The sequence below is a fragment of the Myroides sp. C15-4 genome (assembly GCF_050522745.1).
Taxonomy (GTDB): domain Bacteria; phylum Bacteroidota; class Bacteroidia; order Flavobacteriales; family Flavobacteriaceae; genus Flavobacterium.
This window is the reverse complement of the sequence record NZ_JBMVQX010000021.1, coordinates 1-57,671: the sequence shown is the minus strand read 5'-3', so window position 1 is coordinate 57,671 and position 57,671 is coordinate 1. Positions and strand designations below refer to the sequence as shown.

The window sequence follows — 57,671 nt, the reverse complement described above, 5'->3', positions numbered from 1 at the left end:
TTGAGATTTCCGAAGTCGATCTTAAACTCCGTGGCCCTGGTAATATTATGGGAACGCAACAAAGTGGTACACTCCCACTAAAAATTGCCGATATTGTACAGGATCAGGAGATTTTACACTACGCCCGACATCAAGCCATCCAGTTACTCAAAGAAGACCCCACACTAGAACAACCCGATAATAGTAAAATTAAAGAGAAATTACATCGCTTGAATCAGAATACGAGTATTTGGAATTATATTTCTTAATGGAAAAGGGAGATGGGAGATGGGAGATGGGAAATGGGAAATGGGAAATGGGAGATGGGAAATCGTAACGAAGTGAAAATCGTAACGAAGTGTAGATTCATCGAATACCAAAACAAATATAAGCTAGATGAGATATATTCATCGAATACCAAAACAAAATATAAACTAGATGAGATATATTCATCGAATACCAAAACAAATATAAGCTAGATGAGATATATTCATCGAATACCAAAACAAAATATAAACTAGATGAGATATATTCATCGAATACCAAAACAAATATAAGCTAGATGAGATATATTCATCGAACAAAAAAAACAAATGAGATAAATGACAAATCGAAATGCAGTGAAGATTTCACTGCATTTCGATTTGTCACATAAACAGTTAACTGTAAACTGTTAACCGTTAACTGTTAACCCTCACTTCTACTCGATAGCTGATAATTTGCTATCGCTTTATCTACCAGTCGCTTATCCAATTCTTTTTTGGGTTGCATGTGATATTCCTGATTATTCTTTTCTACCTGAAACTGCTCCACTTTGCGATTGGGTGATAGCACGGTCAGTATATTGTTTTCCAAATACCCTAAATTCTGATAGGTAGCGATAAAGGCGCGTTCGCTATACTGAGGTTTATAGATATCTTGTCCATAAAATTGAGATTCATACGAAAAATGCAACAATCCCAATAGCGTTGGCATGACGTCAATCTGAGAAAGCAAACGCTCTTCCGCTTTGGGTGCAATAAATCCAGGGGCATAAATCACAGCGGGAATGTGGTAGCGCTCCAAGGGCAAGCTTGCTTTTCCTGCGCTCGATGCACAGTGATCGGCAATAATAACGAATACCGTATCTTTAAACCACGGTTTTGTTTTGGCCGTTTCGATAAACGTTCCGATGGCGTAATCCGTGTATTTTACTCCGCCATCTCTGGATTGTGCCTCACCTGCAACCTCGATTTTCCCTTCGGGATAGGTATAAGGTCGGTGGTTGCTGACCGTCATAATATGGCTGAAAAACGGTTGTCCTGTTTTACTATTTGCATCAAATATTTTTAGTGCTTTGGCAAACATATCCTCATCGCATACACCCCAAATATTGCTAAAAGTAATTTCACTTTTATCTAGGGCACTTTTATCGATAATCTCATAGTGATTTCCTCCAAAGAAGGTTTTCATATTGTCAAAATAGCTGTCACCCCCATAGAGATATTGTACGGTATATCCTTTTGATTTCAATAGTTTTCCCATGGAAAACAAATCTGAATTATTCTCCTGTTTAACGATGCTTTCTCCAGCACTAGGTGGTAGCGATAGCGTTACAGCTTCTAGTCCTCTCACTGTGCGATTTCCCACGGCAAATAGATTGTCAAATACCAAACCTTCCTTGGCTATTTGATCGAGATTTGGTGTAATTTGATCCGTATTTCCATAGCGTTCCATGAACGAAGCACTTAAACTCTCTACGGTAATTAAAACAATATTCTTTTTGATCTCGGGAAGCGAATCCACAATATGTTGTTGATTGTTTGGCCCTTGACTCTGATAGATCGAATGGATTAACGCTTGGGCTTTCTCCTCGTCTATTTTTTCATAAAAACGGTTGTAATCCAAGCTACTGCTACAAAAAGCTTGGTAAAATTTATAGCCTCCATTGGCTTGCAACTCATTGTAATATACATTCTCAGTGGATTGAAAACGCGTGGTATACTGTATCATGCCTATACTTCCAAGTGCAAGGATAAAATACCCGAGGCTTACCCCTACTTTTTGTTTCGATGCTATCGGTTGTTCAAAGGCTTGTTTGCTCCCATATACGATAAGATAGGTCATCGCACTCGCCAATACCCCCACGCCAAAAAGAATCGTTTTAATTGGATAGGATTCTGCAATATTTCCCACGACCTCATTGGTGTAAATCAAGTAATCCACAGCAATAAAATTGTAGCGCACACCAAATTCATCCCAGAATAAATACTCGCCTAGTGTTAAAAATTGAATCAATACAACAGCATAAATAAAGATCAGCAGTACATATACACTATAGCTCCATGTAGCACGGAGTTTCGGAAACGCAAAACGCAAGCCAAAACTCACCGTTTTAAACAAAAAGAATCCCTGGGCAATCGTTGGAACGACATTGCCGTATTCGTGAAAAATGGTATTGAAAAAACACACGTACAGCAATAAAGCAAGGTAGGTTCCAAAAATAAAATACCCCCAAGGCTTTTTGTATTTTGCTTGCGAAACGGAAATGAGTTCCAACCAAATAAAAAAACCGATGATCCAAGTAAAACAAGCATCATTGATCAATCCCAATACGAGAAGTTTAAAAAGTGATAAAGCAGTTAAATCCTCTTTGACTGTAAAGGCTAAAACCAAGCGAAGACTAAAACCAAGCACCAGCGCCATCGTGATAAATCGCTTTGCGGTGGTCAACATCAAGGTTAGGCATGTAGTGGATTGGGAAGAAAAAAGGGAAGTAAAACGTTTCATACAAATCTTGATTTTTACAACTAACTGCGACACATAATGCGCAGTTTACAGCTACAAATAGACCACCTCATTTTGTAGAAATTTTGAATTTTAAACTTTTTTCACTTCTTTCTTCAATAAAAAAAAGAATGAAACAAGAAATTCAAAATTTCTATAAATTTATAGGATACCTTTGTTGTAAATCTAGTTTGTATGAAAGTCTTACTCATTGAGGATGAGCGTGAATTATCCCATAATATGGCGCAGTTTTTAGAGGCAAATTACCTGTGTGAACAAGCGTTTACCTATCAAGAGGCACTTGAAAAACTGAAGCTCTACAGCTATGATTGTATTCTGTTGGATTTGGGTCTACCTGGAGGAGATGGGCTTTTGCTTTTGGAAGAAATCAAGGCGCTAAAAATAGATAGTTCTATTTTGATTATCTCGGCTCGAAATGCCTTAGAAGACAAGATTCAGGGGCTCGAATTAGGTGCCGATGATTATTTGGCTAAACCCTTTGCTCTTCCCGAATTGAGCATTCGCATTCACGCCCAACTCCGACGTCGATTGGCAACGGCAACCAACGAATTACAATCGGGAAATGTTACTATTAATCTTTTGAGCAAACAGGTAACGGTAAATAATACCCCCGTTTTGTTGACTAAATCGGAATATGCTTTACTGTTATTCCTGATTGGAAACAAAAAACGCGTGGTGTCAAAAAATGCCATTGCGGAACACCTTTCAGGTGATATGGCTGATATGTTAGACAATCAAAACTTTGTGTATGCTCATATTAAAAATGTAAAAGCCAAATTACAGGATCATCAATGTGAGGGTACCATCAAAACAATTTACGGAATTGGTTATCAATGGATCGAAGAATGAAAAGCTTATTAAATACGTATCAACGTTATTTTATCCTGTACACGGGACTGCTGTTTATAGGCTGTGCTCCTTTGTTTTATTGGGTCATGGAGTTTTGTTATGCCGAAGATTTGGATGAACTAATTGAGTATCGCACCCATGACTTCACCCAAAACTACTTAGAGGAACTTACGATTCCCGAAATAGAGATTTGGAATAGATACAACTACGATTTGCTGATCATTCCACCGGATGCATCTATTGTGGTGAACCAACCTCAACTCATTTCCTTTTTTAATCCCGCAGAAGGTTATGAAGTGGGCTACCGAACGTTGTATACACCGATCACAATAGAGTCACAACCCTATATTTTACTGGCGCGAATTGCCATGGTAGAACCAGGAGATTTGCTTCATACGCTGCTCTATGAATATGGGTTGATTGTGTTGATTTTCTTTTTGTCTACGGTATTCATTCAGCAATTTTTAGCAAAAAAACTGTGGGCGCCTTTTTATCAAACCCTCAATCAGATTGAACATTACAACCTAGAGAAAGGCAATGTACCTGCTTTTGAACCAACTGAAATACTCGAATTCAACCGACTCAATACCAACTTACAGCATCTAATTGCCAACAACCTTATGGTGTATAAGCAGCAACGTGTTTTTATAGACAATGCATCCCATGAACTGCAAACTCCTTTGGCTGTTTTTCGCTCTCAATTGGACTTGCTCTTACAAGATACGGACCTAACCCAAAAGCAGATGCACTTGGTACAGTCGCTATACAACGTGTCTTCGCGTTTCAATCGACTCAACAAAAACCTATTGCTTTTGGCGAAAATTGAAAACAATCGCTTTCAACATTTTCAACCGATTAACTTGGCCGAACTGCTTTCTTCTCAGTGGATGTTTTTCGAAGAATTAGCGGCGGAAAAAGAGGTGTTATTGACCAAAAAAATAGAGGCTACAATCAATGTGGAGGGAATCTATACCCTATTGGAATCCCTATTTAGCAATTTAGTCACCAATGCAATCAAATACACACCTTCAGGTGGACGTATTCACTTAAATCTAGATGCTACAGGTATTCAACTATCCAATACAGGAGCGGTTGCCTTGGATTCAGATCGCATTTTTATGCGCTTTAATCGGGCTACAGAAGAAAAAAACGGCACGGGATTGGGGTTGTCTATTGTACAGGAAATCTGCAAAGTACACCATTGGACTATTTCGTATTCCTTTGCTGAAGAACTCCATCATTTTCACGTGTCCTTTAGCGATGCCGCAACGGAGACAAATGAAAACAAAGAAAGGTAAAACCCTAATTTTTTACTAAAAATTCAGTCATCCACCATTAAATTAGTAACTTTATCGAACTAATTCTTAATAACAAAATTTAGCATGAAAAAAGTAATCGGATTATTCCTTGTTTTTTTAAGTTTAACTACAGGAGCTATGGCACAAAAAGTAGATGTTTCTATTTTCCCAAAACCGGAGAAAGGATACAAGCAAATGGTAATTGAAGTACCCCATTCTAAACAAGATGCAAATAAAAAAATCGAGTTTACGGTAGGTAAGATGATGGAAGTTGATGGTTGTAACAACTATGGTTTAATGGGAACTTTAGAGAAAAAAGACCTACAAGGTTGGGGGTATGATTACTACGTATTTACGAGCAAAGGAGATGTCTTCTCTACACAAATGGGATGTCCAGATGCTCCTAAACGTCATTTATTCGTATCCGCTCAACCTGAAACAGCGCGTTACAATGGTAGAATGCCAATTGTAATCTACGTTCCAGAAGAATATGAAGTAAGATTCAAAATCTTCGTTGCTGATCAAGATGAATACGAAGCGCAAGAGGTTCGAACTAAAAAATAAGGTTTTTTTACAGGTTTCCAATTGGAAGCAGAACAAAATTATACAAAGCCACAGTACTCTTAGCACTGTGGCTTTTTTGATTTTAAATACAGGTGTTTAACTCTTTAATTCCTCCAGAAAACAGCAGCTTAAAACAATCGATTTCACCTCATCGTTTCTTGTCTATTTACTTGTCTATTTACTTGTCTATTTACTTGCCTCTTATTTGCCTTCCCGAATTTCCTTATAATACAAAAAAACAATTATAAATAACAAGCGGCACTTCCTTTCTTTATTCTAAATAATAAAATACCTTTATAGACGCAATTCAATACCCTTGTATCGCTATAAATGGTTCATCACATGCAACAGTATACGCTCTTTTGCTTTCTGAGGATCATCCCGATCCAAGATCAATTCAAGATCGATACAAGGCTGCATATAAAAACTAGTTGTAATGAAAATTCGCACCCGCTTATCTCTTCAATTCTTAGGTTTATTTGCCATTCTGCTTTCTATTGTCCTTGTCGCTATTTATTTTGTTGTGGCCAACCACTGGCAAAAAAATTTCTTTAAGCAATTGGAAGATCGCGCGTATATTGTGGGACATAACTACTTAGCTGAAGACAATTTTACTTTTGCAGAGTTCCAAGAAGTGTTGCGAAAATTTCCTCGCACATTGCCAAAAGAGCAAATCCGTATCTACACGCTTGATTTTAATCCTATTTTTATTGAAGAAAACGAATTGAAATGGGATAAAGCCATTTTGGAAGCTGTTGTCCATGACAACAAGGTTTGGTTTAAACAAGGGGATGACTATGTTTTTGGCGTTTTGTACAAAGATAATTCAGGTGACTATATCGTCATGGCTAAGGCTGTAGATCAGACAGGATTAGATGCGCTCAAACAATTGCGCTCTATTATGTTAATCAGCTTATTGATTGCCCTACTGATTACTTTTGCTCTTTCGCGTTTATTTGCGGAAAGCTTCCTCAACCCGATTAAGAATATCATTCAACACGTGCAATCGCGAAATGTTGATACCTTAGCAGAACCGATTTCTACAACTGAAATGTCCAAAGATGAAATTCGAACGTTGAGTGAAGCCATTAATACCTTATTTGAACGATTACACGAATCCTTCGAAAACCAAAAAGCTTTTGTAGCCCATGCTTCACATGAATTAAAAACCCCTATTGCTGCTGTTTTAGGAACAGCGGAAATTGCCCTAAGTCAAGAACGGGAGCCCGAAGCTTACCAACAGGCTCTACAAGCAATTATACAACATACTTTAAACACGGATCAGATTCTCAATAATTTACTAACATTAGCCAAGTTAGATCAAAATAATCATGTTTTAATGCCCATTCACTTTGAAACGTTTTGGTGGAATACGTTGGACAATCTCCTACTACATCACAGCAAGCTAAAAGTGAATCTCATCTTCAATACTACGGAAGAGTTTCATCACGTTCACATCAATGGAAATGCACAACTGATTAGTCTAGCTCTTTCTAATATTATTCTCAATGCCGATAAATTTTCCCACAATCAAAAGGTTGACGTCATTCTGGATACTACGCCTACAGCGATTGTTATTCAGGTCAAAGATCAAGGCATTGGCATCAAAGCAGAAGACATTGAAAAACTAACTCTTCCTTTCTATCGTTCGTCCAATGCGTTTAGCATACAAGGAACGGGACTGGGTTTATCTTTGGCCTATAAGATTATTTCGCTCCATAAAGGACAGCTAAAAATCGAATCTGAACTTGGTCAATACACCTTAGTTACCATTCAGCTCCCCAAGAGCTAATCTGAAAATACAAGCTACTAAATACAACAACAAATACAACATCCTCCCTTAAACCACTTACTTTATGTTTTACACTTCTGCTTTGTTTTATCGATACTGTACTTTTTTTTTACTGCTTTTACTAATCAGTAGTTGCCATCGCGATCAAATGGCCTATCAAACGGATATTGATAATTTATATGCAATTAAGCGAACACCAGCACAAAAAGAAGAAATCTTTAAAAAATATGAAGCAGATGTAACTAAAATCCTTGAATTACCCCAAACACAAGAACACCATCTTTACCTAGATAGTATTGTAAATCAACTGCGTTGGGCAGGTAATGCCTCTGCTTTTTTTAGTGTATACGACCTAGTTGAACGCGATGCTAAAAAATCCAAAGACTATATACGCCTAGCGCGTTTATACGAAAATGCGGCTGTTTTTTATCACGACAATGAACAATTAGACAGTGTTTATTCTTTTTACTTAAAAGCAGAACCGCTATATGCTAAAAGTGGAGATAGTTTAGCACTAGCAGAAAATATTTATTATCAAGCACGTCTATTGTATAATGTAGGATTTGACAATGAGTCTGAAGCTAAATTATACAAATCGTTGCGTATTTTAAAGAACTCTCCACTCAGTTCCATTTATATCGAATCCAATCAACTGCAATCCTTTTTCTTAGTTATCTCCCAAAAACATCAAGAGGCATTAGCAATGTTATTTGACATCTACGAGAAGCTAAAGAACGATGAGGGGCAACACAAGCTCATCCCAGCAGAAGTTTATCATATGGCAATATCCAATCTCTTAGGTAATATTGGGATGTCTTATTTGGAGCTAGAACAATACGACCAAGCAGAACACTACTTCCTAGAAGCCTTAGCCCATTTTAAACAAGGAGATAACCCCATTCAACTCTATGCTTTGATTAATGCAAACTATTACTATACGCTATACCTTCAAGGCAAAAAAACAGATGTTATCCCAAATCTCATCGAATCCTATACGATCTTCAAGGAATTAAATCACTCCATCTATGCCATTGATATTTGTGATTTAATTTCAATTGTATTATTGGATGATCAACAACCTGAAGCTGCCTTAGAATGGCTCTATACTGGCTATCAGTTGGCTGATCAAAGCAAGCTATACAAGCAGAAAAAAGGCATGATTGAGAGTATGCTTACTTTCTTTCCATCTGAACAAACACCAGCACGCATACAGGAACTTATCGATTTATCGTATTTCATTGAAGAACAAGAAAAAGAAACGAAAGAGAGTTTTGCAAAAATTGAGTATAAAACCTTGATGATTGCCAAAGAAAATGAAGCCCTCAAACAAAAAATTTATTCCATCTCCTTAGCCGCTCTTTTAGCTATTGGTGGTTTACTCTTTGGATTGATCTTTATTCGCTTGAAAAACAAAAATAGAGAATTGGAACATGCCAATAGTCAAAAGTCAAAAAACGAACAGATTTTAAATCTACTTGTGGAAAATAATACCATTGAGAATAGCTCCATATTGAAAGAACGCAATCGCATTGCGAAAGATCTGCATGACGGTGTAATTAACAGTATTTTTACGTTGCGATTTAATACGCAGTTATTGGAGGATCCCAATGAAAAACTCAAGGGGATGTTAGTTGAAGAATTAATTCAATTAGAAAACAAGGTACGCAATATTTCGCATTCCTTTGCGCAGCAGCAAATCTTTCAGGACAAATCTTTTGAAAAATTACTCGTTGAACTGGTGAGTAAACAGTCTAATAAAAACAAAACAAAATTCTCTATTTTCTTTGAACCCAATTTATCATTAGAACACTTAACCACCGTACAAAAAGTAAATATTTATCAGATTATCCAAGAGGCCTTTCAGAATGTAAACAAGCATGCCAATGCGAGTTTATGCAAGTTGAAGATCAGCTTAGAAGCACACAACATCCTCTTTAAGATTCAAGATAATGGCAAAGGATTTAAACGTACTGCCCATCGTGGAATTGGATTAACTAACATGAAAGAAAGAGCCCAACTGATTGAAGCTGAGCTTAGCATTTTATCCAATCCGCAAACAGGAACTGAAATTTCGTTACAACTTAGTTAGTACATTACAGGACATCACATGGATCTCCAACAATTAAATAGTCCATTTGATTTGAACTAGCATTAAAATACCTGTAAAGCAATATGCGCACAAGCCTCTGCATCAGCTAAAGCATGATGGTGATTGTCTAATTTAAATCCCAAGTATTGAGATACAGTATCGAGTTTGTGGTTTGGCAAAGAAGGAAATAGACTCTTTGATTTGCGAAAGGTACAATAAAATGGATTCTGGTGTATCGGTAGATTATAGCTCGCTAGAACCGCTTTGAGGCAGCTCTGATCAAAAGCGCTATTGTGCGCCACCAAAGGTAAATCTTTGATGCGATCGAGTAAGTATTCCCATAGCTCAGGAAACTCCGCAGCTTGAGCGGTATCACTTTGCGTTAATCCGTGTACTTTGGTATTCCAATAGCTATAAAAATTAGGGGTTGGTTTAATTAATTCGTAGTATTTATCTACGATTTTTCTGTCTTCAACAAATACTAATCCAACACTACAAACACTACTTCTATGTTGATTAGCCGTTTCAAAGTCTAGCGCAACAAACGAATTCATTCTTTTTTTTCTTGGTGAACGACAAAGGTAGTATTTTTTTGAGTGGATTGTGCACAGTTGACGGTTAATCAGTTGACGGTTGACAGCAAATCGTAGCGTGGCAAAATCGGAACGAAGTGAAAATCGTAACGAAGTGAAGATTCATCGAACACTAAAACAAAATATAAAATCAGTGAGATATATTCATCGAACACTAAAACAAAATATAAAATCAGTGAGATATATTCATCGAACACCAAAAACAAAATATAAATTAGGTGAGATAAAAGCCAAACAACAAAAGCCTTCTACTCAAAAGAATAGAAGGCTAAAAAGCAAAACTCATCCATCGTTAATACTGAGCGATTAAATAATTAATGAGGTCTGTTGTGGTAACAATTCCAACCAAGGCTTTGTTTTTGTCCACCACTGGTAATGAGTGGAATTGTTGTTCAACTAATAATTCGGCTACTTCTTTAATTGTTATTTCATCGTCTACTACGATGGGATTAGCGGTCATAATATCTTCTAGTTTGTACGCATCATAGATGGCATTAATTGCTTCCACATCCATTTCTGCTGTACTATAACCAATTTTTAAAATGTCATTACTCGAAATAATCCCCACCAACTGATCTCCTTCTACTACGGGAATATGTCGAATATTGTACTCGTTAAATAATTGATTTACTTCGCTTATTTTTTTCGTCGTGGGTACAGCGATTAATACCTTTGTCATAATTTGTGAGACGGGCACTCTTTGTTTCATAGCTAAATTATTTGTTTAGTTAAAGTTCCTTCTATTTTTTTTGTAAAGAGATGATACTTAACAGCTTTATACTCAAAATATTTTCGTAACTTATACTGTTATGGCATTTTTATAAAACGAAGGAAAACTTCCTCTTTCCCTTTTTTGGCTTGGCTTTTTTGGGGAGCGATCACCTTAGCAAGGGAAGAACAGATTCAAAATGTTTATTTTTGCCTTCTAATCCTTATTATTTACAGCTATTTGGGAGGTTTAATCCCCACTACACCAAGAATAAACGGTATCTTTGCAGAAAACAGGTCCTATGGAAACGTCAAAAGATCCCTTACACGGAAAGAAACTCGTGGATATTCTAACAGAATTAGTCGATTACTATCAAGGCTTTGAAGGTTTGGGCAAGGAGATCAACATTCGTTGTTTTACGCATGATCCCAGCATTAACTCTTCGTTGAAGTTTTTGAGAAAAACCCCTTGGGCTAGAGAAAAAACAGAAAGTTTATACCTGTATGTTCTCCGTCAAAAAGCGAAAAATAGAAATGGAAAATGAGTGATGGGAAACCGAAATGCAGTGTAGGTTCATCAAACACCCAAACAAATATAAACAAGGGGAGATAAAGGGGTGAACGTCCCTAAATAGGGTTGACCGTTTTTAAACACTAACTTCATTATTAAATATAGTAATCAATGGTTTGGAAAAAGTACTTTTTCCAAACTATTGATTTTCAAACTCAACAGCTGTCATTTTATCTATTGAATGAGGTGGTCTATTGCATATTAGTCTTCCTCGTGTTCTTGGTAAGGATGCAATTGCCAAATACTTAGATTGTCAATGGCACGTGTACAGCCCACATACCATTCAAAAGGAGTAAATTGATCGGGTTTATCGACAATTAGGATGACATTTCTACGCTCTAATCCCTTGTACTTCAGCGCCGTTGTATATTGCAATACACTTGGTGCTAACGTGAGCTTATCTGGCGTTAGTTCTTCCATTTCCAATTCGACAATTAAATCAGCGACGTTGTTTCGACGTTGCCATACTTTGCTCTGTACCAAAACGATCACATCTTCCGCGATCAAAGAGGAACTCGGATCGTTAATACTATCAATAATAGTTTTCATGGCGTCTTTCAAGGCTTCTACTTCAGCAAACGAACGCAATTCAATTTCGTCGTATTCTTGTTGGTGGTCGGTTACTTCTTCCCATTCTTCAGGTGCTTCTTGAATGTGTTCCGCAATTTGACGGATTTGCGATTTCTGGGCACTTCGTCTTATTTTATGCAGTCTGAAATGAGTAAAATAATCCTTTAAAAAGTAGGCATATTCCGTTACATCTCGACCAAATAGAGAGAAACTCTGATCTAAATCATACAACAACATGACATTACCTTGCGTTAACCCTTCTCCATCACCACAGAGCTTATCGATCAGCAAGGCTAAATTTCGATCCAAGAGATCTTGGGCCTCATCAATAATCATATAGTCATAGTCTGGCAATTGATTGTGTTCTTCTAAATGCTGTAGGGTTTCCTTTACCAGTTGCGCACAAGCCAACGGTTTTAAATAAAAGATTTCTTTTTCGTTTGCTTTGGGATGGTATTTGGCGATCAACTGCTTAAACGTCATGCATTCAATGCGTACATTTCGCTCGTTAAAACGCTGCTGATTATACGCACATAACAAGGAGTTCCAACACAGGTAAATTCCGGTGCGTTCGACTTGCATCTCCGCATAGGCCATCGCCATAGTCGTTTTTCCAGTGCCCGGTGATCCCTCAATCATTAAACGTGGATTCTCCGAAAGGGAATACAAATAGTCTAAATTTCGCTCTTTGAGCCACTGAAATGAATTTCTAGACGCAAAAACATTGGTGTCTTGTACTTTCGGACTAAAGGTATTTACAATATAGTTTAGGTCGTTGTTTTTTAAACTCCTAAAGGTAATGGGGTGTACACTTTGTAATTTCTTTCGAGTATAGCTGTAAATATGCATGAGAAACTTCTCAATGTTGTGATACTCCTTTTTTCGAGTATAATCACTGTAGATCAGATTCTTGTCATAAATGGTATTTTCGATAGCAATTTTTGTCGTTGGAAAGGCCACAGCTTCACAAAATTGCACGTGTTTAAAGTTTGGAAATACTTTATTCATCAGGGTGTACTTATACCCTTTTACCTGTTCAAATGGGTTTTGTGGCAACCATTTCGTATGATCGCCATCTTTAAAACAGAAGCGTCCTTGATCAACCACGACATTGCCCCCTTTCACTTCAAGTACAATAATTCCAAATCGAGAAACGATAATAAAATCGAGTTCTGCATCGGCTTTTGCGCGCTTAATTCTGGTATTATCGTGAAAGGGCAAGCGCAGACTATACCACACATACCAATCGTGTTCACTCTCACTCAGTGATTGAACTAAATCGCCATAAATTAAAAATTCCCCATAGGGTACCTTATTGCCATTGATAATCAGTTGCTCGAGTTCGTCAAGTGGGTATTCAGGATAAATCTTTATTGCCATGATTTTTTCTCCTTTAACATGAAGAACTAATGTAGCCTTTTTTTGCGATAATTATGCACTTCCATTGGCAAAAAGAAGAGGCTTTACAACTAAAAAACCAGTAGCTTGCGCATAGGAGCAAACTACTGGTAAAGAATTAAACTATTTACCTAAGATCCAAGCAAATATAAGTGGAGCAACAATGGTTGCATCCGATTCGATGACATAGCTTGGCGTATCAACATCGAGTTTACCCCAAGTTATTTTTTCATTGGGAATACAACCCGAATACGATCCATACGAAGTAGTAGAATCGGTAATTTGACAGTAGTATCTCCATTTTAATACGTTGTCTTTTTCTAAATCTTGAACGAGCATAGGTGCTACACACATAGAAAAATCACCAGCAATTCCCCCGCCAATTTGGAAGAAGCCAATACCATGTCCTACGGCATTTGCCTCGTAGAAATCCGCTAGCCACACCATATATTCAATACCACTTTTTACAGTAGAAGCTTGCAGTTCTCTTTTGATGACATAAGAAGCAAAAATATTTCCCATGGTTGAATCTTCCCATCCTGGTACGACAATCGGCAGGTTGCGCTCCGCAGCAGCCAACATCCACGAGTTTTTGGGATCAATCTCATAGTCTTGCTCTAAGACACCACTCAACAACAATTTATACATATACTCATGCGGAAAATAACGCTCGCCATTAGCTTCTGCATCTTTCCATATTTTCTCTATATGATGTTGAATTTTGCGGAAAGCTTCTTCTTCTGGAATACAAGTATCCGTTACGCGATTGTATTTGTTTTGGAGTAAATCCAATTCATCCTGTGGGGTTAAATCGCGGTAATTGGGAATTCTTTTATATTGGGAATGCGCCACGAGATTCATGATATCTTCTTCTAAGTTTGCTCCAGTACAACTGATGATATCAACCTTACCTTGGCGAATCATTTCTGCTAAGGATATTCCTAATTCAGCCGTACTCATTGCCCCTGCTAAAGAGACTAGCATTTTTCCTCCTGCGTCTAAATGCGCCTCATATCCCTTGGCAGCATCGATGGTTGAAGCAGCATTAAAATGCAAGAAATTACTTTCCAAAAATTGTGAAACAGGTCCTTTTTTGTGTTCCATTTTGCGTTTTTATATTAAGGATTAAAAATTAACAGCATAAAGACGGCAAACAGCACCAAGTGCATCATACCCATAATAGGTGTTGTTCGTTTGCCCATAAAGGTCATCAAGCTCAACAACAACGTAATAATAAACAAGATCGTTTCCGTAGACGTCATTCCAAATAACACGGTTTTCCCTGTGATCAACCCCACAAGTAAAACCGAAGGAATCGTCAATCCCACAGTCGAAACAAAAGCACCATGACACAAGTTGATTGCTCGTTGAAATTCGTTATTTAACGCTGCTTTTACAGCCGTCATAGATTCAGGGGTAAAAACAATAATTGCAATTAATACACCGCCTAGTAAGGGAGGTAAATTAGCGGCTTTGATTCCGTAGTCTACAACCACAGCCATATGATGTGATAGCAAGACAATAGGCAAAATCATCCCCAATAGAATCAAGGTACGAATGACAATTTCATTTTTATTGATGGGCTCAACTGAATGAACTAGGGATTCATTTTCTCCTGTTCCCTCTCCTCCATTTTGATTAACAGCATCATGCTGAGCAAAGCGAATCTCCATGCTCCCCGCTTTAGGTTGAATATAGAGGTATTTATAACGCTTCATCTGAAACAACAGGAATACGCCATACAATACGATAACAAATCCAGCTAATACAAGGGCTTGTGTAGAGGTAAATGCTCCCCCACCTGCTCCTTGAATGAAATTAGGCAATAACAAACCTATTCCTCCCAGCATGATAATCATGCCTAAATACGATAAGGTTCCCTGTGCATTGTACTCTTGTTCTCCAAACTTCAGTCCACCTAATAAAATACACAACCCAATCACTAGGTTCATAATTATCATCATCACGGAAAAAATAGAATCTTTCCCAATAGTTGGATTTTCCCCAGGTCCTAGCATTACCGCGGCAATTAAAATCACTTCAATGGAAACAATCGAAAGCGTAAGAATAAGCGTTCCATAGGGTTCACCTAGCTTATGTGCTAATTCATCCGCTTCTTTGACTACACCAAAAGCAGCTCCTATAATGGTAAAAAGCAAAACTAAAAAGGTTCCTAAAGCAATTGTTCCCGTGATGGAATCACTAAGGAGGTTTTGTCCAAAAAACATAAATAAAACCACAATCAACCAAACCGAGACGAGTCTAACTCTTGTTTTGGTTGGAAAAATTTGCGATAAAGTGAACGTTTTGTCTGTCATTGTCTTTCAATCTTTTAGGTTAAAAATAACGAGACAAAAGTACAGGTTACCTTAGACTAATTATTTATCCTATGATAAATAATTAAGTTTACAGTTGACGGTTGATTTGCTCGTTGTTCGTTGCTCTTTATCTCACTTAGTTTATATTTTATTTTGGTGTTCAATGAATCTACGCTACGCTTCGATTTGTTGGTTGCTCATTGCTCTTTGTTGGTTATGAGGTCAACTCTATTTAGGGACGTTCACCCCTTTATCTCACCTTGTATATTTGTTTTGGTGTTTGATGAACCTACACTGCGTTTCGGTTTCCATTTCCCTTTTCCAATCTCCCTTTTCCAATCTCACTTTTCCAATCTCACTTTTCCAATCTCACTTTTCCAATCTCACTTTTCTCATCTCCCTTTTCTCATCTCACTTTTCCCATCTCCCTTTTCCCATCTCCCTTTTCTCATCTCCCTTTTCTCATCTCCCTTTTCTCATTTCCCTTTTCCAATCTCCCTTTTCCAATCTCCCTTTTCCCATTTCCCTTTTCCCATCTCCCTTTTCTCATTTCCCTTTTCCAATTTTATTCCACGCAAACAAGGTAATACAAGGCACGATAATCCAGAATAGATCGATAAGTAAAATATCGTAGTATTGATTTTTCCAGGTTACCCAGAACCAGTTACCTGTCACAACATAATTGGTCACGGGCACCATAAAGCCGATGATGCTTCCCGCTAACAAACAGTATCTGTTGGTTTGATAAATGTTTCGTCTCCAAATCAGCAAGAGTGACATAGCAAGCCACCCCCAAAAATAGAAAGCATAAATAAAGTTTCTTCCGCCATCAGGGTTGAGTTTTACCGCAATAAAAGTTAGTGCTGTAATGGGATACATTGATAAGCAGATCGCCAAATAACAATTGGCTAACCAAAAGTTGAATTTGCGTTTGCGCTCGGGAATTGCCTTTTTATCGCGGGCGACTAACCAAATTAGAACACCAGATATAATCACGACACAACCCGCTATTCCCACCAAGAAATAGACAATTCGCGTGGCATAGCCTCCAAACGAACCAAAGTGTAATTCGTACATCAGATTGGAAAAGGTATAGTTGTAGCCCGGATTTTCATAGGGGTTATACAGCTCTTCGACTTCTTTGCTATCGACATAGTAGATTAACGATCCTTTGCTATTAAAATTGACTGCTCCAGGAGCTTTTCCCCCAATTACAACACGCATACTTTGATCACCATACGCTTTCAATTGGATGGAGGTAATAATAAAATCGGGCCAACGACTTAACGTCTGATCGATATAGGATTGTACTGCAAGTGGTTGTGCAAGTGGTACTGCACTAAATTCCATCGTTTTACCTTCTGCTCGACTTGGGTACATCGCTTCGCTAAATTGCTCACTATCATTCTGATACTTTAATAAAGTCACGCTATTCGACACAAGGTAATAGTTGAGTAAAAAGTAGGATCCCGTAATGGCAAATACCAATTGAAAAGGAAAAGAGATTACGCCTAATGCGGTGTGTAAATCCGTCCAAACCGTTTTCAATTTTTCCCATGGTCGGAAGACGTAAAAATTGGAAACAATTTTATTCCAATGTAACAACAGTCCTGTGATTAAAGCGAATAGAAAGAAAAAAGAAACAAATCCCGCAATGGCATAGCCAATGGGCCAGCCAAACACAGTTCCCAAGCTATTGACTTGCGCAAAAAAATGGAGGCGATATAAGAATTCTCCCAACCCATACCCTTGGTTGTAATCTTGCGTTTGCAGGGTTTCGGGATCAAAAGAACCAAAGCTTCGCTCTTGTGCTTTGGAATTCAAGCTGTCTTTTGAGGTAGAAATGGACACCCCTACTTTACGTGTTTTTTCAGAAAATCGCAGGGAGATATCGCGTCCATACAAACCATAGTTTTGCTCTAATGAATCGAGTAATACGGTATAATTTAGCGTTGTGGCTTCGTACTTCTTTTTGGGGGTATTGGTTTGCCAACTATTGATTTCATTCTTAAAAAAAGCAAACGATCCTGCAAAGAAAAAGATATAAAGGATAACGGTAATAACAATACCACTAATGGTATGCAAATGGAAATATCGGTTGTAGTTCTTGACGTTCATTGTAAATACAAGAGGAATTAAAAGTGGAGGAATTCAACTAAATAAGGCAGGTAAAACAGCAAGCTGAGGCTGAGATAGATCACCCAAACCTTGAGTCCCTGATCAAACAAAAAGGCGATCATAAACAAAATGGCCCACAAGAGATAATGGGTAACACACATTGTTGTAAATACCGTTTCGGGTGAGAAAAAATACATCCAAAAGAGATGAAAACACATGGAGAGTAAAAAACCGCCGATCAGACCAGCAGTTATTTTCAGCGTGCGTTGTATAATAGACGTTTCTAAATGTTTTTTATTGGCAGGCATGAAATAGTGGATTAAAAAATAACAAGTTCAAAAAAGAGGCACAAGCCTACGAAAAGGCAGGTGTATTTTTGATGCAACAACAAAAGCGGATACATCGCAATAATGAGGGAGGCGATGAACATCAATCCAATAAAAAAAGTAAAAGATCCGATGGCTAGACCATCGAGAAAAACAAAGAAAATCAAACTGATAACCAATAAAATATAAGCGATTGAAGTGGCAGATCTTCTATGGTTTCGAATCCACATAGTCCAGGTGGATTGATTTTCGTATTTCACCTTTAAAGAGGTGTTGTAAAGCGCAAAAAATGCGAAGGCCATTAAGGTTAAAAGCAGCGTATGCATAGGTGTATAATTTTTAGTCAAGCGATTAGCGTCAATCGTATCGGAGTAAAAAAGAGCCAAAGCGGCAAAGTCCCGTTGCCTTTGTACCGCTTTGGTCATGAATAATTAAATGATTAGTTTTAAAAGAAATACCTAAATTTTCCGCTGAAACTTCTCCCTGGTTTTTGCAAGCTAAAATTATCGAAAACCATTTTGTCAAATACGTTGTGTGCTTCGACGGTAAACTGATAATTTTTATCCTTTCCAAAACTGTAAGTTGCTACGAAATCATGGGTAATTTGATCTGGAATTGTAAACTTCCCATCTACCTTTGATCCAACAGAAGGCCAATAGAGGTAAAAAGATTTGGTGTAAAATAAGGAGTATCCCAGTGTTAAATTATCGTTTTTAAACACATTCGCAAGGGTATAATTCACATCTGCATTCCCATATACATAAGGAATATTAGGTAGTCGATCTTTGTAGAAAATACTAATTTCTTCCTGTCCATCTACGTAACGGTTGGTATTGATTAAATTTTGATACGTTCCCGTAATCCCTATGTTAAAATTGTTCTTGTAGAAGTATCGAATTTCCCCTTCAATTCCTGTATTTCGAGTAGAAGCTAAATTTGCATTTGTTTGATAGGTTTTGTTATTTCCACCTGGCTGAGTGACAATCATATCTTGGGTATTCCGAAAGAATCCATTGACATCAAAATTCACAAGATTCACTTTAGACCAACGCAAATTATAATTCACACCTAAGTTGTAGTTATAGCTAATTTCAGGGCGTAATTTATTATTTCCTAAAAGGTTCACTTTATCACCAAACAATTCATTTGCGCTTGGTAAACGCGTACTTTTTTCAAAAGAAGCTTTAAGCTGTAAATCGTCCAGTACAAAAACAGAACCTGTAAAACCATAACCGAAGTAGTTGTGATCTACACTATAGTCCTCATAAACATAGTCTCCCCATTTTCCGCTGGGATTATAAGAATCCGTATACGTAATGTGTTGGTTGTAATACTTTCCGAAAGCGGTAACACTCCAAATGGTACTTGGGGTAAATTGATAGCTCAAGCCTGAAATATTTTTAGTTGTTCCAGAAGGTGCATTTTTAATAATATCGTCTAAATCCATTGCATCTTCCCCTATCCGCTTGAAAAAGTTAATGGTATTGCTGAGGGAAAAATTGTGTTTGTCGCCCAATTTGTAGTTGACAACTGTAGCTACCATTCCGTTGTTGTTCTTGAATTTATAAAGCGTTCTGTTGCGTTCCCCTCCTTTTGATCCGTATTTTTCTTCCTTATCAATATACTCTCCCAACCAATTATAGCGTCTGTGCATGGTGTCAATCACCTGATCACTTCCCAGATTGTAATTTGCATTAAGTCGCACATCCAATCCCTCGGTAAACAAGTTCTTTTTCTCATAGGCCAACGTTGGCATAACAATATCCCCTCGTTGATGAATTTTCCCATAAACGGCAATCATGCGCATTCCTGTTTGTATTTCGTTGTACGATTGTCCCAACGTAATTCCCACGGATAAACGATCGGCAAAAGGCTTCTTTACAACACCAATTTGTCCCACAAAATTCTCGTTGTGGTATTTGTCGTGGAAGCGTCTCACTCTTCGCTCCCCTAAATTTTTATTTGTATTGACATCAGTAATATCTACGGTTACTTTGTAATCGTTATCCGAATAATTCTGATACGCATTGAATTGGGTAAAGAATCCCGTTTTCTTATCCACATACACAAAGTTCACATTGCTGCGATGGGTATTAAAGGAAGCATAGGAATACGACATATCCAAAGAGGTTTGATCGTAGGTATTGGTGATGATGTTTATCGCACCACCCAAGGCATCCGATCCAAGTCCCACAGGAACCACTCCTTTGTATATTTCAATTCGATTGGCTAAGTTGATGGGGATGTTGTTCAATTGAAAAGACGATCCGAAATTATCCATGGGGATTCCATCGATAAAAAACTTAATTTGATTGCCTGAATAGCCATTTAAAAAGACATTCATATTAGAACCTACTCCCCCTTCTTCTCTAATTTTAATACCACTGGTTTTAGCCATAGCATGCCCGATATCCATGGCGCGCATATGGAGTTTGGTTGCATCGACAACAGCGACGTTGTACGCCTTTTCCTTCACCTGTTCGGCTTTGGATTTGGTGTGAATCTTAATCTCATCCAAATCGCGACTCTCTTCTTTGAGGACAATCGCCAAGGTAGCTTCTTGTTCTAGCTGTATGGTTTTCGTATAGGTTTGATAGCCTAAATAGCTCACCATAACGGTATACGAAGTTTGTGGTTTTAGTTTTTCTAAGGCATACCTACCTTTGGCGTCCACTTGTGCAAATTGATTGGTTTCTTTGATGACAACCACTGCGCCAATCATCACCTCTCCTTGGGTATCGTGAACCGTTCCTTTTAGGCTACCTTTATTTTGAGCGAATCCCGTTAATAGGCTAAACAATCCCAAAATAAGTGCAAATATTATATTTTTCATCTTTACATTTTACTTGGCTAATACAAAAAGACAACCTGTAAGTAGATTGTCTTTTTTTGTATTTCTTTGGTTTGTTATTCCGCACTAATTTTGGTAATCGCTGTAATCGTACCACCTTCTACTTTAATACCGCGTTTCGCTGTAGCAGCTTGGGCATCTAATTTGTAGATGAAACTTCCTTCGGTAGTAGTCACCCCGATATACACTGTTTTTCCATCCAATAGAGCGTAATTTCCTTTATCAGAAAACCCTAAGTCTTTAATTCCTTCAGGTAATCCTGTAATCCATTTATGCGTTTTGTTGTACACATTCAGTGTTGCATATTTTACATCTCCGTCATCTGCTGCTTTATTGTTTTGTAAACGAGCGATAAAGTTTCCTTTACCTGCATAAATAAAGCTATTCACAAAGTACCCCCCTGTTGCTTCTTCAATATTCCAGAAATAAGAATCATCAAACTCCAATGTTTTACCATCGATTTTCAGGATACCAGAAGGATTGGTCGTTAGCAATTGGTCGCTATCACCTTTTACATTCGCACTTGAGTAAGCATATCCATCGCCATTTTCATCTTGTACCAATCCATTTTTGAAGTAAGCTCCGATATATGAACTCTTATCACTGGTGATAACTTTTTCCAATTTCATCGAAGGATAGGAATAAACTGCAGCCCATGCTGTATTAGCGAATGATGTTCCCCAAACATCACCTGAAATACCGCGCATTGAAAAATAAGGAGCTACTAGTTTATTCCCTATCTGTGTTAACCCGCTAAAATGAGCTCTTTCTCCATTGTTGGCTAAATCAACCGTATTGATTACTCCATCAGCTGTAAAGCTATCTGATACGGTGTTATAGATCCACCAAGGCGCAATAGGCTCGCCAGAACGCGGCACTTTCCACATTACAAAATCATTGTTCACTGCTCCGTACACTTGAACCGTTTCTGAAACAAAATTGTTCAATTTTTGAAGTTTTCCCTCTTTGTTTAACTTATAAGCGGTCACTGCTCCTGCCTCACCTTGACCATAGAGCAAACTATAGAATTTGTTGTTTGTCGTTAAGTAGTAACGATAAACTCCATCTTGCTCAATTCCGTTGTTCTTTAGACTTACGCTTCCACTCTCCACGTCTGATACGGTCAGCAAATAATCGGCAACTCCTTGATATTCTAGAGAGGATGCTGCGATAATAAAGCGTTCTACCTTTTCATTTCCAGGTCCCTCTGGACCAACTGGATCTGGATCTTTTTTTGCGTTATCGTCACTACTACAAGCAATCATTCCTGCTACTAAGCTTAGCGCTAGAACAGATTTAATGTATTTTTTCATAATTAATTTAATTTAGACTAGTTATAAACAAAGCAAATATAGAACACAAATTGAAAAGAAAAACGGTTTTCTTTATATTATTTTAATTTATTCTAAATTAATTTAATTTAACACCTAGTAAATTGTACTTGAGTATCTACTAAAAAAACAATAAACAACTAATTTTCAATACATTGACAGACTCAATTCCTTTCCCCTACTTCTTGAAACCTATTAAATTAGACCGTTAATTTTGGCTTTTTTTATACTTTAGAGGACTATAATCCATCTATCTACACGTTAACAAAAGGCAAAAACAGCTATTGTACTCCCAACTTTTAGTGGAAATCGCTTTTTGTTTCCATCAATCGAAACAACTTCCACCCGCTCATTACACATAGCCGTTTGTTACACAAAATTCGAAGTTCATTACAAGATCCTTTTGATTACTTACAATTAGTCAGACGAATTCGACAGATTTTTCATCTTTGTACCTAGATTTAAAAGTATAGGAAAGATGGCAACGACAAATCATACAAACTCTATTTGGAACACTCCACCACCTAAAAGGCGCTTTTGGGACTTGTTTCTTTTTTGGAAATCACCTGAGAAAGAAAAGGCAAAAATTCCAACACCAAATCACATTACAAAATGGTGCAAAGGAATTGAACTTCACGATAAAAGAATCAAGACCATTTTGTATTCGACGGACTTAGCACTAATTGAAAATAACGATGCAGATGCATTATTGGCCGTTTATCCTTTTACGCCTTCTTTACGCATTATCAAAACGTTAATTTCTTTTTCCAATAAACCCGTGATCTGTGGGATTGGTGGAGGCATGACGCAGGGTGATTTTGCTATTGAAGTTGCCATGGAAGCACAAAAGTATGGGGCTGCGGCTGTGATTGTAAACCAACCCTTTAAAAATGAAGATATTGCTAAACTAAAACAACAACTCACCATTCCTATTATTTCCAGCGTATCTACGATAAATTTTGATTTTGAAGCGCGTATTAAAGCTGGGGTTAGTTGTTTTAATGTCACAGGAGGTGCTAATACCCTACAAATTGTGGATTACTTACAGCAAAAACATCCCGATTTCCCTGTGATCTCTACAGGAGGTAAGACATTTGATTCCCTGCAAAACATTGTCAATAAAAAGATTAGTGCTGTTATATTAACTCCGCCCTCAAATGCAGAACTCTTTCGTTCTATTATGGACAATTACAGGCAATCGTAAGCTTCATTTACCTTATGTACCCCATTTATTTGTATAGAAACCAACATCATTCACTTATTCAACCACAAAAAAAGCGATGCATATAAAATGCATCGCTTTTTGTATCGGGTATAAATCAATTAACTTCTTTCTTCTAAGGTATTTTACAACAAAGAAGCTGCTTTTTGATCTAAAATATATTCTACATGTTCAAGCTGTTGTAAAAACGTAGCGGGTACTTCCGCTGAAATTTCACCTCTCAACGCCTGTTGAATGATTGCTGCTTTGCGTTCACTCAAGGCCAATAAAAATATTTGTTTGGCTTGCATAATGGTTTGAATTCCCATAGTAATCGCCTGAGTAGGGACTCTATCTTTTCCTCCAAAGTCATCCGAAGCATCCTCTCTTGTGATATCGTTTAAGTTAACCAAACGCGTCATGGAATCTTTCAATGAACCAGGTTCATTAAATCCGATATGTCCACTACGACCAATTCCCAATAATTGCATATCCAATCCACCAAAATCTTTAATTTTTTGTTCATACAAATCACAATACGCTTGTATACCTTCCAACGATAATGTCCCATCAGGAATATGGATTTGATGTGCAGGAATATCGAGGTGATTAAACAGATTTTGTCGCATAAAAGTCACGTAGCTCTGTTCTTCTACGGGATGCATAGGGTAATATTCATCTAAGTTGAAAGTCACTACGTTTTGAAAGCTCAACCCTTCATTTTGATGTAAGCGCACGAGTTCTTTATAGACTCCTTTTGGAGTAGATCCTGTGGCTAATCCCAAGATAGCAAAGTCTCCCAACTCTTGCTTTCTCTTTATAATTTGCGCAATTTTATCAGCAACGTATAGCGATGCACCATCGGCATTCGAGTATACTTTAATCGCTTGTTGTAAAGAATTTTCTAGCACTTTATTTTTCAATTCATTTATCTTGTATAACTTCTACAAATACTCAAACAGATTGTACAAGGCTAACTACTCTTTTACGCTCTATTGCTTGTTGAATTTACACGGTTAATTATAACTTATCCATTCAACGACTTCCTAGATTATTTCTTTTCTAATACGTCGATTTTCTTTTTCGTGTATCAAAAATACAAAATTTTAAAATACTTAACGCATTTTTTTTGCATTCCCTTATAAACAGGGCGTTAAAGCCTTAATTTTAAGTTAAGTCAAGCCTGGAAATTCCAACTTAAAAACATAAAAATCTGCGTCTTATACAATTTTATTATTTTTTGCGTCTAAAACCAAAATTATTCCATCCTAATCCTGTTCTTCTAATTCAAGGTAATGAGGGATATAGGGAATGGCTATTTTACGCCAAAAAACTAAAGCAGGCGTATTATTCGCCATAACTCCAATCTACCATTTCCCCAAGTGTTTGGACCAAATTTCCCTTGCTGTTTGGCTTCCTATTCCGGTTCTTCTATATTTTTTCAGTATAAAGTATGCTACAAGCTCCCAAACGGGTTCTTTTGTTTGGACTAACAAACTACATCGAACTAAAGCGAAAGCCGCTAAAACACCCTTTATTTTGATAAAATACGCATAGCGATCAGGTTCAACGAAATAATAATCGAAGTAAGGATAAGCATACAACCCCATGACATCCCCATCTTCTACATCAAATGCCGTAAAGTCCTATTTACACCATTGCATCAAATTACGCAACACCTGTTTTTCCTCTAAAGCGACCATTTCAACTGTAAGCATTGCTCGACTTTAATGATTTCTTCCAAAGTAACTAAAAAAACAAAAAGTAAGACAAACAAAAAGAGGAAGTAGTTGAACTACTTCCTCTTTTTGTTTTTGTGTATGATCCACGTGAATTAGACTTGTTCGCCTGCAAGTTCTTCTTCTTGCGCTTCACGGTGTAATCTTTCGATTTCTTCTTTATCTTTTCTAGGCATTGTATCAACTAATACAGGTGTAGCTAAGAATAATGAAGAGTATGTACCTACAATAATACCAATTAACATAGCGAAGATAAATCCGCGGATTGAATCTCCACCAAAGATGAACATGATTAACAATACAAAGATTAAAGTTAACGATGTATTGATTGTTCTTGATAAGGTTGTATTTACTGAATCGTTTACGATCTTATTAAAATCTCCTTTTGTTTTACCAGCGATAAACTCACGCACACGGTCAAATACAATTACGGTATCGTTCATCGAGTACCCAATTACGGTAAGAATAGCCGCAATAAAGTGTTGATCGATTTCCATGTGCCAAGGCATAAATTTGTATGTTAATGAGTACACTCCCAATACAAAGATTACGTCGTGTGCAACCGAAACGATAGCACCTAAAGAGTATTGCCATTTGCGGAATGAAATCACTAAGTAAATAAAGATAGCAGCCATTGAACCTAAAACAGCCCAATACGCATTTTGTTTTACGTCTTTCGCAACACTTGGTCCAATTTTAGAAGCTTGAATCACTCCATATACTTTTCCTTCTGTTGCATTAACGAATTCTTGGTATGTGATATCTTTCGCGTAGTACGGTTTCAATCCTTTGTATAACAATTCGTTTACTTCTTGGTCAACTGCGGCACCTTCTTCTTCTACTTTATATTTCGTCGTAATTTTCAATTGTTCTTTATTACCAAAAACTTTTGCTTCTACGCTTACGCCGAATACTTCACCTAATTTTTCACTTACGTCATTCGCTGAAACTTCTTTATCAAATTTCACTTGAAACGTTCTACCTCCAACGAAATCTGTTCCTTCATCGAATCCGTTGATAAAGAATGAAGCAAAAGAAACAACAACAATTACAGCAGATAAACCATACGTTGCTTTCTTCATTTTCAAGAAATCGAAATTGAAGCCTGTAAACCAGTTTTTCGTAATATTCGTAGCGAACATCAAAGTTCTTCCTGCTTTCACGTCTCTATCCATAAAGATACGAGCGATGAAGATAGAAGTAAACAAAGACGTAGCGATACCAATTAATAACGTAGTTGCGAATCCTTTGATAGGTCCTGATCCGAAAGCGAATAAGATAACCCCTGTTAGGATGTGCGTTACGTTAGCATCTACGATTGGGCGCATAGCACCGTGCCAGCTATACGATTCTTTGATTGTATCGGCAAGGCTCATTCCCTTTCGCAAACACTCTTTGGCTCGTTCGGAGATAATAATGTTAGCATCCACAGCCGTCCCCATAGTCAACACAATACCCGCAATACCAGGTAGTGTCAATACAGCACCTAAGCTAGCTAAGATACCAAACATGAATAATAAGTTGGCTAATAAAGCAATGTTTGCATACCAACCTGCTCTTCCGTAGTAGAAAGCCATCCATAACCAAACAACGATTAAACCAGCGATTGCAGATAACATACCTGCATCGATTGCTTGTTGTCCTAATGATGGTCCTACGATTTCTGATTGTACGATATCCGCACCTGCTGGTAATTTACCTGCACGTAAAATATTAGCTAAGTCTTTTGCATCAGCTACAGTAAAATCACCAGAGATTGATGATCTACCACCTGAAATTGGTCCATTGGTAACCCCTGGAGCAGAATACACAACATTGTCTAATACAATAGCGATATTCGAACGCTCTGTAAATGCTTTTCCTGTTAATTCTTCCCAGATTTTAGCTCCTTTTGGACTCATGGTCATTCCAACAACTGGACGACCGAAGTTATCATACTCGTCTTGCGCACCTGTTACCACACTTCCACTTAAAGGAGGAACTCCTTCTCGGTTTGTTTTTAACGCGTACATCTCTACGATGTCTGGTGCTTTTTTACTTGGTTTACCCCAAACAAAACGCGCGTATTTTTGATCAGCAGGTAATAAGTTTCTTACGTCTTGACGTTTCAATAACGCATTTACCTTTACTGTATCTTTCGTTTGAACATAACCTAAAATAGGACTTCCTTGTTGTCCACCTCCAACAAATAAGCTGAATAATGGACCTAAGTCTTGTAATTGGGCTTCTGTATCGTCTGCTTTAATTCCACCTAATAATGCATCAACATCAGTTTTTGTTGAATCTTGAGCTTGTTCGATTTCTTTTGTTTCAGGTTTAGCCGCTTTTTCAGTTGATTTCAGGTACTCATTTGCAGATGCTAAATAATTACCGATTTCTTCTACTTTATACGTTTCCCAAAACTCTAATTGAGCAGTACTTTGTAAAAGATTCTTGATACGATCTACATCTTTTGCACCAGGCAATTCAACCAAAATACGTCCTGTATCACCAAGCATTTGAATATTGGGCTGTGACACACCAAATTTGTCAATACGCTCTCTGAATACGCGGTACGCACTCTCAATAGATTCTTTTACTTTTTTGTCTAAGATAGCCTTTACTTGGTTATCTGACATTCCTACTGTAATCTCACTTAAATTTCTGTTTGCAAAAATATCTCCCGAAGCTAATTTCACACTGCCTTTTGATTCTTTTTCGAATGCAGTATAAAACGCATCAAGGTAACTTTGATTACCTTGTCTCATTGCCTCAGCCTCTGCTAATGCTTTGTTAAAAACAGCATTTTTAGAATTATTTGCTAAACCTTTCAAGATGTCTTTGATCGAGATTTGTAACGTTACGTTAATTCCTCCCTCTAAATCCAATCCTTTGTTGATTTGTTTAGCTCTTACTTCATTAAATGTCTGTCCTAAAAAAACTGTTTGATTGCCAATTGAGTCTAAATACTGTAATTCTTTCTCAGAATCTCCGTTAGCAAAAGCTTTCGCTTTGTCCTCATAATGGCCTGTAACAAAGGTGAAAGACAACTGGTAGATACTTACCAGAGCAAAAATTATTGCAAAAAATTTAACAAGTCCCTTGTTTTGCATTATTACTAAAAATTAATTAATTATTTTTTTAAAACGAGCAAATATAAAATATGATGCTAGATTAACCAATTCTTTTGGCAAGTTTATCGCTAAAAAAACGAGGATTTTACCTTCTATTTGCCCGACGTCTTATAATAATTTTATGAAAGTATGTTATGAAGTTCTTTATTTACCTCTTTTATAGCTTCCGCACTCTTACTAAATTCTTCTTTTTCTTCTTTATTTAAAGCGATATCGACAATTTCTTCGATTCCGTTTTTCCCGATGATACACGGAACACCGATAAAGATGTTTTGTTCCCCATACTCTCCTTCTAACAGCGTAGAACAAGGGATTAGTTTTTTTCTGTCGTGTAAAATACTATCCACTAATTGTGCCACAGCTGCGCCAGGCGCGTACCAAGCGGAAGTTCCCAATAGTTTTGTCAAAGTTGCTCCACCAACCATAGTTTGCTTCACCACTTCTTGTTGATCTTCGACAGACAACAATTGCGTTACAGGAATTCCCTTATAGGTAGCCAAACGAATCAAGGGGATCATGGTGGTATCACCATGGCCTCCTATAACCATTCCTTCAATATCTGCAACTGGTTTGTCAAGCTTTTGGCTCAAGAAATACTTAAAACGCGCAGAGTCTAATGCTCCTCCCATTCCGATAATTCTATTCTTTGGCAATCCCGAAATCTTCAGGGCTGCCAAGGCCATTGTGTCCATAGGATTAGTCACAATTACAAAGATAGCGTTTGGAGAAACTGTTAAAGCATTTTCCATGACGCTCTTTACAATAGCTGTATTCGTTCCAATTAATTCTTCGCGAGTCATCCCCGGTTTTCTGGGAATCCCAGAAGTAATCACAACTACATCACTGTTTACTGTACGCGCATACTGTTTTGTTACCCCTTTTACAACGGTATCAAAACCCGAATTTGCAGCACATTGCATGATATCCATCGCTTTACCTTCAGCTAATCCTTCAGTAATATCTACTAGGACTACTTCACTAGCGATTTGCCTAAATGCGATAACTTCAGCGCATGTTGCACCAACGTTACCTGCTCCAATTACAGATACTTTCATAATTAAATGGCTTTAAAGTTTACGTTAAACAAAAAAAGGTCAATGCAAGAGGCTTGACCTTTTCTATTAGATATTTTCAATTAAGCGTCGATTTTCGCATAGGTTGCGTTCTTCTCAATAAATTCTCTACGCGGTGGAACTTCATCCCCCATTAGCATTGAGAAAACTAAATCTGCTTCTTTTAAATCATCAATTCTCACTTGACGTAAGATACGGTGTTCTGGATTCATGGTTGTTTCCCACAATTGTTCTGCGTTCATCTCTCCAAGACCTTTGTATCGTTGTACACTTGATCCATTCCCCATTTCTTCCATTAAATCGATACGCTCTTCATCACTCCAAGCGTACACTTTGCGTTGTCCTTTTTTCACCATATACAAAGGAGGTGTCGCAATGAACACATGTCCATTTTCAATTAATCCTCTCATATAGCGGAAGAAGAAAGTCAAAATAAGCGTTGCAATGTGGCTACCGTCCACGTCGGCATCACACATGATCACTACTTTGTGGTAACGCAGTTTCTCCAGGTTCAAGGCTTTACTGTCTTCTTCAGTTCCAATAGTTACCCCTAAAGCAGTGAAGATATTTTTAATTTCTTCACTCTCAAATACTTTATGTCCCATTGCTTTTTCCACGTTCAAAATTTTCCCTCGCAAAGGAAGGATAGCTTGAAAGTTTCGGTCACGACCTTGTTTGGCAGTTCCACCTGCCGAGTCACCCTCCACTAGGAATACCTCACATTTTGTTGGATCTTGTTCCGAACAATCTGATAATTTTCCAGGAAGACCTCCTCCAGTCATTACCGTTTTGCGCTGTACCATTTCACGCGCTTTCTTCGCTGCATGTCTAGCTTGTGCAGCTAAAATTACTTTTTGAACGATAATTTTAGCATCATTTGGATTTTCTTCTAAGTAGTTCTCCAACATCTCCGCTACCGCTTGACTCACTGGAGAGACCACTTCTCTATTTCCCAATTTTGTTTTCGTTTGTCCTTCAAACTGAGGTTCCATTACTTTTACTGAGATAATCGCAGTTAACCCTTCACGGAAGTCATCCCCACTAATTTCGAATTTCAATTTATCCAACAGCCCAGAAGCATCTGCATATTTTTTCAACGTACGGGTTAATCCCATACGGAAACCTTGTAAATGCGTTCCTCCTTCGTGTGTATTAATATTATTTACGTACGAATAAATATTTTCAGAATAGGTGTCATTATAAACTAAAGCCACTTCAACAGGTACATCGCCTTTATCCGACTCCATCCAAATCACTTCGTTGATAATTGGCGTACGGTTCCCGTCTAAAAACTTGATAAACTCTTTCAGTCCTTCCTTAGAGAAGAACACTTCGCTTTTCACCTCTCCTTTTTCATCTACCTCACGGGTATCTGTAAGGGTGATAGTCAATCCTTTGTTCAAGAACGCCAATTCACGCAAACGAGACGCTAAGGTATCATACGAATACTCTAAGGTTTGTGTAAAGATTGTCGGATCGGGTTTAAACATAACTGTTGTCCCTCTTTTATCCGTTTCACCAATAACTTTTACTGGAAATAAAGCTTTACCTTTTGAATACTCTTGTTCGTAGATTTTCCCATCGCGATACACTGTTGCTCTCAACAAATCAGATAACGCATTCACACACGATACACCTACTCCGTGTAATCCTCCTGAAACTTTGTATGAATCTTTATCGAACTTTCCACCTGCTCCAATTTTGGTCATTACTACCTCTAAAGCTGATACCCCTTCTTTTTTGTGCATATCAACTGGAATACCACGACCGTTATCTTCAACAGAAATCGAATTATCCTCATTAATAATTACATTAATCGTATCACAATGACCCGCTAATGCCTCATCAATAGAGTTATCTACTACTTCATATACAAGGTGGTGTAATCCACGCACTCCTACATCTCCAATATACATGGAAGGACGCATTCTTACGTGCTCCATTCCTTCTAGTGCCTGAATACTATCGGCTGAATAATTTCCCTTATTTACTTCTTGGCTCATAATAATTTTCTAAAATAAGTAACGTACAAATATAGCTTTTTTAAAACAATTTATCAACTTCTCCGCTCCTATTCTGCCTGTTTTTACCATTTAATTTAAACATTTCTAACAGGTGAAAGAAGAATTTCAAATTACAATATAAATCTGTCTTTTCACAAAAATGGAACGCTTTTATTTTAATTTTTTTTAACACAAAAAAAACAGGTATAAACTTTCGTTTACACCTGTTTATCTATCTTGATTATCCGTTCTCTATTCTAAAAAATTAACTGTAAAATCACAATTATTAAAAGAAAAAGAATCGTGCAATTTACGTCCTAAAAGCGCTTTTGCTATAGGAGCATCCATAGATACACCTAACACAGATCGATCATCCACTGTAACTTTTGGTAAAGCTGCTGCCAAAAACAAATAAACCGTATTGACTTTCACAACGCTTCCAAATTCAACAGTATCAGAATTCCTGTTTTCATCAATTCGCTTAACCACCTCTCTTAAATCAAGGCTTTCTTTAATCTTCTTCGCTATGTTTTCTTGCTCCAAATGCATCATAGACAAAGCCGTTTCATGCTTATCTCCTGCAGAACTTTTCGCGTCGGTTTGAGCATCCTCCGCTAAATCTTCTACAATACCGCGAAGTGCGTCTATTTTATCATCTAAGCGCTGTAAAAATGTAGCCTTTAGTTCTTGTTTTAGTGTCATTTTTAATTTCTTAAGTACCTTATAGGATCCGTTTTTGTTGTTTGAGTCACAAAAATAGTCCAATAAACAATCAAAAAAAATTAAAACGCAGGAATAAAACTGCTTTAAACTAAAAAAAGGCGATTTTTAACAATAATTAAGTTGTAATTATTCTCAAAAATCGAATTTATAAATAGCCCCTCCCATTATCTGCACACCTTGCGATCTGAAGCTTCCCCATTGATTGTACTTTTGATCCAGTAGATTATTTCCTTTCAAAAATACAGTCCAATTTTTCGTAGGTCTATAACCTACCTTCAAGCTTAGATCGGCAAATCCGTCTAGCGTTTTTGTTGTCTCAATGGGTCCAATGGCTGCAGTATGCTTATAATCTTGGTTCACCAACAAATCTTTGCGCTCTCCAATGTATTGTAAATCCATTCCTGCAAACCATTGTTCTGTAAAATTAATCAATGCATCTGCTCCAATCTTTATTGAAGGTAATCCCCATGCTTCTCTTGTATTAGAATCGTAGTGATTGTATTCTCCACGAATACCCAAAAGCACCGTATTATCTAAATCAAAACGCAATTCTCCGAAAATATTCAACGTTTCAACCTCCGCATAAGCTACATCCATCGCGTTACCATACAAGTAATTCAATCGATTTACATTAGATGAATACGGGGTGGAAACGAATAAAGCTTTATCATTTTCTTTCAAATAAGAAGCTTTAACATTATAGGAAATGGTATGATCTAACTTTCCTTTCATCCCCACATAGAAATCATAGGATTTATCTGTAGGTAGTATACCTGCTTCTGGCGATACAAATGGATTCTGATCGACAAAATCTTTGAATGTATTTTGCGTTAAACGCCCATCAATTCCCGCATAAGCAATCACGAGATTCGGCACCAAATTATACGATGCTTTCACCTGTGGATAGAAGTAGAAATTATTTTCTGATGTTCCACCAACCTTACCATTGTTGTAGTACAACCCTACTCCCAATTGAAGGAAGTAATCTTCTCCTTGCAATACAACACTCGGTTCTGCTCCAAAATTGAAATGCTCATCCGTTCCTTTATACGTGATAATCTCATCGTTATCATAATTCGGCAGATAAGAATGGCTCAAGAAGTCTTGTCTTTTGTATTTTGAGCTAACATAATCCACCGTTAAACCTAGCTTACCAAAAAAGCCTTCTGCGAAAGCAGTTTCAATTCTCGGCTTAAATACAAAATGATTTTCAGCGCGACTAAAGTCATCGCTAAAAGTATTGAAGTAAATATCCGCTCCTTTAATTGGCAAATCCTCAAAAGTCACAGAACCATCCACGTAAAACGATTTATACTTCTGTTTTGAATTGATACTAGCTACTGTAGTTTTTGGAATTTCTACTTCCAATTCCTCTTGAGGCAAACCATACCAGTTTAAGGTTTGATACGACCCGCCTACTTCAGTATTCCATCCAATTTTTTTCTTTTGACCTGAGAAATTAATTCCAGCAGTTGTTTTTGAGAAATCATCATCTAACAGTAGGTTTTTTATTCCTCCTTGAGAAGAAAAGTGACGAGCAAATCCCGCAATATAACTATCGGGATCCACTTGACCGCTGACAAATAACTCCCCATTGACATTCGTATAATTTCCCACAGCAAATAAAGCGTAATTATCAAAGCGCTCTAAATTGCGTTTGGCTTCCACTTTTGCTGCTTCCCCTTTTGCAGGAACAAAAGTTGAAGCTACAGGAAAGGAAGTAATCGTATAGACTACTTCTTTCTTTTTACTCTTGACTTCCTCGTCTAAATTAGGCATTTCTCTCACTTTGAATGCCTCTGAAACAGTCGCATCATAGCGTCTCACAACATCGACAACTTCTGTTCCTAAATCACTTTTATTTTTATCTTGGGCTACCGCCGTACCAACAAACAAAACACTGGATACAACGGTTAATATTTTGATCTTCTTCATAATTACGTTCTAATTCGATTAAACCTTATTGTACAACAGATGAATTGCTTTTTGCTTCTTGTGCTTTAATGGTATTCAACTCTTGCTGAGCTTCTGCCACCACATCCGAAAAATCACCAAAATTCTTAATTACACTGTCTAAGATGTACGTTGCTTGGTAAGCATCTTGTAAACTGTAGAAGTTTTTAGCCATTAACACCAATCCCTTCGCTCCATAATACTTGTAAGCTGAATAATCTTTTGCTAATTTTTGAACACTCTCGTTCGAAGCTTCAAATTTATTGTCCATACGCTTGAAATAAGCATCGTAATACAACGCCTCTGCCGCTACTTCGCCTTTGGCAATTTTCGCCACTTCGGCATAGCCTATTTTAGCCTTATCGTATTGCTTATTAGCAAAAGCTGTACGCGCAATAATAATTTGAGCATCACTCTTAACCTTATCGTCAATTTTAGTCAACTTCAATACTTGCTCTGCATAGCTTAACGCATTGGTATAATCCCCTTCCTGATAATACAATTTCATCAAATTCGACTTAGCAAATACGATATTTTGCTCTTGAGTAGCCTCTGTTTCTAATCGACTCAACATCAATAAAGCTTGATCTGTATTCTTTTCCTTCAATGCGATTTCCGATAAACGCGACAAACTCACCTCAACATATTCGTTCTTGCTACCCTCCACTACTGCTAAATATTGTGGTTGTGCCTTTTTGAAATTGTTTGAAGCAAAGTACAACTGTCCCAAATAAAAATGTGCATGCAATGCTTTTACTCCTTTTGGATACGTCGCTAAATACTTTTCAAACCCTGCTATTGCTGCTGTTGTATTATTTTGTATGTATTGTTTTTCTGCTGATTCATAGCTGTCTTTATCAAGCTCTAAATCACTTACGCTAACAAAAGACAAGCCTTTTACCCACGTTCCATATTCTTCTACTTTTCCTTGGTCTACATAAATAAGACGTGCATTTTGCACTGCTTCAATCGCCTCTGCACTACTAGGATAGTTTGCTACTACAGCCTTAAACTTGGTCAACGCTTCATCCGAACGGTTGCCATTATAGTGAATCAACCCTTGGCGCAATAAGGCTTTAGACGCATAAGTGCTCTTTGGATAATTCGTTAATAATTGATCAAAAACTGGCGTTGCTTTTTGAGGTTGTTGCATCACTACATAGGTCATTCCCAATTCGTATAACGCATTGTCCGTCAACCCTGATTTAGGATAATCTTTAGTAAAAGCAATTAAATCATCTGCTTTTTTCTGCAAGCGATCAACAAATCCATAAGCCAATGCTTTTTGAAAACGCGCATATTCGACATCTGCTTTATTTGCTTCAATAACTTTGTTGTACGCCTCCATCGCTGGCCAATAGCTTCCCTCTACAAATTGGCTGTCTCCCAAACGAAGGTAAGCATCAATGCGCCTTGCTTCATCTTTTGGGGCTGTAGCTACAAAACTTTGAAATTGCTTGGCCGCGTTAGCGTAGTCTTTTTGTTTGAAATACGTGTATCCCAAACCGTAATTGACATGTTTATACTCTGCTGTATTTTTAGCTTGTGGACTACCCAAGAAACTTACATAAGAAGAAATCGCTTCGGTAAATTTATTCATTGCATAGTTCGATTCTGCTTGCCAGTAGTAAGCACGGGCTGTAAACAAGCCATCTTGACGCTCTAGCAACGATTTCGAAAACATCGCTGCTGCTTGTTCGTAATTCCCCTCGACAACTAATTCTTGTCCGCGATAAAACGTCACTTTTTGATAAGCTTCTTTATTGGCTGTTGTTTTATTTTTCTCCAACAATACCAAGGCTTCTTTAAAGTTTTTGGCTGTAATATAAGAATCAATTAGCAAGCCTTCCATCTCCTCGCGGTAAGGTGATGTTGGATATTTCTCAATGAATCCACTGATTACTTTTGGAGCACTTTGATAAGCATTTCCAATATCATAACTCAGTTTTCCATAATTTAAGTAAGCATCTTCTTGAATGCTAGCATCAAAACGCATCTCTGACGCATTTTTAAATGCATTTAAAGCTTGTGTTTTTTTATGGGTATGTAAATAACTTTCTCCTAAGTGATAGTAAGCATTCTGTGCAATAGAATTATCACCATCGATAATTTTATTAAATTGCTCAATTGCCTTGTCATAGTCTTTGGATTTGTAATACGCATACCCCAATTGGTAGTAATCCGTATTATTCCACTTGCCGTTTTTTCCTTTGTATTCCAACAGGTAAGGCAAGGCTTTATCATACTGTTTCAAGTTGAAGTAACTCTCACCAATAATCTTGGCTAACTCTGATTTTTCTTGTGGATTGGATTTGTTGATTTGCGATAAACCATCGACAATCGCCTGTTCAAAATTACCCGTTTTGAAATTCATATCCGCCTGGAAGTATCCCATTTTTTCCTTGTACTTCTCTTTGGTTTCTACTTTTTCAAATAGTTTTTTTGCATCGTCAAAATTATCGGTATCATAGGCAATATACCCAAGATAATAGGTAGCTTGTTCCCCCCATTCTCCCTTTTGACTTACTTTTTCTAAATATTTTTTCGCTTCCTTTCTATTCTTCATGTAAAAGGCACTGTATCCTTTTTCAAAGAAAAAACGATCCGCTACTTTCTCTGTTTCAATCACTTGATCCTTTACCTTTGTTGCAAAATGTGCAGCTTTGGAAAATTGTCCTCTCGTAAAGTAGTAATCTGTCGCCTCAATATAGGCGATATTTTGTTTGGAGCTTGTTGGATAATGCTCAACAAAATCGTCAATTTTATTTTCTGCTCCACTCTGATCTAATCGGATAGCACAATTGGCAATGTAGTACGCACAATCGGCTTCAATCTCTTTGTTTTGGGAGGTATTTTCTTTCTTAATCTTATCAAATAATAATTGGGCCGCCAAATACTCTTGTTCATTATACAGGGCTACTGCCTGATTAAACGTCGCATTAGGTCCTGTATATACAACTGTTTGCTGTGCATAAAGGCTCATACTACCCATTAGTGCAGCTACACAAGCCAACCTATTAATTCTACGCATTGATTTTCTATTTATTTTAGTGTCAAATATAACCATTTATACCCTTTATAAACAGCTTCTCTTTAGATTTTATTGCACAAAAAATCAACTTATTTTTAAATAAAAGGTTAAAATTGCAACGTAGCACTAAAAGAAAGGGGCGAATTGTCATTCCCCCCTTTTTACTCATCTTTGTTATTGTGATCATGTGCCTACTAGCGAATAGCCCAATGCCTCTACTAGCCTTTTAAATTGTCAAAATATGCTTTTAAAATTTCCTCTCTAAAATCAGGGTGGGCAATTTCCGCCATCGCTGCAACTCTTTGCTTGAGGGTTTTTCCATATAAATCAGCTACCCCATACTCTGTAACGATGTATTGCGCATGAGCGCGTGTTGTTACCACACCGGCACCTTGGCGTAAAAAAGGCACAATCCGATTATGTCCCTGGTTACTCGTTGACGATAAAGCGATAATAGCTTTTCCACCTTCACTAAGCGAGGCACCTCGTACAAAATCCATTTGCCCTCCTACTCCAGAATACATCTTATGTCCAATTGAATCCGCGCAAATTTGCCCCGTCAAATCGACCTCAATCGCCGAATTAATAGCTACTACTTTTGGATTTTTTCGAATAATTGCCGTGTCATTGACATAACTTGACTCTTTCAATACAATAAAAGGGTTATTATCGACAAAGTCATACAGCTTCTTCGAACCAATGAGAAAGGTTGCAAGTGCCCTACCCTTGGCTATTTTCTTTTTTGAACAGTCGATGACTCCGCTTTTAATGAGGTCTATCACACCATCGGAAAACATTTCTGTGTGCAGACCAAGATTCTTATGGCTAGTCAATTGAGCTAAGACAGCGTTGGGAATAGAGCCAATTCCCATTTGCAAGGTACTCTCATCCTCAATTAGATTGGCTACAAACTTTCCTATCGTAGCTTCTTTCTCCGTAATTATCGTCTCCTTTGATGCGTAAATGGGGCAATCACAATCCACCGCTAAATTAATTTTTGAGCTATGCAATACACTATCTCCAAATGTACGCGGCATTTGTGGATTAATTTGCGCAATGACCACACGAGCGCGTTCCATAGCAGCCACACAGGCTTCTACAGACACACCTAAGGAGCAGAATCCATGTTCGTCAGGGGGCGAAACCTGAATCAAAACCACATCGACTTTTAACACGCCTTTTCTAAAAAGAAGGGGTACTTCACTTAAAAAAACAGGAGTATAAGAACCGTTTCCAGCCGCCAAGGTATGGCGTACGTTTTTACCGATAAAAAAGGAATTTACGTGAAAACTAGCTGCTAATGCGGGATCCGCATAAGGCGCTTCGCCTTCGGTATGGATATGGCAAAATTCGACATTGCGCAATTCACTCGCGCGATCACTAATTGCTTTAGTTAAAATATTCGGCGTTGCAGCTGCTGCGTGGACGTATATTCGATCACCTGATTGGACAACTTTTGCGGCTTCTTGAGCAGTTACATATTTCATAGATTCTTATTTTCTTTAAAGTTAAGTATTGTTCGCTTTAATTCAAGTGCAAATTACCGAATTTTAACAAAGAAAAGAACTGATATTGATCATACCGTCTTAAAAAACACCATTTTTACAACTAAAAAAACAAAAGCGGCATCATGCGAAACTACGCCTATAGCGGAATAAAAACTGTTACATCTTTCTGAGTAAACCCTTTATTTCTTTTCTTTTCACCAAGACTAATTCACCTAAAAAATCACACCAATAAAAGAACAAACTGGCTGCCCTAAAAAACAAGTCTATTTCTAGTTCCACCTACCTCTTTAAACATCAACGCATTCTTTCTATTTGTTCCTTCTTTTTTTACATAAATAAGTAGTATTTTTGCTAGATAATCTCATTGTAACACATGACATCGATTAACAACAAAACTTTACAAGATTTAGAATTTAATACCGTTTTATCTTTCGTTTCTAGCCTTTGTGTAACAGAAAGCGGAAAAGATAAAGCAATGGAAATTGTTCCTTTCAAAACCAAGGAACAGACCTTACACGCCTTAAAACAAACCTCAGAATATTTAGCTTCTTTTACAAATAACAACGTTATCCCCAATCACTATTTTGATGCTATTGACTACGAATTGAAATTTTTGGGGATCGAAGATAGTTTTCTCGAAATCAGCAGCTTTAAAAAAATATACAACCTGACAGAAACCACGAGTAACCTCATTGCTTACTTTAAAAAGTTTAGCGATTATTACCCTCATCTATCAGAAGACAATGCCGCACTTACACTAGAAAAAAGCATCTTAAAAGAGATAGAAAATGTCTTGGATAAGTATGGTGAAATCAAGGACAATGCCTCGGTAGACCTCTTGTCTATTCGCAAGAGCATCAATTTAGTTCGCGGGAAGATCAACCAGAGTTTTGGCTTTGCTTTATCGCAATACAACAGTGCGGGATATTTGGATGATATCCGAGAGACTATTGTAGACAATCGCCGTGTTTTAGCGGTTATTGCCATGCACCGCCGCAAAGTAAAAGGAAGTGTATTAGGCCAATCTAAAACGGGAAGTATTATTTATATTGAACCTGAAGCTACCTTGCATTTTTCAAGAGAATTAAACAATTTAGAATACGAAGAACGCGAAGAAATCGTGCGCATTTTAAAGGCATTAACCAATAGTATTCGCCCATTTAGAGATCTGCTATTGGAGTATACAACGTACTTAACTTTATTGGATATCACAGCTGGAAAAGCAAAATATGCGTTAAAAATCAACGGTTTACTCCCTGAAATACGCGAAGAGAAAACAATGTATTTCCGAGAGGCTTACCACCCAATCCTATGGTTAAACAACAAGGAAAAACGCAAGATTACGCATCCACAAACCATTCAATTAGAGCAAGATAGCCGAATCATCGTTATATCAGGTCCGAATGCTGGAGGAAAGAGTATCACCTTAAAAACCGTTGGATTGCTTCAGTTGATGCTACAATCCGGATTACTTATTCCCGTACACGAACGCAGTCACACCTTTTTGTTTGACCGTATTTTGACGGATATCGGAGATAATCAATCTATTGAAAATCACTTGAGCACCTACAGCTACCGATTAAAAAACATGAATTACTTTCTAAAGAAATGCAATGCCAATACCCTATTTTTAATAGACGAATTTGGAACAGGTTCTGATCCCGAATTAGGAGGTGCACTAGCCGAGGTTTTCTTAGAAGAATTTTACGATAGAGAGGCATATGGGATCATTACGACACACTACACCAATCTGAAGATTTTAGCGGATCAGTTGCCTTCTGCCACCAATGCTAACATGCTCTTTGACGAGAAATCACTGGAGCCCTTGTACAAGTTGAATATTGGTCAGGCGGGTAGCTCATTCACCTTTGAAGTAGCCCAGAAAAACGGAATTCCCTTTAGCTTGATCAACCGAGCCAAGAAAAAGGTTGAAACAGAAAAAGTGCGCTTTGACAAGACCATTGCCAATTTACAAAAGGAACGACACAAACTGGAACGCACCTCTCAAAATCTAAAAGAAGAAGAGACAAAAGCCAGAGAAGAGAGTAAAAAATTAGAGGGAATCAATGCCAAAGTACAGGATAAATTAGAACGCTATCAAGAATTATACGATTCGAATCAGCGTTTAGTTTACTTGGGACAAAAGCTAGACGACCTATCAGAAAAGTACTTCAACAACAAAAGCAAGAAAACGCTTTTTAGCGAAATCCTCAAAGTTGTTGAGATTGAAAACTCCAAGCGCAAAAAAGTAACGTTTCAAGAGAAAAAGAAAAAAGAAGCCGAACAAAAGGTTCTCCTACAAGAAGTGGAGAAAAAAGTAGAAGTAATTCGCAAGGAGAAAAAGGAGAAAAAAGAAACCCAAAAGCAGCAAGAAGCGAGCAACAAAACGAATTTCCCACTTAAAGTTGGCGATCGTGTACGCATGCCAGAAGGCCGCGCTGTTGGAACGATTGACAGTATAGAAAAGAAAACAGCAACGGTCAATTATGGATTTTTTGTATCAAAGGTAAATATTGATCAACTGGAAATGGTAGAACGCAAAAAATGATAGAACAACTCCCAAAAAACAAGAAAATTATCCTTTTCGACGGTGTTTGCAACTTATGCGACAATGTCGTTCAACGCGTCATTGCAGCGGATCATCGCGATCAATTTCGCTTTACTTCGTTAGACTCCGAACTTGGACAACAAATTCTACACCAAATAGGCGTAGATCGAACCCAAACGGACAGCATTGTCTTGTACCAGCCTGGAGAAGCGTATTACATCAAATCTCAAGCAGCGTTGATGACAGCAAAATACCTTGGTGGTTGGTATTCCCTTCTATCCATTTTTCTTATTTTACCAACCAAATTAGCCGATTCACTTTATGATTTTATCGCAAAAAATCGCTATAAATGGTATGGAAAAAAAGACCAATGCATGATTCCTGATGCGTCAATTCGCAAAAAATTCTTATAATCTTACAAACTTGGAATTTTAAATATTAACAACAAAATTATTTCACTTAAACTCAGGCAATCCGTATATTTGCCTACAACAAAATTATTTTCGAATGCATATTTCATACAATTGGTTAAAACAATTCATTAAGTTAGACATCACCCCAGAAGAAACCTCAGAGGTTTTAACGGATTTAGGTCTTGAAGTTGAGGGAATTACTCAATACGAAAGCTTAAAAGGAGGTTTAAGAGGAGTTGTTGTAGGACATGTATTATCTTGCACTAAACACCCCAATGCAGATAAATTAAATGTTACAAAAGTCGATTTAGGTACAGGGGAACCCGTACAAATTGTTTGTGGCGCTCCAAACGTAGCTGCTGGACAAAAGGTTCCAGTTGCAACAATTGGCACAGAATTGTACGATGCCGAAGGAAATGCATTTCAAATTAAAAAAGGGAAAATCAGAGGCGAAGAAAGCTTCGGTATGATTTGCTCTGCTGTTGAGCTAGGTATTGGAACGGACGGAAGTGGTATTCTAGTACTAGATGATGCTATTGTTCCTGGAACAGCAGCAGCGACTATCTTCAATATTACAACAGATCAAGTTTTTGAAATTGGACTTACACCAAATCGTTCGGATGCAATGAGCCACTGGGGAGTTGCTAGAGATTTGCGTGCGGGTCTATTGCAAAATCCAACGATAGAAACACCACACAAAGAATTAATTACACCGGCTGTAAGTAAATTCAAAGTGGAAAGAAGAACGCTAAAAATGGATGTAAGCGTTGAAGATTACAAAAAAGCACCGCGTTATTGCGGCGTAACCCTTTCTGGAATTGAAGTTAAAGCTTCTCCTGAATGGTTGCAAAATCGCTTAAAAGCAATCGGCATTACGCCTAAAAACAACATTGTAGACGTTACAAACTACGTTTTACACGATTTAGGTCAACCCCTACATGCTTTTGATGCAGCAAAGATCAAAGGCAGCAAAGTAATTGTAAAAACCGTAGCTGAAGGAACAAAATTTGTTACTTTGGACGGTGTTGAACGTACCTTACACCAAGATGACTTAATGATCTGTGATGAAAATGGACCAATGTGTATTGCTGGTGTATTCGGCGGATTAAAATCAGCTGTATCAGAAAACACAACAACTATTTTCTTAGAAAGTGCGTACTTCAATCCAGTTAGCGTTAGAAAAACGGCTAAAAGACACAGCTTAAATACGGACTCATCCTTCCGTTTTGAACGCGGAATTGATCCATCTATCACAGAATATGCATTAAAACATGCAGCTTTGTTAATTCAAAGTGTTGCGGGTGGTGAAATTACTTCTGATATTGTAGACTTATACCCGAAAAAGGTAGAAGATCATTCGGTATTCTTGAATTTCAACAACATCAACCGCATTCTCGGTGAAGATATTTCAAAAGAAACAATCAAAACGATTCTCGTTTCTTTAGATATCAAGGTTCACAGTATGTCAGATGTTGGATTGGGAATCACAGTTCCTGCTTACCGCGCAGATGTAACCAGAGAAATTGACGTGATTGAAGAAATCTTACGCGTGTATGGCTACAACAACATCAGCTTCTCTTCTAAATTGAATGCTACCATTTCAAATAGCTCAAGAACAGAAGATCACCGTGTTCAGAATATCATTGCAAATCAACTCGTTGCTCAAGGATTCCACGAGATCATGAACAACTCGTTGACAACGCCAACGTACAGCAATCTTACAGAAAGCATCAACAACAGCTACCAGGTAGATATCGTTAACCCATTAAGTGTAGATTTATCTGTTATGAGACAATCTTTGCTATTTGGTGGATTAGAGTCTATCTCGTATAACATCAATAGAAAGAACAGCGACTTGCGTTTGTTTGAATTTGGAAAAACCTACCACAAAATGTTGAATAACTTCGAAGAAGACAAACACTTCGCTTTATTCGTAACAGGCAACAATACTCCAGCTTCTTGGAACTCTACACAAAAAGCAAGTGATTTCTTTGAATTCAAAGGGTATGTGCTAAGCATCCTAAACCGTTTAGGTCTTGCTAAGTTCACGACGCAACCAACAGAAAATGATGTATTCTCAGAAGGAATCACCTATTATGTAGGCAAAGAGGCTATCGTTGATTTTGGTGTACTTAAAAAAGCCATAACGAAGCATTTTGACATCAAGCAGGAGGTTGCTTATGCAGATTTCAAATGGGACACTATCTTAAAACTTGTAAGTGGTAAAATTAAGTTCACAGATTTGAACAAATTCCCTACAGTAAAAAGAGATTACGCTTTGCTATTGGATGAAAAAGTTACGTTTGACGAAATCTTTAACTTGGTCAAACAAGTGGATAAGAGCATCATTAAAGACGTTACTTTATTCGACGTTTACCAAGGAGATAAGATTGAAGACGGCAAGAAATCATACGCTATTTCAATTCTAATGGAAGACAGTACGAAAACGCTTACTGAGAGTCAAATTGAAAAGATCATGGGCAAAATTCAATACCAGTTGGAAAACAATATTGGAGCTCAATTGAGATAATAAAAAAAAGCTGTCTTTCGACAGCTTTTTTTTATGGAAATGAGAGATGGGAGATGGAAATTGAGAGAAGATAAATGACTATCCTGACGATTTACCCATTCCCATTTCTATTCTTCCCTCTCCAACAAAAAAACCATTTTGTTTACAGTTAATCGGTTTACAGTGTAATGAATACAATAAAAAAAGTCGGTCATTAAAATTAATGACCGACTTTTTTTATTGGAGAAGAGAAATAACTATCCTGATGATTTACCCATCTCCCATTTCTATTCTCCCCTCTCCAATAAAAAAGCTGTCGAAAGACAGCTTTTTTATTATCCTAAAACTTCTTTTACTTTTTTCCCGATTTCAGCAGGAGAATCAACTACGTGAATTCCGCACTCACTCATGATTCTTTTCTTAGCCGCTGCTGTATCATCTGCTCCACCAACAATAGCACCAGCGTGTCCCATTGTTCTTCCTTTAGGTGCAGTTTCTCCAGCGATGAATCCGATAACAGGTTTTTTGTTTCCGTTTTCTTTAATCCATCTTGCAGCATCAGCTTCTAACTGTCCACCGATTTCACCAATCATAATGATTGCTTCTGTTTCTGGGTCAGCCATTAACAACTGTACAGCTTCTTTTGTTGTTGTTCCAATGATTGGATCTCCACCAATACCGATAGCTGTAGTAATTCCCAAACCTTCTTTTACTACTTGGTCAGCAGCTTCGTAAGTTAAAGTACCTGATTTAGAAACAATCCCTACAGTTCCTTTTTTGAATACGAAACCTGGCATAATACCAACTTTAGCTTCACCTGGAGTGATTACTCCTGGACAGTTTGGCCCTACTAATCTACAATCTCTTGTTTTAATGTAGTCATAAGCTTTAATCATGTCTGCAACTGGAATACCTTCTGTAATACAGATGATTACTTTGATACCAGCGTCTGCAGCTTCCATAATAGCATCTGCAGCAAATGCAGGCGGTACAAAAATGATTGACGTATCTGCACCAGCTTTTTCAACTGCTTCTGAAACAGTATTGAATACTGGACGATCTAAATGACTAGTTCCACCTTTTCCTGGCGTTACACCACCTACAACATTTGTTCCATATTCAATCATCTGAGAAGCATGAAAAGTACCTTCGCTTCCAGTAAATCCTTGAACGATTATTTTTGAATCTTTATTTACTAAAACACTCATGATCTTGTTTTTAATTTATTTTTAAAACTTACTTAGACAAAAATAAACAATTCTAATCAGCTTTAAAACTTTTTAGTTGCAATCTTCGCCAAATAAGCCTAACAATTAACGATTAATTATCTATTCCTTTACCTGTTTATACCTAGCTCTTCTGTAATTTTTTCAGCTCATCTAGCATGGCAGGTATTCTCTTTGTATTAGCCATTTGCTTTAGTTTTTCTCTCGACTCTTCTGCAGGATAACCAAAATAGACTTTTCCTCCTTCTAAGCTCTTAGAAACACCCGATTGTGCTAATACAACTGCTTTTGTACCGATGGTAATTCCACTTGTGGTACCTACTTGTCCCCAAAGGGTAACTTCATCTTCAATCACAACACAACCAGCAATTCCCACTTGTGCGGCAATTAAACAACGTACACCAATAACAGTATCGTGGCCAATATGCACTTGATTGTCAATTTTTGCTCCTTCTTTGATGGTTGTATCTCCTGTCACACCACGGTCAATAGTACAAGCCGCACCAATACCTACATTGTCTTCAATGACTACTCGACCACAAGAGATTAAAGGATCAAATCCCTCTGGTCTTTTCTTGTAGTAAAATGCATCTGCGCCTAAGATAGTTCCGGCATGAATGACCACATTGTTACCAATCACTGTACCGTCATAGATCACCACATTAGGGTGAATAACACAATTTGAACCGATTACCACATTGTTTCCAATGAATGTTCCTGGTTGAATGACAGTGCCCTCTCCAATCACGGCGTCTTTGGCTTGCAATTGAGTAGCGGGTTTAAAGGGATTAAAATACGTAGATAACGTATTAAAATCTCTAAATGGATCGTCAGAAATCAACAAAGCTTTTCCTTCTGGGCAAGCTACATCTTTATTAATAAGGATGATAGATGCATTCGAATTTAAGGCTTTATCGTAGTATTTAGGATGATCCACAAATACAATCTCCCCTTCTTGTACGACGTGAATTTCATTCATACCATACACGGGAAAATCCGCAGACCCAACGTATTTACAGCCGATAATTTCAGCTATTGTTTCTAAATTTTGAACTTTTGAAAAACGCATCTTGCCCTAAAACTATTCTTTGATACGTTCGATATAAGATCCTGTAGCCGTATCGATTTTAATTTTATCTCCTTCGTTGATAAACAATGGTACGTTTACAGTAGCTCCTGTTTCAACAGTAGCTGGTTTAGTAGCATTTGTTGCTGTATTTCCTTTTACTCCAGGCTCAGTATACGTTACTTCTAAAATTACAGAAGCTGGCATATCCACAGCAAGTGGTAAATCCGTATCTGTATTAATTTGTACCATTACCATTTCTCCCTCTTTCAATAGCTCTGGAGCATCTAGAATATCTTTCAACAAGGTAATTTGTTCGTATGATTCAATATTCATGAAATGGAATTGATCTCCTTCTGGGTATAAGTATTGAAACTTGTGTGTTTCCACGCGCACTGTATCGATTTTGTGTCCTGCTGAAAATGTATTTTCCAATACTTTTCCATTTGTCAAACTCTTCATTTTTGTTCTAACAAATGCAGGTCCTTTTCCTGGTTTTACGTGTAAAAATTCGGTGATTTTGTAAATATCGTTATTATGACGAATACACAAACCATTTCTGATATCTGAAGTTGTTGCCATCTTTTTTTAAATCTTTTATTATATTATTAATACATTCCTGAATATCCGCGCATAATTCCTCTTGAACTATTGCGTACAAACATTAGGATTTCATCTCGTTCTGGAGTCGCTTCCATTTCAGTTTCTATAATTTCTAGTGCTTGACTTGTATTATAGTTCTTTTGAAATAAAATTCTGTAAATTTCTTGAATTTCTCTAATTTTCTCTGGTTCATATCCTCTTCTACGCAAACCAACAGAATTGATTCCCGCATAAGAAATAGGCTCTCTTGCTGCTTTGATATAAGGAGGAACATCTTTGCGGACTAAAGTACCACCTGTTACAAAAGAATGTGATCCAATCGTACAGAATTGGTGCACCGCTACTAAACCAGCCAACACGACATAGTCTCCTACAGTTACGTGTCCTGCCAATGTACTTGAGTTAGAAAAAATACAGTTATTTCCAATGATACAATCGTGTGCGATATGGCTGTATGCTTGGATTAAACAATTTTCGCCAATCACGGTTTTATATCTATCTTTTGTTCCTCTGTTGATGGTTACACACTCGCGAATGGTTGTATTATCTCCAATTTCAACAGTAGTTACTTCACCTTCAAATTTTAAATCTTGTGGTTCAGCTGAAATTACGGCACCAGGGAAAATTTTACAATTTTTTCCAATACGTGCACCTTCCATGATCGTCACATTGGATCCGATCCAAGTTCCCTCACCAATTTCCACATTATTATGAATCGTAGTAAATGGTTCTATTACGACATTTCTAGCTATTTTTGCTCCTGGATGGACATAGGCTAAAGGCTGATTCATACTATTTATATTTAATTTTTAACTTTTGATATTTGAGCCATTAGCTCAGCCTCAGCTACTAATTTACCATTAGCATAGGCATAGCCTTGCATATGACATATTCCTCGACGAATAGGCGTAATTAATTCTAATTTAAAAACTAAAGTATCACCAGGTGTCACTTTATTTTTAAATTTTACATTGTCCATTTTCATAAAATACGTTAAGTAGTTTTCAGGGTCTGGAACAGTACTCAAGATTAGGATTCCACCTGATTGCGCCATAGCTTCACAAATCAACACCCCTGGCATTACTGGAGCACCTGGAAAATGTCCTACAAAGAAAGATTCATTCATGGTAACATTCTTCAACCCTACCACGTGATTATCAGACATTTCTAAGATTTTATCCACCAATAAAAACGGAGGTCTATGAGGTAGAAATTCCATAATTTTCACAATATCCATCAACGGTTCTTTATGCAAGTCATACGTAGGAACTTGGTTGCGTTTTTCGTTGCGAATGATTTTCGACATTTTCTTTGCAAATCCAGTATTAATTGCATGTCCTGGTTTGTTAGCGATTACTTTTCCTCGAATACGAGTACCGATTAATGCCAAATCACCAATCACGTCTAATAGTTTATGTCTTGCTGCTTCATTGGGATAATGAAGCGTCAAATTATCTAAAACTCCATTGGGTTTTACGCTAATTTCTTCTTTCCCAAAAGCCTTTTTTAAATGTCCCATTGTCTCTGTAGAAATTTCTTTATCCACATAAACAATAGCATTATTTAAGTCACCTCCTTTAATCAAACCATTAGCTAATAAAGCTTCTAATTCGTGTAAAAAGCTAAAAGTACGCGCTTCAGAAATTTCCACTTTAAAGTCACTCATGTCTTTTAAAGTAGCGTTTTGCGTTCCCAATACTTTTGTACCGAAATCAACCATTGCTGTTACTTGGTAACTATCTGCTGGCATTACAATGATTTCACTACCTGTAGCTTCATCTACATAAGAGATTACTTCTTTGACGATGTATTCTTCTCTTTCTGCCTCTTGTTCCACTACACCTGCTTTTTCAACAGCTTCCACAAAATACTTGGATGACCCGTCCATAATTGGTGGTTCAGAAGCATTTAATTCAACGATTACGTTATCTAAATCGCAACCGACAAAAGCAGCTAATACGTGTTCTGTTGTTTGAACACGTACTCCTTTTTTCTCCAAATTCGTACCGCGTTGTGTATTAACAACATAATTTGCATCTGCTTCTATCACAGGATGCCCTTCTAAATCCACTCTGACAAAAGTAAACCCATTGTTAATTGGCGCAGGTTTTAACGTCATCACAACATTTTGCCCTGTGTGTAGTCCAACTCCTTCTAAGGTAACTTCACTTTGGATGGTTTTTTGCTTAACCATAATAAAATCTTTTTGTATTTCGATAGGTTATTATTTTTCGTTTTTTAGCTCTTCTAAATCATCTACGATTTTAGGCAGGTTTCTAAAATGACTGTATGACTTCAAGAAATCTGTATGTCCGATAGCAGGAGATCCTTGCACGGCAATATTAGATTCTAAATTCTTTGTTACGCCAGATTGAGCTTGAATCTTCACATTATCACCAATCGTTAGGTGCCCAACTATTCCAACCTGTCCACCAATCATACAATTTTTTCCAATTTTCGTTGATCCTGCCACTCCTGTTTGCGAAGCAATAACGGTATTTTCACCAATTTCCACATTATGTGCAATTTGGATTTGGTTGTCTAATTTCACTCCTTTTCGGATAATTGTCGATCCCAGGGTTGCGCGATCAATGGTCGTTGCAGCACCAATTTCAACATTATCTTCAATGATTACATTTCCAATTTGCGGTACTTTACTGTAAGTTCCATCTCCATTGGGTGCAAAACCGAATCCATCTGATCCGATAATTGTCCCTGCATGCAAGGTACAGCCTGCTCCAATTACGGATTCTGAATATACGCGAACACCGGCGAACAGCACTGTATTATCGCCAATCACCACATTATCTCCGATAAAGGTATTGGGATATATTTTCACATTATCGCCAATTTTGGTGTTTTTTCCTACATAACAAAAGCTACCCAGATACAAATCAGCACCATACGTAGCTCCTTCTGAAATCACACTTGGTTGTTCGATCCCCGACTTCATTAATTTCACTTGATTGTAGTATTCCAAGAGTTTGGAAAATGCCTTATATGCATCATCAACTTTAATTAAGGTTGCCTCCACTTCATGCTCGGGTTCAAACGTTTTGTTTACAATGACAACCGATGCCTTGGTCGTATATATATAGTGGACGTATTTAGGGTTAGCTAAAAACGAGATGGCACCTTTTGCACCTTCTTCAATCTTCGCTAAGGTAGATACCTCCTCTTGCGGATTCCCCACAACTTCTCCTCCTAATACTGACGCTATTTGTTCTGCTGTTATTTTCATCCCCGCAAAAATATAAAATATAATTGAAAATTAACTTTCAAAAACGAATTTTGGGTAACAAACGAAATGCTTTGTTACTGGTTTAGTTAATGCTTTCAGATTTAATTGATCCGAAACAGATAAAACATCTGCAACCTGTCCATCTTTTCGCACAATCATAATTGGCTCCTTATCTTTGCTATAGGCCTGATTCTTAACCTTTCCTTTAAACACAAAATAGCTCGCTAATTCGGCAGATAACTTATATTGCTCCTGCACCCCTTCTAAACGCTTCTTTAGTTTTTCGTTTACTAATTTCTTATCTTCTATTATTTCAATACGCAATAATTTGCGATTGACTATCATCTTACTCAATTGAGATAGTACAAAATCGTCATGGAATTGCCATGCTTTTAAAGCGCTAACAATATCAGAATCATCCAACAAGGCAAATTGTTCTAAGGCGATTTGCTCAAAATCATCAAAAACCCCCTGATGTTCAAGAAAGAACAAAAGAGCACTACTTCCCCATATTTTTTTTCCTTTACTGACAAGTTCTTTGGCTCTTTTTAAAATACGCACGAGAATTAGTTCCGCACAAACACTAGTTTTGTGCAGGTAAGCCTGCCAGTACATCAAACGGCGTCCGACTAAAAACATCTCTACCGAATAGATTCCCTTTTCTTCCACAACTAATCGATCCTTTACGACGTTTAGCATTTGGATTAATCGTTCTGAATTGATATCTCCTTCCGCTACACCGCTGTAAAAACTATCGCGTTTCAAATAGTCCATGCGATCCATATCCAACTGACTTGAAATCAATTGCAACATAAATTGACGATGATATTCTCCTTTAAAAATCTGAATAGCTAGATCGAGTTTTCCTCCAAACTCCTTGTTCAATTGGTGCATAAAATAGAGAGAAATAGCCTCGTGATGTACACCCTCCACGATACTCTCTTCCATGGCATGTGAAAAGGGACCATGTCCAATATCGTGCAATAAAATAGCTACATATAGCGCTGTTTCTTCTTCTTCAGAAATGGCTATACTTTTAAAACGAAGCACTTGTACTGCTTTTTGCATAAGATGCATACAGCCCAAAGCGTGATGAAAGCGCGTATGATGCGCACCTGGATAGACCAAATAAGAAACGCCCATTTGAGAAATTCTCCTTAATCTTTGAAAATAAGGATGCTCTATCAAATCATATACAAATGAATTGGGAATAGAAATAAATCCATAAATAGGATCATTCAATATTTTTAATTTATTACTTGTAATCAAGGATGATGGATTATTTTGTACTACGTGAAACAAAGATAGCAATATAATAAAAAGCTACATCTCTTTTTCAGAAAAAGATGTAGCTTTTATATCAACGGTTTTAAAAAAACGAGATTATTCTTCTAAATCGATTTGAAAACTTCTCAAAAACGCAATAGTTTTCTCGATATCATAATGTAAAATACGATCTTCTGAAACAAAAGACACCTCTTCGCGATATGATTTAACAAATGATTCGATAAAAGCACTTGATCGAGCAGGACGTCTAAATTCCAACGCCTGAGCTGCATTTAGTAATTCAATTGCTAAAATACGCTCTAAATTATCGATAATACGCAGTGTTTTCGTTGCGCCATTTGCCCCCATACTCACGTGATCTTCTTGTCCATTACTTGAAACAATACTATCCGTACTTGTTGGATTTGCTAAGTGCTTATTCTGACTTACAATACTTGCTGCCGTATATTGAGGAATCATAAAACCAGAATTCAATCCAGGGTTAGACACCAAGAAAGCAGGTAATCCTCTTAATCCTGAAATCAACTGATACGTACGTCTTTCTGAGATATTCCCTAACTCAGCCAGTGCGATACCCAAAAAGTCAAAAGCCAAGGCTAAAGGTTGTCCGTGGAAATTTCCTCCTGACACTACTAAGTCTTCTTTGTAGAACACATTGGGATTATCGGTAACAGAATTGATTTCTGTTTTAAATACTTTACTTACATATTCAATTGCATCTTTTGATGCCCCGTGCACTTGTGGAATACATCTAAACGAGTAAGGATCTTGTACGTGTTCTTTGTGGCGTGTGATCAATTCTGATCCTTCTAACACTTCATTAAAAAAAGAAGCTGTTTCAATTTGTCCTCGGTGTGGTCTTACATGGTGAATTAATTCATTAAATGGCTCAATTCTACCGTCAAATCCCTCTAGGGATACTGCTCCAATTAAATCTGCTAAATAGGACATTTTCTTCGATTTAATCAACACATAACACCCGTATGCGCTCATAAATTGAGTCCCATTTAACAACGCCAATCCTTCTTTTGACTTCAACTGGATAGGCTCCCATCCCATTTTCGCTAATACTTTACTCGCAGGCTGTCTAAATCCTTCATACATCACCTCTCCTTCACCAATCAAAGGCAACGTCAGGTGCGCCAAAGGCGCCAAATCTCCCGATGCTCCTAAAGACCCTTGGGTATAAACCACAGGTAGAATATCGTGATTAAAGAAATCAACTAAACGCTCTACGGTTTCTAACTGAACCCCTGAATTCCCATAACTTAACGACTTCACCTTTAACAACAGCATAATTTTCACGATCTCTTCTGGCACAATTTCACCTGCTCCACAAGCATGAGACTTCATTAAATTCTCCTGTAATTTCGTTAAATCACTGTCGTTAATCTTTACATTACACAAAGATCCAAATCCCGTATTGATTCCATAAATTGGATCTTTATGCGTTTCCATTTTATTGTCCAGATAAGCACGACAATTGACAATATTAGCACGTGCTTCTTCTGAGATATCCAACTTTTTATTCTGCGTGATGATCTCATTTAATTTCTCAATTGTAAATACATCTGAACTTATATAATGTACTGTTTCCATAATTTTTATTGGCTATATTCTTTTATTTATTATCTAGTAAACACGAGTTGGGTTGCTGTTGACTCTCCTTCACTCCACGCATACCCATCGAGATTAAACTTTTTCAATCCTTCTATATCTTTGATATCATTATCTAGGATATAACGCACCATCATACCTCTTGCTTTTTTTGCATAAAAACTGATAGTCTTAAGCTTACTATCTCTTAACTCCTTAAATTCAGGCACAATCAAGGTTGCTTTTAATTTCTTTTGATCGATGGCACTAAAATATTCATTGCTCGCTAAATTAACCAGCAATTCTCCTTCTTTCATTTCTTTATTTAAGTAATCAACGAGTATAGGCTTCCAAAAGGCATATAGATTCGCTTTATCCCCAACGGACATTTTGGTTCCCATTTCTAATCGATAAGGTTCTATTTCATCAAAAGGACGTAAAATTCCGTATAACCCAGACAAAATACGCAGGGTATTTTGCAGGCGTTCCATTTTATCTTCAGCTAAGGTATAAGCATCTAATCCTACATATACATCGCCGCTAAAAGCAAACACAGCCTGCTTAAAGTCAGCTTCATTCTTTTTGCCTTTCTTATAACTTCTAATTTGATTTCTTTCCCAATTCAAGTCTGCTAAATTCGTTGAAATTTTCATCAACTCCATTAATTGAGCAGGTGTTTTTTCCTTTAATACAGCATTGATAACTTTACTTTCTTTTACAAATAAAGGCTCTGTAGCAGCTGTAAAAGGTACTTCTGTAGTATAATCCAAACTCTTGGCAGGCGACACAACAATCTTCATCTTCTTTTTTTTTCAAATATAACTATTCTTCCCTTAATCTGCTTTGAATCCCCAAATCTTTCGCCAAATAGATTTCAATAATTTTACACCATCCCTCTTGTCCTTTTCTACTTCTTTTACTCTCAATTCGCCCTGTTCATCGATATAAAACTGATAGCTAAACGCAAATTGCACTTTATCCCCCTGTTCACGCAATACGCCAAATCGAAGGTCATTAAAGTAAAACTCATTGTTTTGTTCTGTAAATGTATAGTATCCCTCTGAAAGCTTTACTAGTCGAAGAACCAAATCATGATTTTCCAACCCACCGATCAAATTGTGATTCTTAGGATACGTTTGAAACTCAATAGGTTCATCGCTAAAAAAGGAGTATTCCCCAATAAGAAAAGCGTCTTTTGTTTCCACAATAGCAGTCCACAGCACCGTATTTAGAGCCGTTGGCTTTACTGACATGGTTTTATATGGAGTATGTTGTTGATCTAATGCATCAGTAAAGCTATAAAAAGCGACAGCTTTCAAGAGTAAGGTCAATGCTAAATAAGCACTACTGATATAAAGTCCCCATCGATTTAGGCGCATTCGCCTATCGAGCTTTGTTTTCTCCCACATGGACTTGATCAGAAAAAAGGCAAAAGGCAGTGTATAGAAAGGATCGACTACAAAGATTGATTTAAATGCGAACGGGTACTCCATAGGCCAGAGTACTCGGGTTCCCCAAGTGGTGAACACATCCAATAAGGCATGAGTAAAAAGCCCCCAAAAGAAGAGCCAACCTCCTTCTTCATAGGTTACTCCTCGTTTTTTTTCGAAAGCATAAAGCAGGTAACCAAAGAAAAAAGCGCCAAAAATGGCAAATAAGATAGAGTGAGTAATCCCTCGATGAAACTCCAACGCACTAATAGGATCTGTAAAAAACACAGCCAAGACATCCAAATCTGGAATAGTTCCTGCTATGGCACCATAAAACACTGCTTTATTTTTTAACTTTCTCCCTAATAAGGCGTTCCCAACTGCTCCCCCTAAGACAATTTGAGTTAACGAATCCATTTTTTTTAAATATATAAACAACGAATATAAAAAAAAACTGCACAAAGGCAGTTTTTTATTCATTTGCTTTTTAAAAAAATTGATTACAATTCTTTAAAAATTGTATGCATTAATCGTTTTTTATCGTTGATACTCTCTTCTAGAGAAATCATCGACTCTGTTCTGTACACACCATCGATATCGTCAATCATATAGATAACTTCTTTGGCATGACGGGTATTTTTTGCTCTAATTTTACAGAATACATTGAATTTACCAGTAGTTACGTGAGCAACTGTCACATATGGAATTTCATTAATTCTTTCTAAAACGAACTTCGTCTGAGACGTATTATGCAAAAATATTCCGATGTATGCAATAAATGCATAACCTAATTTTTCATAATCTAGGGTTAATGAAGAACCTTGGATAATTCCTGCATCCTCCATTTTTTTCACACGTACGTGAACCGTACCTGCCGAAATTAATAACTTCTTAGCGATATCTGTAAAAGGCACTCTCGTATTATCGATCAGCATATCTAAGATCTGGTGGTCGATTTCATCTAAACGAAACTTACTCATAAATCAATTATTTATGTTAATTCTAAATCTATATTTCAGTACAATAATAATAAAAAAAAATCTTATTTATTCAAAAAATAGCAATTTTATCTATTTTTTTAATAAATAATTAACCTCTTCAACTGATAACGCTACAACATCCTCAAAGTTTCGTTCTAAAATATCGCTTGGTTTCTCAAATAAAGATCTTAATTGACACTCTCTTTCTATTAAAGTATGCACAAATTTACTTTCTTTTTCATCAATATCCACAATAATAGGACAAAATTTAACAGTTCCCTCCGTTAATATCTCTTTATATTGAATTTTCAATATAAAATTTCTTGTCCCAGACGCATTTTTCACACTTCTCAATTCGACATCACAAAAGTTTTTTGTGTTCTCAGGAAGTGAAAAGTAGCCTTTCGTGGTGTAGTTTATATAGGTATGATTTGCGATGACATCTAGTGCACGCCATAAACTGATAAAGACAAGTTCTCTAGTATTTTCGCGCTGATAATCCTTACCAAGATGTCCCGCTTCTACTAATATAGTAGGAATTCCCATTGCTTGCGCATAGTCTCCAATACAGTTTATATTAAAAGAATCGTCAAATCGTCCTACGTGTTCAAAAGCAACTTTTTGTACCGCTTCATTCATTGCCTCAATAACTTGAATCGCTCTTTTTCGCGTATCATTGATCAAACGCTCTTCGTTATACGCTGGCGCTAAGAAAGAAATAGCAGCGGATTTTCCCGTATCACCAACACCAAAAATACTGCGTTGGTCGTGTAAATTAAAAGCAAAATCAGGTTGAAATTCTTCCAAGGCCCGACGTAAAATTTTACTTTCTGGTTGGGTTAAATCAACCGAATCACGATTCAAATCCACCTGATTGGCATTTACCCTTGTGTAGTAAAAAGCACCATCAGGATTTAAAACAGGAAGGAGGATCAAGGTAAATTTCGATTGCCAATCCGCTACCTTTTCTTCTGTTGATTCATTCAAATAATGTAGTAAATCTAATACAGCTTTTGTTGTGGTCGATTCATTTCCATGCATCTGCGACCACATTAAAATTTTGGTTTTTCCCTGGCCAAACTGCACGGAAAAAATGGATCGATTTTCTACTGATTTCCCAATCACATCCACCTTAAAGTAATGCTTTAAGGTTTTTAAAAAATCTGCTATTTTCTCGTTAGTAACGTATCGTCCTTTGCACGACTGTACTTGATAGGTCTTCGCTCGTTCTTGTTCGTTCATTTTACTGCCTTGTTTACAATATTACAAATGTAAACATTTCATTTTTTACATTTGTAAACATTAAAATCTTTTCTTCGTTTTACAATTGTCAACAAAACAAGTGGCTCTGACTCCAATCAACGCTAGAAGATTTAACAAATTCACTTTTTCTTATTTAAATTTCTGTATTTCAACAAACTAAATACATTTACCTCAACCTTTACTATACAGCAGTGTTGTTTTTTTAATTGTGTGCACATTTGTTAATTCAATATTTTAATTACATTTGTAAACCATTTAATTTAAAAATACACATTTGTATCCATGGAGAACTTTGTAAACAGATTGGAATTTTTATTGGCGCAATACGAGCTATCTGCTTCTTCTTTTGCAGACAAAATTGGTGTTCAACGATCGAGTTTATCCCATATTTTATCGGGAAGAAACAAAGCGAGTTTGGATTTTATTTTGAAGATTCACGACGCTTTTCCCGAACTAAATATTGAGTGGTTAATTAAGGGAATTGGCAGCTGTTCTGGTGTTGTAAAACAAGAAGTTCAAACCTCAAAATCCATGGATTTTTTTTCAGATGAAGCTAAAAAAGAAACACCACCCTCCCCTGTTCTTTCCTCTTCAACGGAAGTGAAAAATGATACCTCAACCACTAAAATTATTCCTGATTTTTTTACTTCTTCTGACATCGAGCAAATTGTTGTTTTTTACAAAGACGGCACTTTTACCACCTACAAACCTCGATAAAAAAGTGCATTCATTTTTTGTGTATTTTAAGGCTTATCTACTTTAAAAAATAGACTTTCCTAAATATAAATTCAAAAAAACAAATTACAATAATTAGCAAATTATTATTTTAAATCTTAGTTAGAACTAAATTATTTTTACTTCATTCCTAAAACTTTTCTTATTGGGGATTTATCTTTTTCCCTCTTTTGAATTTCCTCTTTTGAATTTCCTCTTTTGAATTTCCTCCTTGAATTTCCTCCTTGAATTTCCTCCTTGAATTTCCTCCTTGAATTTCCTCCTTGAATTTCCTCCTTGAATTTCCTC

44 protein-coding genes (1 of these 44 running past the window's edge) are annotated in these 57,671 nt (G+C 37.1%); 12 read left to right on the top strand and 32 right to left on the bottom strand.

What is annotated here, in order from left to right; all coding sequences use genetic code 11:
• Positions 1-248 carry the 3' portion of an ATP-dependent DNA helicase RecG gene (gene recG / locus ACPDHL_RS10490; RefSeq protein ID WP_430532720.1) on the top strand. 1,855 nt of this gene lie to the left of the window's left edge, so the window shows 248 of its 2,103 coding nt (coding positions 1,856-2,103); its start codon lies off the left edge, out of view; its stop codon occupies positions 246-248.
• A gap of 418 nt (positions 249-666) precedes the next feature.
• Here the strand turns inward: recG and ACPDHL_RS10485 are convergent, their stop codons facing one another.
• The gene (locus tag ACPDHL_RS10485) at positions 667-2,748 is read right to left on the bottom strand and encodes an LTA synthase family protein (RefSeq protein WP_430532719.1); all 2,082 of its coding nucleotides are present in this window, start codon (positions 2,746-2,748) and stop codon (positions 667-669) included.
• A 192-nt stretch (positions 2,749-2,940) separates the two neighbouring features.
• Here ACPDHL_RS10485 and ACPDHL_RS10480 point away from each other — a divergent pair, with 192 nt between their 5' ends.
• The 5 genes from ACPDHL_RS10480 to ACPDHL_RS10460 all read left to right on the top strand — a co-directional run bounded on the left by ACPDHL_RS10480 (position 2,941) and on the right by ACPDHL_RS10460 (position 9,358).
• Positions 2,941-3,615, top strand: coding sequence for a response regulator transcription factor (locus tag ACPDHL_RS10480; protein WP_430532718.1), 675 nt, complete (start codon positions 2,941-2,943; stop codon positions 3,613-3,615).
• Complete coding sequence (locus ACPDHL_RS10475) at positions 3,612-4,913, top strand: sensor histidine kinase (protein WP_430532717.1); 1,302 nt, start codon at positions 3,612-3,614, stop codon at positions 4,911-4,913. Before ACPDHL_RS10480 ends, ACPDHL_RS10475 begins: the two co-directional genes overlap by 4 nt.
• Before the next feature lie 84 nt (positions 4,914-4,997).
• Positions 4,998-5,477 (top strand): ecotin, encoded by a 480-nt coding sequence (locus ACPDHL_RS10470; RefSeq protein ID WP_430532716.1) that lies wholly within the window; start codon positions 4,998-5,000, stop codon positions 5,475-5,477.
• 436 nt (positions 5,478-5,913) lie between these two features.
• The gene (locus tag ACPDHL_RS10465) at positions 5,914-7,269 is read left to right on the top strand and encodes a sensor histidine kinase (protein ID WP_430532715.1); all 1,356 of its coding nucleotides are present in this window, start codon (positions 5,914-5,916) and stop codon (positions 7,267-7,269) included.
• 64 nt (positions 7,270-7,333) lie between these two features.
• Positions 7,334-9,358 carry a sensor histidine kinase gene (locus ACPDHL_RS10460; RefSeq protein ID WP_430532714.1) on the top strand — a complete coding sequence of 675 codons (2,025 nt, stop codon included), beginning with the start codon at positions 7,334-7,336 and terminating at the stop codon, positions 9,356-9,358.
• A 62-nt stretch (positions 9,359-9,420) separates the two neighbouring features.
• Here ACPDHL_RS10460 and ACPDHL_RS10455 read toward each other — a convergent pair whose 3' ends face one another.
• Together ACPDHL_RS10455 and ACPDHL_RS10450 are read right to left on the bottom strand one after the other, a co-directional pair.
• Positions 9,421-9,912: a 3'-5' exonuclease gene (locus tag ACPDHL_RS10455; protein ID WP_430532713.1), complete on the bottom strand. Its 492-nt coding sequence runs from the start codon at positions 9,910-9,912 to the stop codon at positions 9,421-9,423.
• 331 nt (positions 9,913-10,243) lie between these two features.
• Positions 10,244-10,660, bottom strand: a complete 417-nt coding sequence (locus tag ACPDHL_RS10450; RefSeq protein ID WP_430532712.1) for a CBS domain-containing protein — start codon at positions 10,658-10,660, stop codon at positions 10,244-10,246.
• Positions 10,661-10,961: 301 nt separating this feature from the next.
• On the opposite strand from ACPDHL_RS10450, the gene ACPDHL_RS10445 reads away from it, so the two are divergent.
• Positions 10,962-11,204, top strand: a complete 243-nt coding sequence (locus ACPDHL_RS10445; RefSeq protein WP_430532711.1) for a VF530 family DNA-binding protein — start codon at positions 10,962-10,964, stop codon at positions 11,202-11,204.
• Between the two features lie 227 nt (positions 11,205-11,431).
• On the opposite strand, the gene ACPDHL_RS10440 is transcribed toward ACPDHL_RS10445, so the two are convergent.
• From ACPDHL_RS10440 to ACPDHL_RS10405, 8 genes are all read right to left on the bottom strand, one after another.
• Positions 11,432-13,180, bottom strand: coding sequence for an NERD domain-containing protein (locus ACPDHL_RS10440; RefSeq protein WP_430532710.1), 1,749 nt, complete (start codon positions 13,178-13,180; stop codon positions 11,432-11,434).
• Positions 13,181-13,321: 141 nt separating this feature from the next.
• Positions 13,322-14,302 (bottom strand): deoxyhypusine synthase family protein, encoded by a 981-nt coding sequence (locus tag ACPDHL_RS10435; RefSeq protein ID WP_430532709.1) that lies wholly within the window; start codon positions 14,300-14,302, stop codon positions 13,322-13,324.
• 14 nt (positions 14,303-14,316) lie between these two features.
• The gene (locus ACPDHL_RS10430) at positions 14,317-15,516 is read right to left on the bottom strand and encodes a calcium:proton antiporter (RefSeq protein ID WP_430532708.1); all 1,200 of its coding nucleotides are present in this window, start codon (positions 15,514-15,516) and stop codon (positions 14,317-14,319) included.
• Positions 15,517-16,062: 546 nt separating this feature from the next.
• Positions 16,063-17,634, bottom strand: coding sequence for a PepSY-associated TM helix domain-containing protein (locus ACPDHL_RS10425; RefSeq protein WP_430532707.1), 1,572 nt, complete (start codon positions 17,632-17,634; stop codon positions 16,063-16,065).
• A gap of 17 nt (positions 17,635-17,651) precedes the next feature.
• A complete protein-coding gene (locus tag ACPDHL_RS10420; protein ID WP_430532706.1) occupies positions 17,652-17,942 on the bottom strand; it encodes a hypothetical protein in 291 nt (96 codons plus the stop codon).
• An 11-nt stretch (positions 17,943-17,953) separates the two neighbouring features.
• Positions 17,954-18,385 (bottom strand): hypothetical protein, encoded by a 432-nt coding sequence (locus tag ACPDHL_RS10415; protein ID WP_430532705.1) that lies wholly within the window; start codon positions 18,383-18,385, stop codon positions 17,954-17,956.
• A 20-nt stretch (positions 18,386-18,405) separates the two neighbouring features.
• Complete coding sequence (locus ACPDHL_RS10410) at positions 18,406-20,793, bottom strand: TonB-dependent receptor domain-containing protein (RefSeq protein ID WP_430532704.1); 2,388 nt, start codon at positions 20,791-20,793, stop codon at positions 18,406-18,408.
• Between the two features lie 74 nt (positions 20,794-20,867).
• Positions 20,868-22,124: a DUF4374 domain-containing protein gene (locus ACPDHL_RS10405; protein WP_430532703.1), complete on the bottom strand. Its 1,257-nt coding sequence runs from the start codon at positions 22,122-22,124 to the stop codon at positions 20,868-20,870.
• 496 nt (positions 22,125-22,620) lie between these two features.
• Here ACPDHL_RS10405 and ACPDHL_RS10400 point away from each other — a divergent pair, with 496 nt between their 5' ends.
• A complete protein-coding gene (locus tag ACPDHL_RS10400; RefSeq protein ID WP_430532702.1) occupies positions 22,621-23,346 on the top strand; it encodes a hypothetical protein in 726 nt (241 codons plus the stop codon).
• 143 nt (positions 23,347-23,489) lie between these two features.
• Here the strand turns inward: ACPDHL_RS10400 and nagB are convergent, their stop codons facing one another.
• The 9 genes from nagB to ACPDHL_RS10355 all read right to left on the bottom strand — a co-directional run bounded on the left by nagB (position 23,490) and on the right by ACPDHL_RS10355 (position 38,465).
• Positions 23,490-24,266 (bottom strand): glucosamine-6-phosphate deaminase, encoded by a 777-nt coding sequence (nagB, locus tag ACPDHL_RS10395; RefSeq protein ID WP_430532701.1) that lies wholly within the window; start codon positions 24,264-24,266, stop codon positions 23,490-23,492.
• 444 nt (positions 24,267-24,710) lie between these two features.
• Positions 24,711-24,953 (bottom strand): GNAT family N-acetyltransferase, encoded by a 243-nt coding sequence (locus tag ACPDHL_RS10390; protein WP_430532700.1) that lies wholly within the window; start codon positions 24,951-24,953, stop codon positions 24,711-24,713.
• A 224-nt stretch (positions 24,954-25,177) separates the two neighbouring features.
• Positions 25,178-28,174: a protein translocase subunit SecDF gene (gene secDF, locus ACPDHL_RS10385; protein WP_430532699.1), complete on the bottom strand. Its 2,997-nt coding sequence runs from the start codon at positions 28,172-28,174 to the stop codon at positions 25,178-25,180.
• A 140-nt stretch (positions 28,175-28,314) separates the two neighbouring features.
• A complete protein-coding gene (locus ACPDHL_RS10380; RefSeq protein WP_430532698.1) occupies positions 28,315-29,250 on the bottom strand; it encodes a malate dehydrogenase in 936 nt (311 codons plus the stop codon).
• Between the two features lie 80 nt (positions 29,251-29,330).
• Positions 29,331-31,271 carry a DNA topoisomerase (ATP-hydrolyzing) subunit B gene (gyrB, locus tag ACPDHL_RS10375; RefSeq protein WP_430532697.1) on the bottom strand — a complete coding sequence of 647 codons (1,941 nt, stop codon included), beginning with the start codon at positions 31,269-31,271 and terminating at the stop codon, positions 29,331-29,333.
• Positions 31,272-31,523: 252 nt separating this feature from the next.
• Complete coding sequence (locus tag ACPDHL_RS10370; protein ID WP_430532696.1) at positions 31,524-31,973, bottom strand: hypothetical protein; 450 nt, start codon at positions 31,971-31,973, stop codon at positions 31,524-31,526.
• 153 nt (positions 31,974-32,126) lie between these two features.
• Positions 32,127-33,929, bottom strand: coding sequence for a TonB-dependent receptor (locus ACPDHL_RS10365; protein WP_430532695.1), 1,803 nt, complete (start codon positions 33,927-33,929; stop codon positions 32,127-32,129).
• A gap of 25 nt (positions 33,930-33,954) precedes the next feature.
• A complete protein-coding gene (locus ACPDHL_RS10360) occupies positions 33,955-36,978 on the bottom strand; it encodes a tetratricopeptide repeat protein (protein WP_430532694.1) in 3,024 nt (1,007 codons plus the stop codon).
• A gap of 218 nt (positions 36,979-37,196) precedes the next feature.
• Entirely contained in the window at positions 37,197-38,465 is a 1,269-nt protein-coding gene (locus ACPDHL_RS10355) for an acetyl-CoA hydrolase/transferase family protein (protein WP_430532693.1), read from the bottom strand.
• A gap of 394 nt (positions 38,466-38,859) precedes the next feature.
• Here ACPDHL_RS10355 and ACPDHL_RS10350 point away from each other — a divergent pair, with 394 nt between their 5' ends.
• From ACPDHL_RS10350 to pheT, 3 genes are all read left to right on the top strand, one after another.
• Positions 38,860-41,034 (top strand): endonuclease MutS2, encoded by a 2,175-nt coding sequence (locus ACPDHL_RS10350; RefSeq protein WP_430532692.1) that lies wholly within the window; start codon positions 38,860-38,862, stop codon positions 41,032-41,034.
• Positions 41,031-41,447 carry a thiol-disulfide oxidoreductase DCC family protein gene (locus ACPDHL_RS10345; RefSeq protein ID WP_430532691.1) on the top strand — a complete coding sequence of 139 codons (417 nt, stop codon included), beginning with the start codon at positions 41,031-41,033 and terminating at the stop codon, positions 41,445-41,447. The genes ACPDHL_RS10350 and ACPDHL_RS10345 overlap by 4 nt, the downstream gene beginning before the upstream one ends.
• Before the next feature lie 94 nt (positions 41,448-41,541).
• Entirely contained in the window at positions 41,542-43,977 is a 2,436-nt protein-coding gene (pheT, locus tag ACPDHL_RS10340; RefSeq protein WP_430532690.1) for a phenylalanine--tRNA ligase subunit beta, read from the top strand.
• A 314-nt stretch (positions 43,978-44,291) separates the two neighbouring features.
• Here pheT and sucD read toward each other — a convergent pair whose 3' ends face one another.
• From sucD to ACPDHL_RS10280, 12 genes are all read right to left on the bottom strand, one after another.
• Complete coding sequence (gene sucD / locus ACPDHL_RS10335; protein WP_182626696.1) at positions 44,292-45,164, bottom strand: succinate--CoA ligase subunit alpha; 873 nt, start codon at positions 45,162-45,164, stop codon at positions 44,292-44,294.
• A gap of 142 nt (positions 45,165-45,306) precedes the next feature.
• A complete protein-coding gene (locus ACPDHL_RS10330; RefSeq protein WP_430532689.1) occupies positions 45,307-46,251 on the bottom strand; it encodes a UDP-3-O-(3-hydroxymyristoyl)glucosamine N-acyltransferase in 945 nt (314 codons plus the stop codon).
• A 12-nt stretch (positions 46,252-46,263) separates the two neighbouring features.
• Positions 46,264-46,830 carry an elongation factor P gene (gene efp / locus ACPDHL_RS10325; RefSeq protein WP_430532688.1) on the bottom strand — a complete coding sequence of 189 codons (567 nt, stop codon included), beginning with the start codon at positions 46,828-46,830 and terminating at the stop codon, positions 46,264-46,266.
• A 26-nt stretch (positions 46,831-46,856) separates the two neighbouring features.
• Positions 46,857-47,642, bottom strand: a complete 786-nt coding sequence (gene lpxA, locus ACPDHL_RS10320; protein ID WP_430532687.1) for an acyl-ACP--UDP-N-acetylglucosamine O-acyltransferase — start codon at positions 47,640-47,642, stop codon at positions 46,857-46,859.
• Between the two features lie 11 nt (positions 47,643-47,653).
• Complete coding sequence (locus ACPDHL_RS10315; protein WP_430532686.1) at positions 47,654-49,045, bottom strand: bifunctional UDP-3-O-[3-hydroxymyristoyl] N-acetylglucosamine deacetylase/3-hydroxyacyl-ACP dehydratase; 1,392 nt, start codon at positions 49,043-49,045, stop codon at positions 47,654-47,656.
• A 30-nt stretch (positions 49,046-49,075) separates the two neighbouring features.
• Positions 49,076-50,092, bottom strand: a complete 1,017-nt coding sequence (gene lpxD, locus ACPDHL_RS10310; RefSeq protein ID WP_430532685.1) for a UDP-3-O-(3-hydroxymyristoyl)glucosamine N-acyltransferase — start codon at positions 50,090-50,092, stop codon at positions 49,076-49,078.
• A gap of 30 nt (positions 50,093-50,122) precedes the next feature.
• Entirely contained in the window at positions 50,123-51,361 is a 1,239-nt protein-coding gene (locus ACPDHL_RS10305; RefSeq protein WP_430532684.1) for an HD domain-containing protein, read from the bottom strand.
• 114 nt (positions 51,362-51,475) lie between these two features.
• Positions 51,476-52,978, bottom strand: a complete 1,503-nt coding sequence (gene hutH / locus ACPDHL_RS10300) for a histidine ammonia-lyase (RefSeq protein WP_430532683.1) — start codon at positions 52,976-52,978, stop codon at positions 51,476-51,478.
• Positions 52,979-53,007: 29 nt separating this feature from the next.
• Positions 53,008-53,775: a peroxide stress protein YaaA gene (gene yaaA, locus ACPDHL_RS10295; protein ID WP_430532682.1), complete on the bottom strand. Its 768-nt coding sequence runs from the start codon at positions 53,773-53,775 to the stop codon at positions 53,008-53,010.
• A 33-nt stretch (positions 53,776-53,808) separates the two neighbouring features.
• Positions 53,809-54,822, bottom strand: a complete 1,014-nt coding sequence (locus ACPDHL_RS10290; protein ID WP_430532681.1) for a metal-dependent hydrolase — start codon at positions 54,820-54,822, stop codon at positions 53,809-53,811.
• A gap of 83 nt (positions 54,823-54,905) precedes the next feature.
• Positions 54,906-55,385 carry an Lrp/AsnC family transcriptional regulator gene (locus ACPDHL_RS10285; RefSeq protein WP_002985664.1) on the bottom strand — a complete coding sequence of 160 codons (480 nt, stop codon included), beginning with the start codon at positions 55,383-55,385 and terminating at the stop codon, positions 54,906-54,908.
• 90 nt (positions 55,386-55,475) lie between these two features.
• Entirely contained in the window at positions 55,476-56,627 is a 1,152-nt protein-coding gene (locus tag ACPDHL_RS10280) for a M14 family metallopeptidase (protein ID WP_430532680.1), read from the bottom strand.
• A 303-nt stretch (positions 56,628-56,930) separates the two neighbouring features.
• Between ACPDHL_RS10280 and ACPDHL_RS10275 the strand changes: the two genes are divergently transcribed.
• Complete coding sequence (locus ACPDHL_RS10275) at positions 56,931-57,365, top strand: helix-turn-helix domain-containing protein (RefSeq protein WP_430532679.1); 435 nt, start codon at positions 56,931-56,933, stop codon at positions 57,363-57,365.
• The last annotated feature ends 306 nt before the right edge of the window (positions 57,366-57,671 follow it).

Bases quoted from the DNA above. Each gene is read 5' to 3' on its own strand.
- efp (WP_430532688.1), bottom strand. From the start codon at position 46,830: ATGGCAACAACTTCAGATATCAGAAATGGTTTGTGTATTCGTCATAAT.
- hutH (WP_430532683.1), bottom strand. From the start codon at position 52,978: ATGGAAACAGTACATTATATAAGTTCAGATGTATTTACAATTGAGAAA.
- ACPDHL_RS10450 (WP_430532712.1), bottom strand. From the start codon at position 10,660: ATGAAACAAAGAGTGCCCGTCTCACAAATTATGACAAAGGTATTAATC.
- ACPDHL_RS10350 (WP_430532692.1), top strand. From the start codon at position 38,860: ATGACATCGATTAACAACAAAACTTTACAAGATTTAGAATTTAATACC.
- gyrB (WP_430532697.1), bottom strand. From the start codon at position 31,271: ATGAGCCAAGAAGTAAATAAGGGAAATTATTCAGCCGATAGTATTCAG.
- ACPDHL_RS10345 (WP_430532691.1), top strand. From the start codon at position 41,031: ATGATAGAACAACTCCCAAAAAACAAGAAAATTATCCTTTTCGACGGT.
- ACPDHL_RS10435 (WP_430532709.1), bottom strand. From the start codon at position 14,302: ATGGAACACAAAAAAGGACCTGTTTCACAATTTTTGGAAAGTAATTTC.
- ACPDHL_RS10355 (WP_430532693.1), bottom strand. From the start codon at position 38,465: ATGAAATATGTAACTGCTCAAGAAGCCGCAAAAGTTGTCCAATCAGGT.
- ACPDHL_RS10425 (WP_430532707.1), bottom strand. From the start codon at position 17,634: ATGAACGTCAAGAACTACAACCGATATTTCCATTTGCATACCATTAGT.
- ACPDHL_RS10285 (WP_002985664.1), bottom strand. From the start codon at position 55,385: ATGAGTAAGTTTCGTTTAGATGAAATCGACCACCAGATCTTAGATATG.
- sucD (WP_182626696.1), bottom strand. From the start codon at position 45,164: ATGAGTGTTTTAGTAAATAAAGATTCAAAAATAATCGTTCAAGGATTT.
- ACPDHL_RS10470 (WP_430532716.1), top strand. From the start codon at position 4,998: ATGAAAAAAGTAATCGGATTATTCCTTGTTTTTTTAAGTTTAACTACA.
- ACPDHL_RS10410 (WP_430532704.1), bottom strand. From the start codon at position 20,793: ATGAAAAATATAATATTTGCACTTATTTTGGGATTGTTTAGCCTATTA.
- pheT (WP_430532690.1), top strand. From the start codon at position 41,542: ATGCATATTTCATACAATTGGTTAAAACAATTCATTAAGTTAGACATC.
- ACPDHL_RS10485 (WP_430532719.1), bottom strand. From the start codon at position 2,748: ATGAAACGTTTTACTTCCCTTTTTTCTTCCCAATCCACTACATGCCTA.
- secDF (WP_430532699.1), bottom strand. From the start codon at position 28,174: ATGCAAAACAAGGGACTTGTTAAATTTTTTGCAATAATTTTTGCTCTG.
- ACPDHL_RS10455 (WP_430532713.1), bottom strand. From the start codon at position 9,912: ATGAATTCGTTTGTTGCGCTAGACTTTGAAACGGCTAATCAACATAGA.
- ACPDHL_RS10365 (WP_430532695.1), bottom strand. From the start codon at position 33,929: ATGAAGAAGATCAAAATATTAACCGTTGTATCCAGTGTTTTGTTTGTT.
- yaaA (WP_430532682.1), bottom strand. From the start codon at position 53,775: ATGAAGATTGTTGTGTCGCCTGCCAAGAGTTTGGATTATACTACAGAA.
- ACPDHL_RS10480 (WP_430532718.1), top strand. From the start codon at position 2,941: ATGAAAGTCTTACTCATTGAGGATGAGCGTGAATTATCCCATAATATG.
- ACPDHL_RS10390 (WP_430532700.1), bottom strand. From the start codon at position 24,953: ATGGGGTTGTATGCTTATCCTTACTTCGATTATTATTTCGTTGAACCT.
- ACPDHL_RS10420 (WP_430532706.1), bottom strand. From the start codon at position 17,942: ATGCCTGCCAATAAAAAACATTTAGAAACGTCTATTATACAACGCACG.
- ACPDHL_RS10440 (WP_430532710.1), bottom strand. From the start codon at position 13,180: ATGGCAATAAAGATTTATCCTGAATACCCACTTGACGAACTCGAGCAA.
- ACPDHL_RS10370 (WP_430532696.1), bottom strand. From the start codon at position 31,973: ATGACACTAAAACAAGAACTAAAGGCTACATTTTTACAGCGCTTAGAT.
- ACPDHL_RS10400 (WP_430532702.1), top strand. From the start codon at position 22,621: ATGGCAACGACAAATCATACAAACTCTATTTGGAACACTCCACCACCT.
- lpxD (WP_430532685.1), bottom strand. From the start codon at position 50,092: ATGAAAATAACAGCAGAACAAATAGCGTCAGTATTAGGAGGAGAAGTT.
- ACPDHL_RS10405 (WP_430532703.1), bottom strand. From the start codon at position 22,124: ATGAAAAAATACATTAAATCTGTTCTAGCGCTAAGCTTAGTAGCAGGA.
- ACPDHL_RS10330 (WP_430532689.1), bottom strand. From the start codon at position 46,251: ATGCGTTTTTCAAAAGTTCAAAATTTAGAAACAATAGCTGAAATTATC.
- ACPDHL_RS10460 (WP_430532714.1), top strand. From the start codon at position 7,334: ATGTTTTACACTTCTGCTTTGTTTTATCGATACTGTACTTTTTTTTTA.
- ACPDHL_RS10475 (WP_430532717.1), top strand. From the start codon at position 3,612: ATGAAAAGCTTATTAAATACGTATCAACGTTATTTTATCCTGTACACG.
- ACPDHL_RS10465 (WP_430532715.1), top strand. From the start codon at position 5,914: ATGAAAATTCGCACCCGCTTATCTCTTCAATTCTTAGGTTTATTTGCC.
- ACPDHL_RS10275 (WP_430532679.1), top strand. From the start codon at position 56,931: ATGGAGAACTTTGTAAACAGATTGGAATTTTTATTGGCGCAATACGAG.
- ACPDHL_RS10380 (WP_430532698.1), bottom strand. From the start codon at position 29,250: ATGAAAGTATCTGTAATTGGAGCAGGTAACGTTGGTGCAACATGCGCT.
- ACPDHL_RS10445 (WP_430532711.1), top strand. From the start codon at position 10,962: ATGGAAACGTCAAAAGATCCCTTACACGGAAAGAAACTCGTGGATATT.
- ACPDHL_RS10280 (WP_430532680.1), bottom strand. From the start codon at position 56,627: ATGAACGAACAAGAACGAGCGAAGACCTATCAAGTACAGTCGTGCAAA.
- ACPDHL_RS10290 (WP_430532681.1), bottom strand. From the start codon at position 54,822: ATGGATTCGTTAACTCAAATTGTCTTAGGGGGAGCAGTTGGGAACGCC.
- ACPDHL_RS10360 (WP_430532694.1), bottom strand. From the start codon at position 36,978: ATGCGTAGAATTAATAGGTTGGCTTGTGTAGCTGCACTAATGGGTAGT.
- ACPDHL_RS10430 (WP_430532708.1), bottom strand. From the start codon at position 15,516: ATGACAGACAAAACGTTCACTTTATCGCAAATTTTTCCAACCAAAACA.
- ACPDHL_RS10415 (WP_430532705.1), bottom strand. From the start codon at position 18,385: ATGACCAAAGCGGTACAAAGGCAACGGGACTTTGCCGCTTTGGCTCTT.
- lpxA (WP_430532687.1), bottom strand. From the start codon at position 47,642: ATGAATCAGCCTTTAGCCTATGTCCATCCAGGAGCAAAAATAGCTAGA.
- ACPDHL_RS10315 (WP_430532686.1), bottom strand. From the start codon at position 49,045: ATGGTTAAGCAAAAAACCATCCAAAGTGAAGTTACCTTAGAAGGAGTT.